The 54,089-nt window shown below is 67.5% G+C and carries 33 protein-coding genes and 1 pseudogene; 9 read left to right on the top strand and 25 right to left on the bottom strand.

All coding sequences use genetic code 11. The annotated features are described in order from the left end of the window. Nucleotides 1-195: 195 nt before the first annotated feature. Nucleotides 196-768 carry a hypothetical protein gene (locus AC1DYP_RS15795; RefSeq protein ID WP_477047131.1) on the top strand — a complete coding sequence of 191 codons (573 nt, stop codon included), beginning with the start codon at nucleotides 196-198 and terminating at the stop codon, nucleotides 766-768. 197 nt (nucleotides 769-965) lie between these two features. Beyond that, on the top strand, nucleotides 966-1,331 hold the full coding sequence (locus tag AC1DYP_RS15790; protein ID WP_477047130.1) for a hypothetical protein: 366 nt from the start codon (nucleotides 966-968) through the stop codon (nucleotides 1,329-1,331). 92 nt (nucleotides 1,332-1,423) lie between these two features. Here AC1DYP_RS15790 and coaD read toward each other — a convergent pair whose 3' ends face one another. After that, the gene (gene coaD / locus AC1DYP_RS15785) at nucleotides 1,424-1,912 is read right to left on the bottom strand and encodes a pantetheine-phosphate adenylyltransferase (protein ID WP_477033053.1); all 489 of its coding nucleotides are present in this window, start codon (nucleotides 1,910-1,912) and stop codon (nucleotides 1,424-1,426) included. Between the two features lie 49 nt (nucleotides 1,913-1,961). Then, on the bottom strand, nucleotides 1,962-4,745 hold the full coding sequence (gyrA, locus tag AC1DYP_RS15780; protein ID WP_477047129.1) for a DNA gyrase subunit A: 2,784 nt from the start codon (nucleotides 4,743-4,745) through the stop codon (nucleotides 1,962-1,964). 111 nt (nucleotides 4,746-4,856) lie between these two features. Here gyrA and sodC point away from each other — a divergent pair, with 111 nt between their 5' ends. After that, a complete protein-coding gene (sodC, locus tag AC1DYP_RS15775; protein ID WP_477047128.1) occupies nucleotides 4,857-5,375 on the top strand; it encodes a superoxide dismutase[Cu-Zn] in 519 nt (172 codons plus the stop codon). Beyond that, nucleotides 5,376-5,501 (top strand): annotated as a pseudogene (locus AC1DYP_RS15770) (hypothetical protein); the annotation flags it as partial. Here the strand turns inward: AC1DYP_RS15770 and AC1DYP_RS15765 are convergent. Next, the gene (locus AC1DYP_RS15765; RefSeq protein ID WP_477047127.1) at nucleotides 5,490-6,398 is read right to left on the bottom strand and encodes a DMT family transporter; all 909 of its coding nucleotides are present in this window, start codon (nucleotides 6,396-6,398) and stop codon (nucleotides 5,490-5,492) included. The pseudogene AC1DYP_RS15770 and the gene AC1DYP_RS15765 sit on opposite strands and share 12 nt — an antisense overlap. A 13-nt stretch (nucleotides 6,399-6,411) precedes the next feature. Next, the gene (locus tag AC1DYP_RS15760; protein ID WP_477047126.1) at nucleotides 6,412-7,719 is read right to left on the bottom strand and encodes an adenosylmethionine--8-amino-7-oxononanoate transaminase; all 1,308 of its coding nucleotides are present in this window, start codon (nucleotides 7,717-7,719) and stop codon (nucleotides 6,412-6,414) included. A 74-nt stretch (nucleotides 7,720-7,793) separates the two neighbouring features. On the opposite strand from AC1DYP_RS15760, the gene bioF reads away from it, so the two are divergent. From bioF to AC1DYP_RS15745, 3 genes are read left to right on the top strand one after another with little or no spacing between them, the layout of a single operon-like run. Then, entirely contained in the window at nucleotides 7,794-8,948 is a 1,155-nt protein-coding gene (gene bioF / locus AC1DYP_RS15755; protein WP_477047125.1) for an 8-amino-7-oxononanoate synthase, read from the top strand. Beyond that, nucleotides 8,948-9,619, top strand: a complete 672-nt coding sequence (gene bioD, locus AC1DYP_RS15750; protein WP_477047124.1) for a dethiobiotin synthase — start codon at nucleotides 8,948-8,950, stop codon at nucleotides 9,617-9,619. Before bioF ends, bioD begins: the two co-directional genes overlap by 1 nt. Then, nucleotides 9,616-10,509, top strand: a complete 894-nt coding sequence (locus AC1DYP_RS15745; protein WP_477047123.1) for a Gfo/Idh/MocA family protein — start codon at nucleotides 9,616-9,618, stop codon at nucleotides 10,507-10,509. The genes bioD and AC1DYP_RS15745 overlap by 4 nt, the downstream gene beginning before the upstream one ends. A gap of 7 nt (nucleotides 10,510-10,516) precedes the next feature. Here AC1DYP_RS15745 and AC1DYP_RS15740 read toward each other — a convergent pair whose 3' ends face one another. Together AC1DYP_RS15740 and AC1DYP_RS15735 are read right to left on the bottom strand one after the other, a co-directional pair. Beyond that, a complete protein-coding gene (locus AC1DYP_RS15740; protein WP_477047122.1) occupies nucleotides 10,517-10,927 on the bottom strand; it encodes a DUF2314 domain-containing protein in 411 nt (136 codons plus the stop codon). An 81-nt stretch (nucleotides 10,928-11,008) separates the two neighbouring features. Then, entirely contained in the window at nucleotides 11,009-11,821 is an 813-nt protein-coding gene (locus AC1DYP_RS15735; protein ID WP_477047121.1) for a helix-turn-helix transcriptional regulator, read from the bottom strand. Between the two features lie 131 nt (nucleotides 11,822-11,952). Between AC1DYP_RS15735 and AC1DYP_RS15730 the strand changes: the two genes are divergently transcribed. Continuing rightward, nucleotides 11,953-12,732 carry a DoxX family membrane protein gene (locus AC1DYP_RS15730; protein ID WP_477047120.1) on the top strand — a complete coding sequence of 260 codons (780 nt, stop codon included), beginning with the start codon at nucleotides 11,953-11,955 and terminating at the stop codon, nucleotides 12,730-12,732. On the opposite strand, the gene AC1DYP_RS15725 is transcribed toward AC1DYP_RS15730, so the two are convergent. The 19 genes from AC1DYP_RS15725 to AC1DYP_RS15635 form a co-directional block, all read right to left on the bottom strand. Next, nucleotides 12,691-13,764: a fatty acid desaturase family protein gene (locus AC1DYP_RS15725; protein WP_477047119.1), complete on the bottom strand. Its 1,074-nt coding sequence runs from the start codon at nucleotides 13,762-13,764 to the stop codon at nucleotides 12,691-12,693. The genes AC1DYP_RS15730 and AC1DYP_RS15725 overlap by 42 nt on opposite strands. A 213-nt stretch (nucleotides 13,765-13,977) precedes the next feature. Further along, on the bottom strand, nucleotides 13,978-14,511 hold the full coding sequence (locus tag AC1DYP_RS15720) for a toxin-activating lysine-acyltransferase (RefSeq protein WP_477047118.1): 534 nt from the start codon (nucleotides 14,509-14,511) through the stop codon (nucleotides 13,978-13,980). Next, a complete protein-coding gene (locus AC1DYP_RS15715; protein ID WP_477047117.1) occupies nucleotides 14,508-31,880 on the bottom strand; it encodes an Ig-like domain-containing protein in 17,373 nt (5,790 codons plus the stop codon). The genes AC1DYP_RS15720 and AC1DYP_RS15715 overlap by 4 nt, the downstream gene beginning before the upstream one ends. 21 nt (nucleotides 31,881-31,901) lie before the next feature. Then, complete coding sequence (locus AC1DYP_RS15710; RefSeq protein ID WP_477047116.1) at nucleotides 31,902-32,618, bottom strand: hypothetical protein; 717 nt, start codon at nucleotides 32,616-32,618, stop codon at nucleotides 31,902-31,904. 23 nt (nucleotides 32,619-32,641) lie between these two features. Beyond that, nucleotides 32,642-32,833, bottom strand: coding sequence for a hypothetical protein (locus AC1DYP_RS15705; protein ID WP_477047115.1), 192 nt, complete (start codon nucleotides 32,831-32,833; stop codon nucleotides 32,642-32,644). A gap of 15 nt (nucleotides 32,834-32,848) precedes the next feature. After that, a complete protein-coding gene (locus AC1DYP_RS15700; RefSeq protein ID WP_477047114.1) occupies nucleotides 32,849-33,586 on the bottom strand; it encodes a hypothetical protein in 738 nt (245 codons plus the stop codon). Then, nucleotides 33,583-34,980: an HlyD family type I secretion periplasmic adaptor subunit gene (locus AC1DYP_RS15695; protein WP_477033069.1), complete on the bottom strand. Its 1,398-nt coding sequence runs from the start codon at nucleotides 34,978-34,980 to the stop codon at nucleotides 33,583-33,585. Before AC1DYP_RS15695 ends, AC1DYP_RS15700 begins: the two co-directional genes overlap by 4 nt. A gap of 7 nt (nucleotides 34,981-34,987) precedes the next feature. Beyond that, entirely contained in the window at nucleotides 34,988-37,168 is a 2,181-nt protein-coding gene (locus AC1DYP_RS15690; protein WP_477033070.1) for a type I secretion system permease/ATPase, read from the bottom strand. Nucleotides 37,169-37,882: 714 nt separating this feature from the next. Continuing rightward, nucleotides 37,883-38,290 carry a LuxR C-terminal-related transcriptional regulator gene (locus AC1DYP_RS15685; protein ID WP_477047113.1) on the bottom strand — a complete coding sequence of 136 codons (408 nt, stop codon included), beginning with the start codon at nucleotides 38,288-38,290 and terminating at the stop codon, nucleotides 37,883-37,885. A gap of 344 nt (nucleotides 38,291-38,634) precedes the next feature. Next, complete coding sequence (gene pflA, locus AC1DYP_RS15680; protein ID WP_477047112.1) at nucleotides 38,635-39,495, bottom strand: pyruvate formate-lyase-activating protein; 861 nt, start codon at nucleotides 39,493-39,495, stop codon at nucleotides 38,635-38,637. 1 nt (nucleotide 39,496) lies between these two features. Then, entirely contained in the window at nucleotides 39,497-41,758 is a 2,262-nt protein-coding gene (gene pflB, locus AC1DYP_RS15675; protein WP_477047111.1) for a formate C-acetyltransferase, read from the bottom strand. 36 nt (nucleotides 41,759-41,794) lie between these two features. Next, a complete protein-coding gene (locus tag AC1DYP_RS15670) occupies nucleotides 41,795-43,069 on the bottom strand; it encodes an MFS transporter (RefSeq protein ID WP_477047110.1) in 1,275 nt (424 codons plus the stop codon). Nucleotides 43,070-43,081: 12 nt separating this feature from the next. Further along, the gene (locus tag AC1DYP_RS15665; protein ID WP_477047109.1) at nucleotides 43,082-44,680 is read right to left on the bottom strand and encodes an L-serine ammonia-lyase; all 1,599 of its coding nucleotides are present in this window, start codon (nucleotides 44,678-44,680) and stop codon (nucleotides 43,082-43,084) included. A gap of 153 nt (nucleotides 44,681-44,833) precedes the next feature. Next, the gene (locus tag AC1DYP_RS15660) at nucleotides 44,834-46,030 is read right to left on the bottom strand and encodes an acetate/propionate family kinase (protein ID WP_477047108.1); all 1,197 of its coding nucleotides are present in this window, start codon (nucleotides 46,028-46,030) and stop codon (nucleotides 44,834-44,836) included. Nucleotides 46,031-46,046: 16 nt separating this feature from the next. Continuing rightward, on the bottom strand, nucleotides 46,047-47,021 hold the full coding sequence (locus AC1DYP_RS15655; protein WP_477047107.1) for a phosphate acetyltransferase: 975 nt from the start codon (nucleotides 47,019-47,021) through the stop codon (nucleotides 46,047-46,049). Between the two features lies 1 nt (nucleotide 47,022). Further along, on the bottom strand, nucleotides 47,023-48,489 hold the full coding sequence (locus tag AC1DYP_RS15650; protein WP_477047106.1) for an efflux transporter outer membrane subunit: 1,467 nt from the start codon (nucleotides 48,487-48,489) through the stop codon (nucleotides 47,023-47,025). 16 nt (nucleotides 48,490-48,505) lie between these two features. After that, nucleotides 48,506-49,633, bottom strand: a complete 1,128-nt coding sequence (locus tag AC1DYP_RS15645) for an ABC transporter permease (RefSeq protein WP_477047105.1) — start codon at nucleotides 49,631-49,633, stop codon at nucleotides 48,506-48,508. A 4-nt stretch (nucleotides 49,634-49,637) separates the two neighbouring features. Then, entirely contained in the window at nucleotides 49,638-52,382 is a 2,745-nt protein-coding gene (rbbA, locus tag AC1DYP_RS15640) for a ribosome-associated ATPase/putative transporter RbbA (protein ID WP_477047104.1), read from the bottom strand. Beyond that, nucleotides 52,379-53,512 carry an HlyD family secretion protein gene (locus tag AC1DYP_RS15635; protein WP_477047103.1) on the bottom strand — a complete coding sequence of 378 codons (1,134 nt, stop codon included), beginning with the start codon at nucleotides 53,510-53,512 and terminating at the stop codon, nucleotides 52,379-52,381. Before AC1DYP_RS15635 ends, rbbA begins: the two co-directional genes overlap by 4 nt. 341 nt (nucleotides 53,513-53,853) lie before the next feature. Between AC1DYP_RS15635 and AC1DYP_RS15630 the strand changes: the two genes are divergently transcribed. Beyond that, on the top strand, nucleotides 53,854-54,089 hold a 236-nt coding region (locus tag AC1DYP_RS15630; RefSeq protein ID WP_477047102.1), incomplete at its 3' end, for a hypothetical protein.

Raw genomic sequence — 54,089 nt, 5'->3', positions numbered from 1 at the left:
GGCGAACTGTCTATCGCGCAAACGACCCCAAGAAATTCCGGAGCGTAGTGCGTTGGCGCACGGTCTGGCTCGCAATAATGCCAATAGGTTTGATCTGGCTTGCCTTGCTCACCGTCATTGCCATTGTCGGCGTCGCCGCATAGTCCCCGAGTAGGGTCGGGGCTTGGGAATAAGGCGCGCGTCTGAAAGCGGACCTTGGGCGCCGTGCCGGCAAGCGGACTGAACGAAGGTCAGCTAGGGGTGGTCGTCGGCTATTCCCAAGCTAAGCTCGGCTTCGGCACGGATCACTGCAGGCGCGGTGGCGTTGGCGGTAGGATGAGAATGACCGATAGTAACACGCGGGTTATCGCGGCATCGCGCGGCAAGACGGCCTTGATGTGCCTGGGCTCAATCGGTTTGGTTGTGATTGGGGTGTGGCTCGTCAAAGAGCATTCAAGTGAAAAGGCGATGATCGCCGGTTGGGCGGCACTAGGTCTATTCCCTCTGGTTGGCGGCATGTGGACGCTCCAGCTGGTCTGGCCCTCTAGATTGGTCCTGGACGGCGATGGCATCGCTTTCCACTATTTGTTCGCGACCTTTTACCGGCGGTGGGCCGATATCCGTCAAATCGATGTATTGCAGATTAGGTCTGCACGGATTGTGAAACTCGTCGCGAAGCCAGGCGGTAGTGATTTAGAACTTGGCGGCGCCTGGCCGGTGTCCACAGAGGAATTGGTTTCGCTTATTGAGGACTATCTGGCCCGGTTCGGCCGACCGAACGCTGCTTAGGCTGAACAGACATCGGCCTGATGAACGTCCGCTCAGGGTCGAAAGCGGAAACTGGCCTCGGCGCTCAAAGCGGACCTTAGGCCGGAGCGCCAATAACCAGACCTTCCGAACGACAGCTAAGGGTGGATGTCGGACATCTCGACCTGTAGGTTAGCAGTATGGTGGAGTTTCAGACAACACTTAGGCCCGTCGCTCCCGTGCGCTACACGATGCTAGTCATCGGTATGCCGTTTATCAGCTGCGGCCTCTATGCGGTTTTCCCCGCCAAAGAATACCTCGCCGGCGCCGCTCTGATGATGATGGGCGTGTTCTTCTGGCAGTTCGTCGCATCGCTGCGCATCAAACTGACTACAGACTGGTTGGAGTATCGTCAGTTCGGCCTTGTTCGGTGGCGGGTGCGACGCGGCGATGTCGAATTGAAGGAGGGGCGGTCGGGCGACCTCGGCGGCTTTCCTGCTCTTCTTGTCTACAGCAAAAGCACAAAGGCTCGGATGGGGGCTATATCGCGCATGCAGTTCCGCGCGTCCGACCTCGATTTGCTGCGTGCAAGTCTACAAGCCTGAGCGTTTTCGCCGAGTGGCAAGTGTCCGCGTTGGGTCGTAAGCAGACAATGCCTCGAACGCGTCTAGCGGCCGCCAGCCAGGATCGCGCCGCCCTACTTCGCCAGCTTGGCCAGCAGTTGTTCGGCCACGCCCGGCGGCACGAACTTGTGGACGTCGCCGCCCAGGGCCGCGATCTCCTTGACCAGCCGCGAGGCGATGGCCTGGTGGCGCGGGTCGGCCATCAGGAACACGGTCTCGATCTCGCGGTCGAGCTGCTGGTTCATGGCCGTCATCTGGAATTCGTATTCGAAGTCGGCCACGGCCCGCAGGCCGCGCACGATCATCTGGGCCCCGACCTCGCGGGCGAAATACATCAGCAGGCTGTCGAACGGCCGGACCTCGATCTCGGCGATCTTGGTCAGGTGGGCCGTTTCGCGGCGCACCATCTCGACCCGTTCGTCCAGCGAGAACAGCGGCCCCTTGCCGATGTTCACAGCCACCCCGATCACCAGCCTGTCGACCAGCTTGACCGCCCGACCGATGATGTCGAGGTGGCCGTTGGTGACCGGGTCAAACGTCCCCGGATAGAGACCGATCCGCATGCTTTTCCTCACCCGGGCGTACGCCCGATGGCCCCCTGCTTTGGGTCGCTTACGAGGTCTCGTCCGCCTCGTTTTCGTCGCCCGTCCCATTTTCGCTACCCGTGTCGTCGCCGCCGGTTTCGGCGAGACGCTCGACGCTGACGACGTGTTCGTCGGCGGCGGTGCGGAAGATGGTTACCCCTTGGGTATTCCGCGCTGCAACACGAATTTGCGAGACCGGCACCCGGATCAGTTGACCGGCGTCGGTGACCAGCAGGATCTGGTCGCTTTCATCGACCGGGAACGAGCCGACCAGCTTGCCGCCGCGCTTGGACAGATCCTGGGCGGTCAGACCCTGGCCGCCGCGACCGGTGCGGCGATAGTCGTAGGCGCTGGTGCGCTTGCCGAAGCCTTCCGACGACACCGTCAGCAGGATTTCCTCGGCCGCGCCCAGTTCGGCGATGCGTTCGGGGGTCAGGCTGGCCTCGCCGCCCTCATCCTCGCCCTCTTCAGCAGCGGCCGGAGCCTCCTCGCCTTCCTCGCCCAGAGCCCGGGCCAGGGCCCGCTGGTGCTTGAGGTAGGCGGCGCGTTCAGCCGGGGTGGCGTCGACGTTGCGCAGCACGCTCATCGAGATGACGCTGTCGCCCTGCGCCAGGCGCACGCCGCGCACGCCGGTGGAGTCGCGGCTGGCGAACACCCGCACTTCGTCGGTCGAGAAGCGGATGCAGCGGCCCGAGGCGGTGTTGAGCAGGATGTCCTTGCTGCTGTCGCAGACGGCCACGCCGACGATGCCGTCGCCTTCGTCCAGCTTCATGGCGATCTTGCCGTTGCGGCGAACGTCCACGAAGTCGCTCAGCTTATTGCGACGCACGCTGCCCGAGCGGGTGGCGAACATCACGTCCAGGCCGTCCCAGGTGGCCTCGTCCTCCGGAAGCGTCAGGATCGAGGTGATGGTCTCGCCCGGCTCGATCGGCAGCAGGTTGACGAACGCCTTGCCGCGGCTGTTGGCGACGCCCTGCGGCAGACGCCAGACCTTCATCTTGTAGACCTTGCCGCCCGAGGTGAAGAACAGCAGCGGCGAGTGGGTCGAGGCCGAGAACACGCGGGTGACCGCGTCCTCGGTCTTGGTGGCCATGCCCGACTTGCCCTTGCCGCCCCGGTGCTGGGTGCGATAGGCGGCCAGCGGCGTGCGCTTCACATAGCCGCCCAGGGTGACGGTGATGACCATGTCCTCGCGGACGATCAGGTCCTCGTCTTCCATGTCGGCGTCGCCGTCGACGATCGCGCAGCGGCGCGGGATGGCGAATTTCTCGCGCACCTCCACCAGCTCCTCGCGGACCACGGCCATGATGTTGGCGCGGTCCGACAGCAGGTCGAGATAACCCTTGATGGCGTCGGCCAGGGTGGCGGCCTCGTTGCCGATCTCGTCACGACCCAGGCCGGTCAGACGCGACAGGGTCAGCGCCAGGATGGCGCGGGCCTGTTCGTCGGTCAGGCGGATCAGGCCGCCCTCTTCCTGGACCGTGCGCGGGTCGGCGATCAGCTCGACCAGCGGCAGCATGTCGCCGGCCGGCCAGGCCTTGGCCACCAGGCGCTCGCGAGCCTCGGTCGGATCCTTGGACGAGCGGATGATGTGGATGAATTCGTCGATATTGGCGACAGCGATGGTCAGGCCGACCAGGACGTGGCCGCGGTCGCGCGCCTTGCCCAGCTCGAACTTGGTGCGTCGGACGACCACCTCTTCGCGGAACTTGACGAAGATGTCGATCAGTTCGCGCAGGCCCATCTGCGAGGGACGGCCGCGGTTCAGGGCCAGCATGTTGACGCCGAACGAGCTTTGCAGCGCCGTGAAGCGGTAGAGCTGGTTGAGGATCACCTCGCCCGAGGCGTCGCGCTTCAGCTCGACCACGATGCGCATGCCGTCGCGGTTGGACTCGTCGCGGATGTCGGAAATGCCCTCGATCCGCTTATCGCGGACCATTTCGGCGATGTACTCGACCAGGTTCGACTTGTTCACCTGATAGGGGATGGCGGTGATGACGATGGCTTCGCGGCCGGTGCGGATCTCTTCCACCGTGGCCAGGCCGCGCATGATCACCGAGCCGCGGCCGGTCAGCAGCGCCTGGCGCGGGCCGGCGCGGCCGATGATCTCGCCGCCGGTCGGGAAGTCGGGCCCCGGCACCAGGTCCAGCAGCTGGTCGGTGGTGACATCCGGCTGATCGATCATCAGCAGGCAGGCGTCGATGATCTCGCCCAGATTGTGCGGCGGGATGTTGGTGGCCATGCCGACGGCGATGCCGCCGGCGCCGTTGACCAGCAGGTTGGGAATCCGCGACGGCAGGACGACAGGCTCTTGCTCCTTGCCGTCGTAGTTGTCCTGGAAGTCGACCGTGTCCTTGTCCAGGTCGGCCAGCAGCGACATGGCCGGCGGGGCCATGCGGCATTCGGTGTAACGCATGGCGGCGGGCATATCGCCGTCGACCGAACCGAAGTTGCCCTGGCCGTCGATCAGCACCAGGCCCATCGAGAACGACTGCGTCATGCGGACCAGGGTGAAGTAGATCGAGGCGTCGCCGTGCGGGTGGTACTTACCCATCACGTCGCCGACCACGCGGGCCGACTTCACGTAGGGCCGCTCGGGCGTCTGGCCCTGCTCGTGCATCGAGAACAGCACCCGGCGGTGCACAGGCTTGAGACCATCGCGGGCGTCAGGAAGCGCCCGACTGACGATCACGCTCATCGCATAGTCGAGATATGAGCGGCGCAGCTCGTCCTCGATATTGATGGGGGTAACGTCCCCGCGGGACGCCGGCGAGGCCGGGGACCCGGGGATGGTGTTTTGATCGTCGCTCAAGGGAATTTTTCGCCGTCAGAATCGAACACGGAACCGTCAAAAACAGTTAGCATTCCCCTAGCCAAGACGCCACCTTCCCAGGCTCAACCCTTGGCATTCCGGGAGTTTCCGATGCGTTTGACCGCCCTCGTCCTGTCCGCCGGCCTGCTGGTCGCTTCCCAGGCCTCGGCCGCCGCCATCAGCGCGACGGCGGAACTGAAAGGCGCCGACGGCAAGACGATCGGGACGGCCACGCTGACCGAGGCGCCGCACGGCGTGCTGCTGCGAATCGAGGCCAAGGGCCTGACGCCGGGCTGGCACGGCCTGCACTTCCACGAGAAGGGCGACTGCGGGACGCCCGACTTCAAGTCGGCCGGCGCGCACGTCCACACCACCACCGCCGTGGTCCACGGCATGCTGAACCCGGACGGCAACGACAACGGCGACCTGCCCAACCTGTTCGCGGCCGCCGACGGCGCGGCGACGGCCGAGGTCTACTCGCCCATGGTGTCGCTGAACGGCGCCGGCGGCCGCCCCGCCCTGCTCGACGCCGACGGCTCCTCGATCGTGGTCCATGCCAGCCCGGACGACTACAAGACCCAGCCGATCGGCGGGGCTGGAGCGCGGGTGGCGTGCGGGGTCGTGAAGTAGCGCCCTGCGTCCTTCGAGGCTCGGCTTCGCCTCGCACCTCAGGATGAGGAATTCAGCAAAAACGCTCCTCATCCTGAGGCGCCCGCGAAGCGGGCCTCGAAGGACGCACCGCCTTTAAGTCGCCTCGCCCTCGGCCGGCACGACCTTCTTCGCCGTCAGCGCCACCAGCGCCACGCCCGCCATCGTCGCCGCCGCGCCGATCACCAACTGCGGCGACAGGGCGTCGCCCATGAACAGCACGCCGATCGTGCACGAGACCAGCGGCGTCAGCAGGAAATAGGGCGTCACCCGGCCCGCCTCGCGGCGCTGGACCAGCCAGAACAGCAGGGCGCTGGCCCCGATGGTCGAGACCACGCCGGCGAAGGCCACGCAGGCCCAGGCGATCGGCGCGGCGGTCCTGACCCGCTCCACCACGTTATCCTCGAAGCCGAACGACATCACCAGCAGGACCGGCGCGGCGACGACCGCCGTCAGGGCCTGGACCTGCAACGGCTTGGCGCCGGGCGTCTGGCGCACGAACACCGTGGCCAGGGCCCAGCAGGCGCTGGCGACCACGCCCAGCACGATGGCCGGCAGGTCGGCCGCGCCGTGCGGATCCAGCGTCATCCAGGCCACCCCGACGAAGGCCACCACCAGGCCGCCGACGGCCAGGGGCTTCATGGTTTCGCCCAGCATCTTCCAGGCGAACAGGGCCGTGAACGGGATCCACAGCTGGGTCGCCACCACCAGCGGGCTCAGCGACTTGGCCATGCCGAAGGCGACATAGATGATCCCGAAGTGGATCGGCCCCGACAGCAGGCAGATGGCCAGCAGCCGCCGCGACCATGGGAACGGCGGTTTCAGGAACGGCGCCAGGAAGGCCAGGGCCAGGGCGAAGCGCAGGGCCCCGACCATCATCGGCGGCAGCTCGGCGGTCGCCACCTTGGCTGCGGCGTTGTTCAGGCCCCAGGTCAGGATGATGGCCGCGATGGCCAGGCGCTCTAGCGCCGACAAAGGGCCGCTCTGGGGCGTGTTCAACGACATGGCCTCGCTTGGATCAGACCCCGCCTGATCCTTCAACCCCGCCGGCGCCCACAACCTTGCGGATCGCGGCCATCAGGATGTCGAGGTCGGCGTCGGGGGTGTTGAAGGCCGGCGTCAGGTACACGGTCTTGCCCATCGGCCGAATCCACGCCCCCTCGGCGGCGAAGGCGTCGCACAGGGCGCCGACGGCCACCGGCGCGTCGAACTCCACCACCCCGATCGCGCCCAGCACGCGGACATCGACCACGCCGGGCGCGCTCCGCACCGGCTCAAGACCACGGGCCAGCGCCGCCGACACCCGCGCCACGTCGGCCCGCCAGGCGCCGTCCTCGAACAGGTCCAGCGAGGCGTTGGCGGCGGCGCAGGCCAGGGCGTTGCCCATGTAGGTGGGGCCATGCATCAGCGCCGCCCCGGCGTCGTCGGACCAGAAGGCCTCGAACACCTTGGTCGAGGCCACGGCGACCGACAGCGGCAGGGTCCCGCCGGTCAGGGCCTTGGACAGGGTGACGATGTCGGGCTCGACGCCCGCCGCCTGCATGGCGAACAGCTCGCCCGTGCGGCCGAAGCCCGTGAAGATCTCGTCGAAGATCAGCAGCACGCCATGCTTGTCGGCCAGGCGGCGGAGGGTTCGCAGCACCTCCGGCGCATGGAACAGCATGCCGCCCGCGCCCTGGACCAGCGGCTCGGTCAGGATCGCGGCGATCTCCCCGCCCCTTTCAGCCAGCACGGCGTCGAGGGCGGCTTCCGAGGCGGCGTCCACCGGCAGGTCGGCGATCACCTGCGACGGCATCACGCCGGCGAACAGGCTGTGCATGCCCTCCTCCGGGTCGCAGACCGTCATCGTCGCCAGGGTGTCGCCGTGATAGCCGCCCCGGAACGACAGGAACTTGGTGCGCCCTGCCCCATCCTTGTTTTTTGGCCCCTGATTGATGTGGAACTGCAGCGCCATCTTCATGGCGATCTCGACAGAGACCGAACCGGACTCGGCGAAGAAGGCGTGGTTCAGATCGCCCGGCAACAGGTCGGCCAGGCGCTTGGCCAGGCGATAGGCCGGTTCATGCGCCAGCCCGCCGAACATCACGTGCGGCATGCGCTCCAGCTGCTCGCGGACGGCCGCGGCGATGTGCGGGTGATTGTAGCCGTGGCAGGCGGTCCACCACGAGGCCAGGCCGTCGACCAGCGCGCGCCCGTCGTCCAGAATCAGCCGCGAGCCGCGCGTGGCCACGACCGGCAGCGGCGGCCGCGCGGTCTTCATCTGGCAATAGGGCCGCCACACATGAGGCGCGCCGGCGACAAGCCAGTCGGGGCTTTCGACAGTCATGGCGCGATCCTTCGTTGCCTAGCGGGGGCGCACTGCCTATGCCCTCCCGCTGCGAGGGGCAAACAGGAACCGTGATGCACAGTCTGGACACCTACGCCGCAGACAAGATCGAACGCCTCGAGGCCGCCAGCCTCCTGCGCCGCCTGAAGCCCACCCAGCGCTCCGCCGGGGCCTTCGTCGAGCGCGACGGCCGCAAGCTGCTGTCCTTCTCCTGCAACGACTATCTGGGCCTGTCGCAGCACCCGGCGGTCAAGGCCGCCGCCCAGGCGGCTATCGAGACCTACGGAGCGGGCTCGGGCGCGTCACGGCTGGTGACCGGCGACCACCCTCTCCTCTCCGAGCTCGAGGCGCGGCTGGCGCGGCTGAAGGGCACGGAGGCCTGCGTGGTGTTCGGCTCCGGGTATCTGGCCAACACCGGCGTCATCCCCACCTTCGCCGGCAAGGGCGACATCGTGCTGGTCGACGAGCTGGCCCACGCCTGCATCTGGGCCGGGGCCCAGCTGTCGGGCGCGCGGATCATCCCGTTCGCCCACAACGACAGCGACCATCTGGCCGACCTGCTGGCCGAGCACCGTTCCAGCGCCCGCCACGCCATCGTCGCCACCGACGGGGTGTTCTCGATGGACGGCGACATCGCCCCGCTGGACTGGCTGTCGGCGGTCTGCGAGGCCAACGACGCCTGGCTGCTGTCGGACGACGCCCACGGCGTGGGCGTGCTGGCCGAGGGCCGGGGCTCGGCCGCCCTGTTCCCCGAGGCCCAGATCCCGTTTCAGATGGGCACCCTCTCCAAGGCCCTGGGCTCGTATGGCGGCTATGTCTGCGGCTCGCGGGCCGTGGTCGACCTGATCAAGACCCGGGCCCGCACCCTGGTCTACACCACCGGCCTGCCGCCGGCCGCCGCCGCCGCCGCCCTGGCGGCGCTGGACATCATCCAGGCCGAGCCGGCCCTGACCGCCCTGCCCCTGGCCAAGGCTCGCGCCTTCACCCAGGCCGTCGGCCTGCCGGCCGCGACCAGCCCCATCGTGCCGGTGATCATCGGCGAGGCCCAGGACGCCCTGGACGCCTCGCGCGCCTTGGAGGCCGAGGGCTTCCTTGTCGTGGCCATCCGCCCGCCCACCGTTCCGGCCGGCGAGGCCCGCCTGCGCATCGCCTTCAGCGCCGAGCATCCCGACGCCGAGATCGCCCGCCTGGCGGCCCTGGTGAAGCCCTATGTGAAGGCGCGCGCCTGATGCCCACCCTGTTCGTCACCGGCACGGGCACCGACATCGGCAAGACCTATGTCAGCTGCGCCCTGATCCGCGCCCTGAAGGCCCGGGGCGCGACCGTCGACGCCTTCAAGCCGGTGGTCAGCGGCTTCGACCCCAAGGACGCGGCCGGCAGCGACCCGGCTCGGCTGGCCGCCGCCCTGGGCGATCCCGGCGCGGTGTTCCGCATCGCCCCCCGCCGCTACCTCGCCCCGCTGTCGCCCAACATCGCCGCTCGGCTGGAGGGCGAGACCCTCGTGCTCGACGACATGGTCATCGACGCCGTGGCCCGCGCCGCCGAGATCCGCGACGGCCTATTGCTGGTCGAGGGGGCCGGCGGGGTGATGTCGCCCCTGACCGACGGCGAGACCAATCTGGACATGATCGCCGCCCTGGGCGCACCGGTGCTGTTGGTGGCGGGCTCGTACCTGGGCACGATCAGCCACGTCCTGACCGCCCTGGTCGCCCTGCGCGCCGCCAAGGCGCGGGTCGCGGCGGTCGTGATGAGCGAGAGCCTCGACGCCCCCAACCTGGCCCAGACCGCCCAAGCCCTGACGCCGTTCCTGGAAGGCGCGGCATTGTTCCTCGCGCCCCGGGCCGACGCCTGGGACGCCGCCGCCCTCGCCGACCACCTGCTCGCCTTGGGGATTTCATGACCCTCCGCATCGCCATGATCGGCCTGGGCGACATCGCCCGGAAAGCCTATCTGCCCGTGCTGGGTCCGCGCCCGGACGTCGATCTGGTGTTCGTCACCCGCAACGCCCAGGCCCTGGCCGACCTGGGCGCGGCCTGGCGGGTGGAGCGGCTGCACGGCGAGCTCGACACGGCCTTGGGCGAAGGCCTGGACGGCGCCCTGGTCCACGCGGCGACCTCCGCCCATCCGGACATCGTCCGCCGCCTGCTGGAGGCCGGCGTGCCGACGATGGTCGACAAGCCGCTGGCCGACAACACCGCCGACAGCGAGGCCCTGGTCGACTTGGCGCAGACGCGCGGCGTGTCGCTGATGGTCGGCTTCAACCGCCGTTTCGCCCCGGTCTACCAGGACGCCGCGGCTCTCGATCTGCCGCTGACGGTGATGCAGAAGAACCGCGCCGACCAAGCCGACCAGACCCGCCGCGTGGTGTTCGACGACTTTATCCACGTGGTCGACACCCTGCGCTTCATGGCCCCTGGCGCGAACGACGCGCGGGTGCATGGCCGGGTCGAGGGTGGACTGCTGCAGCACGTGGCGCTGTCGCTGTCGGGCGCCGACCGCGACGGCCTGGGGATCATGAACCGGGTCAGCGGTTCGAACGAGGAAACGCTGGAAGTCTCGGGGGCCGGCGCCAAGCGGCGGATCGTCGACATGGCCCAGGTCGTCGACCAGTCGGCCCAGGACCACCTCACCCGGCGCGGCGACTGGACCTCGGTCGGCCGCCAGCGCGGCTTCGAGGGGTTGTGCGAGCACTTCTTGAGCGCCGTGCGAGACGGCCGCCGGCTGTCGGCGCTGGACGCCCTGGAGACGCACCGGCTGTGCGAGACGGTGGTGAGCGCGCTGGGCGGCTAGGCGCCCGCTAATCGGAAAGCTGATGCGCCAGCCACAGGAACGGAGGCTGGCCGCCGTAGGCGGCCTTTTCCTCCGGTGAGAACGCCTTCCACATCAGCTTAAAGGTGAAGCCGCCGGTCCCCTTGCCGTCGATGACGTAGAGCCAGTCGGAGACCCGCGCGTCCTCGATCATGACCATGTCGCCCTCCGACACCTCATCGGTATAGACCGGGTCGGCGTTGACCACGCCCCACAACGCGCCGTCCTTGGCATGCACGTCGCCCAGGAAGACATGCTCGACTTCCGCGCCCCTGGTCTTGGCCGCGAAGCCGTACTTGACCAGCGCGACCTCGATCGCCCGCCCCGGATCGCCTTGTCCGGCGACCATCGACTTGAACTCGGGAAGACCCGCCTGGGCTTTGGCGATGGCGGCTTTCATGGCCGCGTCCTCGCCGCCGAACCAGGCGATCGCTGGCGCCGCTGGTTTTTTCCGAAATGGCCACATGCGGTCACCTCCTGCTTAAGCCATCTTCCGCCACGCCGTCGGCGACAGCCCGAACGCGCGCCGAAACGTGGCGTTGAAGTGCGAGATGTCGTTGAAGCCGATGTCGAAGGCGATGCGGGTGATCGGCTCGGCGGTGTCGGTCAGCCGGTCGGCGGCGGCCCGCAGCCGCGCGCCGATCAGATACTGGCGCGGGCTCTCGCCGGTCACCGCCCGGAACAGCCGAATGAAGTGGAAGCGGCTGACCTGGCCCATGGCGGCCAGGCTCTCCAGCCCGCAAGGCTCGGCGTAGGCGACATCCAGATGCCGGACCACCTCGCGGATCCGCCGGCGCTCGACCGCCGACGGCGCGGCCCGCCGCGTGCGGCGTCCCAGGGTCAGGGCGCGGGCCGTCAGGTCGATCACCTCCTCGTCGCCCAGCCGCAATCCGCCCGCCGCCCGGCGCACCGCGCCGTACAGCGGCGCGGTCTCGCGCGACGGGGCCAGGGCCGAGACCGCGAAGTCGACATCGTCCAGCCCGCAATCGTTGGCCACCTCAGCCAGCAGGTCCGGATGCAGGGCGATCACCGCCCGGCGGTTGCCGCCGGCGTCCAGGTGGCGGCAGTCGAAGGCCTCGCCGGCGTTGCCCAGCAGGATCGCGCCGGGCGTCGCCCGGGCGCGCCCGTGGCGACCGGCATAGTCGAAGGTCCCCGCCACGACGACGCCGATGGCCGGGCCGACGTAGTATTTCTCGATCGGAGCCGAAGCGTCCGTGGCGCAGCGCGCTTCACCCGCGCCATACAGCGTCGAGCGGGCGGGCAAGGCGGGGCCGTGGGTCTCGACGCGGAACATGCGGCGCCTCCGTCAGGGTGCGCGCCCATAGAACCCGCCTCCCCGGTGTTGGGCAACAGGCCGAGCGCAACAAACCCCAAGTCACGCAACGAACGGCGGGCCAACCTCGCCCTTTCTGGACGGGAGGGTTCATGAACCGCGACGGCGTTCCCTATGGCCTCGGCGCGATGGCGCTGGGGATCATCGGCCTGGTCTTCGGCGACTTCGCGCTGCAATGGCAGCCCGTGCCCAAGGACCTGCCCGGGCATCATGCGTTGGCCCTGCTCAGCGGGGCGGTGATGCTGGCGCTGGGCCTGGCCGTGCTGTGGTCGCGCGCCGCCCGCCCGGCCTCGGCGGGGCTGGCCCTGGTCTATCTGGCCTGGGTCGCCCTGCATGGCCCCGAAACCGCCGCCGCGCCCGGCAGCGTCGGCTCGTGGCTGGGCTTGGCCGAGACCCTGTCGCTGTCGGCCGGCGGCCTTGCCCTGTTCGCGATGTCGGCCGAGCCGGCCAACGACCGGCTACGGCTGGCCGCGCGGTTGATCTATGGCCTGTGCCCGCTGGTGTTCGGGCTGAGCCACTTCGCCTATGCCGACTTCACCGCCAAGATGGTGCCGGGCTGGATCCCCTACCCGCTGTTCTGGGCCTATGCGACCGGCGCCGGCCACCTGGCGGCCGGGCTGGCGATCCTGTTCGGCGTCATGCCCCGGCTGGCGGCCAGCCTGCTGACGGCGATGATGGCCAGCTTCGTCGTGCTGCTGCACATCCCGCGCGTGATCGGCGCGCCCGGCAGCCACCTGGAATGGACGATGACGGCGGTGGCCCTGTCGCTGACCGGCGCGGCCTGGGCCCTGCGCCAGTCCCTGCCGAAACCGCCCCCCTCTGGGGAACCCTCAGGCGCTCTGGCGTTCGACCGCGTCGACCTCGGTCGCTAGGGCCGGCGCCCCGCCGGCGCGCCGGAACAGCTTGCCCAGCGCCAGGAACAGGCTCTTCTCCTCGACCCGGTGATAGGGCGAGGTCTCCGCCAGTTGGGCCGACAGCCGCGCGTGGGCCTTGCCCAGGTTGTGGTACGGCAGGCGCGGCAGCAGGTGGTGCAGGGCGTGGTAACGCAGGCCCACGGGGGCCCACAGGAACGGCAGCAGGGCCGGCGGCGGCACGTTGACCGAGTCGAGGAACTGCTCCTCGAAGCTCATCCGCTCGCCGTCGTTCTCCCAATAGTGGGCGACCAGGGTCCGCAGCTGGTTGACGAAGGTGGCCAGCGAGAACAGCGCGAACCAGGTCACCACCGCGCGCACGGGCACGACGCCGGCGATCGTCAGGGCCGCCATGCTCCAGCACCACAGCCAGCCGCCCAGCTCCTGGGCCAGCCAGTCGGGCCGGGTCTTGTCGTTGTCCTCGCGCACGAAGTCGGGATTGATCACCAGGGCCGACAGCTTGGTCTTCACCAGGCGCCGCACGCCGGGGATCACGAACGACAGCGGGATCAGGACCCCGGAGCGCAGGATCACGCCCAGCGGGGCCAACAGCGAGATCAGGGCGAACAGCCCCAGCTTGAACGGCGAATAACGGCCCAGCGGCAGGTATTCCGGGTCGCGGGCGGTGCCGAAACGGTCCTTGGCGTGGTGCAGGTTGTGCACGCCCTCGTACATCATCGACGGCGTCATCAGCGGCACGCCGATCAGCAGGTTCCAGCCCAGCCGGAAGCCCGGCACGTCCTTGGGGCGCAGATGGCTGATCTCATGGATGAAGCTGAGGCCGCGATAGAGGGCCAGCAGGCCGACCAGGCCGGCCGCGACGACCACGTCCGGATGATGGGCCGTGGCGGCCAGCCACAGACCGCCCCAGGCGGCCGTCGCCGTCAGGACCAGATCCAGCCAATAGATCGTGCGATCCGGCGTCGTCAGGTCGGCGGTCAGCGCATGGGCCTGGCGCACCAGACCCGTCTCGTCCTTCTGGGGTCGTCCCACGGTCTTCTAGATCCCCGATTCCGACTTGAGCGTTCCGACCGCCCGCCTTCAGCGCTTTCGAATTGGCGCCGCGCGCCTCGAAATTCAATGCCCACACGGACAAAAGACGCGTCACGGACATAAAGAAAACGGCCGGCGTCGAAACGCCGGGCCGCGTGCGGAAAATCGCGCTCCGGGGGCGCGGCCCTCGAGGATCAGGCCGGCTCGTCGGAGCTAGGTCGCTTCGCCGGTCGTCACCTTCTTGCGCACGCCGGTGGCCGGATCCGTGCGGTGCAGGCTGAACGCCCGCCCCTTGAACGGGCCGTTTATCAGGTCGAGCAGCATCACTTCGGTGAGCTTGTTTTCCGGCGTGGCGAAGGGAGAAATCATCTCCACCAACCACAACCGGTCGCCCGAAGTCCAATCGCTCGCCGACAACCGCTCGCCGGCCTCCAGACGCGCCTCGGCCTCCTCCGAGAGCAAGGCCCAGAGCGCCAAGCCCAACGGCAGACGCTCCAGGTCCTCGCGGCTCATGCCAAGCTTCAGAAACTCCGAAGGGTCCGAGCCGGCGAAAGCCGGCGTCGGCCCGAACCGGAAAATCCGGAACTGACCGGTCAGGATCGCCGGCGCGATCGACGAGGTCAGATCCTTGATCTTCAGTTCACGGTGCAGCGGCGACTGATCGAACAACCAGACGATCTGTCCCAGCGCCTCCGCCACGGTGGAGGTCGGCGGCCGCTGCGGCGTCTCTGTGGAAGTCGTCGTCATGTAATCTGTCCGTAACTGGGAAGCGTGGTCAGCAGGGCCGCGGTCCTGGGTCTGTCGCGCGACGCGATGCCGATGTCCGCCCCGCCCGAAGGATTGAACGCCGCCATGGCGTTGATCATCTGGAAGCGCAACCGGCCGGCCAGGGCCACGTCCTTGTCCAGCGCCGAACGCCCGGCCTGGATCGAGGGCGCGACGTCGACATCGGCCTGCGAAAGCCGCGCCTCATAAGCTTGGCTCGGATCGGAGGCAAGCGGGCCGAAGCGATCGGCGTTGCGCCGGACGCCCAGCTCGCCGGTCTCGTTGGGCAAGGGAGCCAGGGACGCGTCCCAAGCCTGGCCGCGAAGCTTCTGGGCGTTCGCTTCCATGGCCTGCCGTATCGACTGAGCCAGGCTCGCCTTCCTCGGCTTGGAAGTCTCGTCGGCGTTGCGGTCCACGCCCCCCGGCTTGGCCGCCCCCMCGCCCGCGTCGCCGGAGGCGCCAGAGCCGGCGGGCGTGGTCGGCCCGTAGGCCAGCATGACGTCCCCGACCGTGCCCACCAGACCGCCGCCCCGCACCAGGGCCGAGGTGGCGTAGATCACGTTGTCGACCGCGCCTTCCGGCTTGGCGCCGGTCAGCGACAAGGTCAGGCCGATCGCGGTGACCCCGTAGTCGGCCAGGCCGCCCAGTTCGGCGGTCTGGCTGACGCCGTCCTGGTTGAGATCGCGCCAGACCTTGAACTCGCCGAAGCGCGCGTCGCCGCCGTCGAACCAGCCGTTCTTGTTGCTGTCGAACGCCGCCAGGCCTTCCAGGTCGGACACGGCGCCCGGCAGGTCGTTCTTGAACGAGATTTCCGAAGCGTCGCCGATCACCCCGTCGCCGTTGCGGTCGAGCACCAGCAGGCCGTCGTCGGAGGCGACCCAGCCGGTGTTGCGCCGGACCCCGTCGCCCAGCATGTCGAACGTCACGGATGAGGACGCCCGCGACACCAGCTCCACCCCGTCGCCGTCCAGATCAAGGACGACGGGCGGGGTCTGGCCGCTGATGCGCGAAGCCAGGGTGGCCCACTCGCCAGTGCTGTCGAAATAGACCGCCTCGATGCCGTCGACCGTGTCGATGCCCTCGTTTCCGCTCAGAGCCCGCACGCGCACGGTGCCGTCGGTGTTCTGGGTGAAGACGTAGTTGCTCATCCCCTGGTCGTAGACGAGCGTGTCGTAGCCCGCGCCGCCGTGGATGACGTCGTTGCCGCCGCCGCCATAGAGGCTGTCGTCGCCAGCCAGGCCGTTGAGGACGTCGGAGCCGCCGGCGCCGGCCACCCAGTCGTCGTTGCCCGTCGTGCCGTTGACCGTCAGGCCGACCAGATCGTCGATGGCCGCCCAGGTTTCGTCGGCCTCGAAGTAGACCGCTTCCACATTGACCAGCGTGTCGTTGCCTTCCGAGCCCGCCAGGGCGGTGGCTTGGATGGCGCCGTCGGCGTTGCGCGAGAAGGTGTAGTTGGTCGAAGCGCCGTAGTAGAGCGCGGTGTCGTAGCCGGCGCCGCCGTCGATGCGGTCGTCGCCGCCCCAGCCGCGAATGCTGTCATCCCCGCCCAAACCGTACATCCATTCCTGGAGGGCGGTTCCTTCCATCAGCGAGTCGGCGCCGGCCGTTCCCTTCAGGGCTACGAGGTCGAGCGCGGCGACCCTGGTGTTGTTGCCCTGGAACAGGACGGTTTCCACGTCGTAGAGCGTGTCCACGCCGTCCGTCCCGCTGGTGGCGGTCACTTTCACCGACCCGTCGCTGTTGCGCGAATAGGTGTAGTTGGTGCGTTGAAGGGCGAAAACGGCCGTGTCTGCGCCGGCCCCGCCGTCGATCCGGTCGTTTCCGGCCAGGCCTTGCAGCGTGTCGTCCCCGGCCAGGCCGTAGAGGCTCTCAGCGGCGCTGGTTCCGGTCACCGTGTCATTGCCGGTCGTGCCGTAGATGCCCGACGGCACAAGGTCGGTGATCGCCTTCCAGACCCCGTCGCCCTCGAAATAGACCGCCTCGATGTTGACGTAGGTGTCGGTGCCTTCGGCGCCAGCCACCGCCGTGGCCTTGATCGAGCCGTCGGCGTTGCGCGAGAAGGTGTAGTTGGTCGAGACGCCCAGATAGAGGGCGGTGTCGTAGCCGGCTCCGCCGTCGATGAAGTCGTCGCCGCCCAGGCCGCGAATGCCGTCATCGCCCGCCAGGCCATACATCGTCTCGGCATAGGACGTGCCCTGGAACAGGGCGTCGTTGCCCGCCGTGCCCTTCAGCGCCACCAGTTCCTGGACGGCGACCCGGGTGTTGTCGCCCTTGAACAGGACGGTTTCGACCCCGATCAGCGTGTCGACGCCTTCGGCGCCGCTGAGCGCGGTGATCTTCACCGAACCGTCGGCGTTGCGCACGAAGCTGTAGTTGGCGCGCAGGAGACTGAGAGCCGCCGTGTCGGAGCCGTCGCCGCCGTCGATCCGGTCGTCGCCCCCAAAGCCTTGCAAGGTGTCGTCTCCGGCCAGGCCGTAGATGTTGTCCTTGCCGCCGGCGCCGTTGATGGTGTCGGCCGCCGCGGTCCCGTAGCCGACAACCACGTCGCTTATCATCGCGCCCGACGGATCGCCCGCGAAGTACAGGTATTCCACATTGATCAGACGGTCGGTTCCTTCAACGCCGGTGCTGTCGACGACCGTCACCGACCCGTCGGCGTTGCGGCTGAACGTGAAGTTCACACGCTTGCCGGCGTAGCCGATCTCATCGTCGCCCGCCCCGCCGTCGATCACGTCGTCGCCGGCTTGCCCGTAGATCAGGTCCTCGCCCGCGCCGCCGTAGATCTTGTCCTTGCCCGCGCCGCCGAACAACTGGTCGGCGCCGCCCAGGCCATAGAGGTTGTCGTCGTTGGCCGAGCCGAGCAGGAAGTCGTCGTCGCCTTCTGTGCCGTAGTCGCCGACCATTTCCTGGATGCCGCGCCACTGGCTGTCGGCCTCGAACCAGAAGGCCTCCACGCCGTCGAGGGTGTCGACACCGTCGGTACCGGTCTTGGCGGTCACCTTCACTGTGCCGTCGGCGTTGCGCGAGAAGGTGTAGTTGGTCACCGGACCATCGTAGATGATGGTGTCGTAGCCCTCGCCGCCGGAGATCTTGTCGTCACCGGCGCCGCCGCCGATCTGGTCGTGGCCTTCGCCGCCGTAAATGACGTCGGCGCCGCCGAAGCCGAACAACACGTCGTCGCCGGCCAGGCCCGTGATGGTCTCCGCGCCCGCGCCGCCGAGGATGGTGTCGGCCCAGATCGTGCCCTGGTTGCCCTGGCCGGTCTGGCCGTCCATGACCTGCTTGAAGATCTGCTCGCGGCTGAGCGACGCTCCGCCGGTGAAGCGGATCTGCTCGACGCCGCGTCCGGCGTTGTCGCCGGCGGTCAGCGCCAGATCCGTGGCGAACTGGCCCAGCACCCGGATGGTTTGTCCGGTCGCGTTGATACGGACGGTCAGGTCCGAGCCCGAGACGCCCAGGGTGACCTGCGCCGCGCCAAGGTCGCCAAGGTCCAGGATGTCGAAGCCTGGAACCCCGGCGCTGTCGGCCAGTTCGTCGATGACGTCGGCCCCGTCGCCCGACTTGTAGGCGTAGACGTCCGAACCGCCGCCGCCGACGAGGGTGTCGTCGCCCAGGCCGCCGATCAGGTTGTCAGCGGAACTGGCGCCCTGCAGCGTCTCGCTCGCATTGGTCCCGCGAACCGCGATGCCGGCGGCGATCTCGCCGTCGACGCGGATCAGGTCCTTGAAGACCATGCGCTCGACGCCCGCGCCGCCGCCGGCGCGCTGGTTCTTCAGGGTGAGGGTCTCGCCGGTCGAGATCACCTTGACCGTCACATCCTGGCCCGTCTGGGTGAGCAGCACGTCGTTGCTCATCACGTCGGTCATGTAGAGGGTGTCGACGTCGCCGCCGCCCGTCCCGTCGTCGGTGATCACATCGGCGCCGTCGCCGAGGTTCCAGACATAGGTGTCGGAACCGCCGCCGCCCTTGACCTGGTCGGCGCCCTTGCCGCCGGCGATGATTTCGGCCTCGACTGACCCGTTCAGCGTCTCGGCCGCGGCCGTGCCGTTCAGGCGCGTGGTGACCTGGTAGTAGGGATCGGCGGCCTTGTAGGCCTCGACCGAGGCATACTCGCCCAGATACTCGATCTCCAGCGCCGGAAGCTGATAGGCCAGCACCACGTCGCCCACGAGACCCTTGGTGCCGTTGGTGCGGACGAACTCGCTGGTGCCGTAGAGCACGTTGTCGGTCGCGCCTTCGGGGTTTTCGTTGGTCCGGGTCAGCGTCAGGTTGACCGCGCTGATATTGTAATAGCTCAGGGCCTTCAGCTCGCTGGCCTGGCTGACCCCGTCCTGGTTGACGTCGTCCCAGACACGGAAGGCCGAGAACTGGGCGTCGGCGCTGTCGAAGAAGCCGTTCGCGTTGCTGTCGTAGGCCCGCAGCCCCTCCAGGTCCGACACGCCGTTCGACACGTCGGCGGTGAAGCTGATCTCCGAACCGTTGTTGATAACCCCGTCGCCGTTGCGGTCGAGCACGAGCATGCCGGTGCCGGCCTTGGCCCAGCCGGTGACGTCCTTCTGTCCGTCGCCGTCCTGGTCGAACATGATCTCGCTGTCGGCGAGGCTGGTGAACTTCAGCCCCTGCCCGGTCAGGTCGAACATGATCGGCGACGACGGGCCGATGTCGTAGTTCTTGACGTCCGTGCGGCGACGGTAGGCGATCACCGCAATGCTCGAGGCGCCATGGTAGTCGGTGATGACGACGCCGACCTTGCCCTCGTTATAGGCGCCGACCGGGAACTTGAACCTGATGCGATCATTGATCACGTCCTGGCCCTGAAGCGAGATCTCGCCGGTCGAGATGTGGTCCGCCCCCTCGATCGTGATCAGGCTCTGACTCAGCGGCGCCGCTTCGTCATCCCAATACAGCATCGTGTGGATGGCCTCGATCACCCCGTTCTTGGCGCTGTTGTAGAACGTCCGACCACCGATCGTTCCGCCGGGACGCTCATTCTCGTCGGTCGCCTGGACGGTGAACCAGCGGCTTCTGGTCAGCGCCGGATTGTCCCAGTCCTGGACCGTGACCTGGACGGCCACGCTGCCGACCGTTTCGAAGTCCATCTGGCGCTGCAGGATCAGCTCGCCCGTTTCCCCGTTGATGGAGACATAGTCGTTGGTGGAGATCGAGAAGCGCTGCTTGCGGAAATAGGACTGGGTATCCGGATCATCGACCGCCACCGTGCCGATGGAGGTCTGGCCCGCGCCGGGCGCGTTCTCGCTGACGAGGAACGTGCCGCCCTGATTGTAGTTGAAGTCCGCCGCTTCGTTGACGTCCCGGAACCACACCCAGGTCGAGGTCGGGTCCGACCAATATTGGCCGTCGTTGCCCTGCACGCCGACCCGCAGGGCCAGATCGACCCGTCCGTCGCCATCCACGTCGCCGAAGTAACGGTCGGCCGAGGCCCCCAGACGCCATTGCTCGTCGAAATCGATGCTGACGCCGCGGTTCAGATAGACCGCGTTGCCGCTGACGAAGAACGCCCCCGAGGCATTGGCCGTCATATAGACCGGCGCCGTCCCGCCATCGGGATCATCCGAACGCAAGATGCGCAGGGCCTGGTCGGTGTAGACGCCCTCGTTGATGATCCCCAGGCCGCCGATCTCGATCGGCGCGTTGGGCTTTTCGTTGATGTTGCGGATCGTCACCGAGACGGTGGAGACGCCCGGCGAGAGGTACTGGCCATCGTAGCTGCGGACCTGGGCTGAATAGAGGATCTGCTCCTGGCCGCCCACGACCTGGACGCTCATGCCGTTCTGCCCGGCCCTGGCCTGGCCGATCAACGCCTCGAAGTCCACCGCCCGGCCCTGCCAGGTAAGGGCTCCGGTATCCTTGTTGATGTTGAACAGCGACAGCGGATCGGAAACCAGCTGGAAGGTCGGGTTGGTTCCGTCGGGGTCGATGGCGGAGAAGACCGCGACCGTCGCCCCCGCGGAGGTCAAGCCCTCGTCCATCACCCAGGACGCCGTGCCAGGCGTGGGTGTGTTCGGCGCCTCGTTGACGTCCTCGATCCGAACCACGATCGCGTTGGTGACCGGCGAGCGCAGGCCGTCGACGCCGTAGGCGCCGCCGTGCACCGTGTAGGTGACCTCCTGGCGTCCGTTATTGTCATCGTCGGTCAGGGTCAGGCTCGAATTGCTGGCGATGAGAGCCTTCAGCGCTTCGAAGTTCGGGACCACGCTCGGCTTGAGCTGCACCTGGCCGCCGTTGACGATCTGGAACCAGCCCAGGTTGTCGTCCGCGATCTCGTAGGTCACGGTCGAGCCGTTGGCGAAGGTCGTGCCGTCGGGGTCGACCGAGCCCGACAGGGTGGCGACGATCTGCCCGCCGCCGGTGTTTTCCTGAAGCTTCAGCGAGCCGCCCGACAAGGTCGGACGGTTGGGCGCCTCCGGCTTGGGATTGATGCGAACCGTGAAGGTCGAATTGACCCACAGGCCGCTCGGATCCGTGGCGCGGACGACGATGTCGTAGGTCTGCTTGGCCTCGTAGTTCAGGCTCGCGCCGTCCTTGACCTGCAGCTGGGCGCCCACGAACTGGAAGATGTCGGCGAAGTTCTCCAGCGAGAAGGTCAGGCCGTCGCCGTCCGGATCGACGCCCGAGAACGTGCCGATCGGCGTCCCCTGCGCGACGATGCTGGCGGTCGACTCGTCGACGGTCAGGGTCGCCGGCCCGCTGACGCTGGTGGGCTTGCCGTTGATGACGATGTTCAACGCCTGGCTGGTCGAGGCCGTCTGCGTGACGCCGGTTTCCGTGGCCGTCGCCGTGATGGTCAGGGCGGTGGTCCCCGTCAGGTCCGCCCAGGCGCTCGGCGAGCCTCGCAGCTTCAGGCCGTTCAGTTGGGCCAGGGTCAGCTCCCAGACCCCGTTGCCCTTGTCGGTCCCTTGGTTCAGCGACAGGCCGTTGACCAGGTTGGAGATCGTCACCTTGACGGTCTCGTTCGCACCTTGCGGCGTGACCTGGATGTCCAGCCCGATTTCCGCCCCGCCGCTGAAGGTGTTGCCGTTGGTCTGCAGGCGGGAAATCAGCGGTGCGTCGGCCACGGCCGTCACGGTCAGGGTGAACAGCTGCTCGGAGATCAGCGTGCCGTCGGAGGCCAGGATCTTGATCGTGGCCGTGCCGTTGGCGTTGTGCCGCGGCAGCAGATCCACCGTGAAGAGGCCGTTGGCGACTTTTTTGACCGTCGGCTGATAGACGATGGTGTCATCGAGCTTGGAGGTGTCGCCCGCCTGCACGACCTGCGCCGTGACGTTCAGGTTGTCGAAGCTGACGATGTCGTCGCGGACATAGAACGACACGGTGATCGTCCCGTCCTCGTTGATCGACTGTCCGCCGATCGCCACCTCGGCGCTGGCGCTGGCGCTGATGACCGGCTTCTTGTTGACGCCCCAGTAGGTCTTCCAGGGCGTTTCGAAGGCGCTATCGGCGTGCAGCGTCTGGTAGCCCCCCACCGTGGCCGGCATGGTGTAGCCGGCCATCAGGTTGACCAACGCCTCGGCGTTGACCGTGGGCGTGTAGTGTTCGCCCAGCAGGAAGAAGTCGATCTTGTAGTTGGCGCGCTCGTTGGGGTCGGTTCTGAGATACCAGTCCTTGACCGCGGTCACCACGTTGGTGCCGACCACCGAGACGACCAGATTGTTCCCGTCGCGGCTGAACCACAGCACGTTCTGATCGATGTTGTCGTAGCCGACCACGTCGATGTCGTCGCCGTTCGGGTCGAAGTTCCAGATGATGTCCGAACCGGAATTGCGGTCGATGTAGAAGGTGTCGCTGCCCTCCCCGCCGACCAGGGTGTCCGAGCCGGCGCCGCCGTACAGTTTGTCCGGCCCGCCGAAGGCCTGCAGCGTGTCGTCGCCGTCACCGCCGTAGAGGATGTCGACGCCGGCCCCGCCGACGATCAGGTCGTTGCCCTTCCCGCCCTGGATCTCGACGCCGCCGTCGCCGCCGGTCAGGCTGTCGTCGTAGTCCGTGCCGACCAGCACCTCGATGACGTCCTCGAACACGTCGCCGGCCGCTTCGCCGCCCGTGCCGCCGGTCACCAGGTTGACGATGACCTCCGAGCCGGCTTCGGCGTAGCTGACGGTGTCGCGTCCGGCGCCCCCGTTGAAGCGGTCGGCCCCGGCCCCGCCGATCAGCAGGTCGTCGCCGTCGCCGCCCAGCAGACGGTCGTTGTCGACCTGACCGCGCAGTTCGTCGTTGCCGGCGTCGCCTTGCAGCAGATCCGCGCCCAGCCCGCCTTCGAGCCTGTCGTCGTTGGCGCCGCCGCTCAGGGTGTCGGCCCCGTCCTGGCCGAAGAGGCGGTCCTTGCCGTCGCCGCCCGTCAGGGTGTCGACGCCCGCGCCGCCTTCCAGCTGATCGTCGCCGACGTCGCCGTCGAGCGTGTCGTCGCCGTCGCCGCCATAGAGCTTGTCGTCGCCGCCGGCGCCCTTGAGAAGGTCGGTCCCGGCCTTGCCGTCGATGACGTCATTGCCGGACCCGCCGTCGATGATGTCCCGGCCGGCCGCGCCGTTCAGGACGTCGGCGTTGATGGAGCCGTAGATGTAGTCGTCGCGGTCCTGGACGTTGAAGGTGAAGGTGCGCGAGGCGGTCAGCCCGCCCTGGGCCCCGGCGCGGTCGGTGACGACGACCTTGACCGACACCGTCGGCGTGGTCTCGAAATCGAGCCTGGCGCCCGCCTTCAGGCGCAGGGTCGCGTTGTCCACGATCTCGAACAGGGGGTCGTTGGGGTTCTCGAGCGTGAACTGCAGCGCGCCGAAGTTCGCGCCGGACAGGCTGTCGGGATCGCTGGCGCTGAGGGTTCCCAGCACGATCGGATCGAGGGCCTCGGTCGCGACCGGATGGTCGCGCTCGATGATCGAGCTCACCCCAGCCAGGGCCAGGTTGGTCGGGGCCTCGTTGACGTCCTCGACATAGATCGTCTGCTGGATGGTCGGCGAACTCATCTGGCCGTCGCCGGTGCGCAGCGTGACGGTGTAGGCCACGTCCTTGACGCCGTCGTGGTCGATGTCGCCCAAGGTCCAGCCGGAGGCCGCCAGGGTCTCGATGTCGATCTGCTTGCCGGTCTTGAACCGCAGCTCGCCGCCGACGACCTCCAGCCAGTCGCTGGGTTGGGAGACGATCTCCAGACCCAGGGTGTTGTTGCGGTCCGGATCGTTGAGGCGGAAGGCCACCGCGGTCTGGCCGCCCAGGGCGCCCTCGCCGAGGATCGCCGGCTGGGGCGTGGAGGCTTCGGGCACGTACGGCGTCTCGTTGACGTCGCGCACGGTGATGTCGAAGTTCTTCTCGGTCGTGGCGGTCCCGTCGGACACCTTCACCCGCACCGTGTAGACGCCGTTGCTGGTCTCGAAGTCCAAAGTCTGGCTGTTGAGGACGCTGAGCACGCCGTCGGCCGAGATCTTGAACCGATCGCCGGCGTTGTCGGCCAGCGAATAGGTCAGGGCGTCGCCGTCGGCGTCGATCGCGTTGAACTTGCCCACGATCGTGTCGATCGCCGAGCCTTCGTCCAGCGCCATGACGCGGTCGACGGTCGGCTCGCCGGGACCGTCATTGACCGGCGTGATGGTCAGGTCGACCACCTGGATGCTCTTGTTTCCCGAGGCGTCGGTGACGCGCAGTTGGAAGCGGTCGGTCCCGTTGGCGTTGGGATTGGGGGTGTAGGTCCACGCGCCGGTGACGGCGTCGATCGCGACCGTGCCCTTGCCGCCTTGCGAAGCCACGCTGTAGCCGATGATGTCGTCATCGTCGTCACGCGCCACGACCTGGCCGTTGAGGATCGTGTCCTCGGCCAAGGTCAGGCTCAGATCCGACACGATCGGGGCGGCCGTGGTTCCCGCGTGCCAGTAGCTGGCCAGCAGGTCCTTGATCTCCGCGGGCATGACCGCCGGCGTCGGGGTCGAGGCCGAGGCCTGGGTCATCGCCAGGACGAGGGGCGAAGCGGCCCCGAGGAACAGGACGGAATCCGACAGGGCGATGTGGCGAACGGCCGTGCCGCCCGCCACGTAGAAGTCCTGCAGCGTCACGTTGGTGTCGCCGCCGATGACGCTGACGATCAGGTCGTTGCCTGCGCGGCGCAGCCACACCTGGTCCTTGGTCACGTTCGCCAGCTCGACGCGGTTGACGCCCTGGGCGTCGACGATCCGGTCGGAACCGGACTTGGCGTCGAAGAGGTAGGCGTCCGCACCGGCGCCGCCGGTCAGCAGGTCCGAGCCCGCCTCGCCGGCCAGTTGGTCGTTGCCGTCGCCGCCAAACAGCTGGTCGTCGCCCGCCCCGCCCGCCAGGACGTCGTCCCCGGCTTCGCCATAGAGCAGGTCAGCGCCCTCCTGGCCGCCCAGGGTGTCGTCGCCCGCCTCGCCGTGCAGTTCGTCGTCGCCGGCGTCGCCCGAAAGGCGATCGAGGCCGTCGCCGCCCAGCAGGACGTCTCGTCCCGCGCCGCCGCTGAGCAGATCGTCCCCGATCCCGCCTTCGAGGCGGTCGTCGCCTTCCTCGCCGGCCAGGGCGTCGGTCCCATCGCCGCCGTAAAGACGATCCGCGCCCGCGCCGCCGACCAGGACGTCGTCGCCGCCGCGACCGTCGATGACGTCATCGCCGCCCAACCCGGAAAGCCGGTTGGCGCGCGCATCGCCGCTCAGGCTGTCGGCGAAGCCGTCCGAACCGACGATGTTCTCGATCGTGCTGACGCCCGAGACCGCGACGATCACGTCGCCCTGGGCGTCGCCGCCCGCGGCCGTACGCGCCGCCAGATCGATGGTCACGCCGGCGCCCGAGCGCACGTAGCGGATCGTGTCGCCGCGCAGCTTGGTCTGGTCGTTCGCATCCAGCGTCGTGTTCAGCGAGACGCTGTCGACCCCGCCGTCGAGGGTGTCGGCGCCCGCGCCGCCCTCCAGGATGTCGTCCCCGTCACCGCCTCGCAGCACGTCGTTGCCGCCCGCGCCGGACAGCACGTCGTCGCCCGCCAGACCGTCGAGCGTATCGGCGCCCGCGCCGCCGACCATCAGGTCCGCGCCGCTGGTCGCCGCTTGGCCGGCCAGCCGCAGCGCGGTCAGGTCCACGGCCAGGCCATCGTCGAGAACCAGGCTTTCAACCCGGCGCTCGACGACCGATTGATCCTTCAGGGTCACGCTGGCGCCGCCCGAGACGGCGATCACCAGATCCGCGCCCTGAGCCGTGAAGCTCAGATCCGACAGGCTCACGCCCGTCATCTCCAGATTGTCGACGCCGCCGTCGCCGGCGAGGGCGGTTTGCCAGATCGTCTGCAGGCCGTTGCCCGAACGGAGGGCTCCCAGCTTCCACTGCCCCTCGTTCGCCGGCCATTCGCCGCCTGGCGGCAGGGCGTGGGCCGCGCCGTAGAGGAAGTCGATGTTGTCGCGGCTCTGATAGACGACCGCGCCGTCGCTCTTGCGGGTCACGGTCAGGCGATAGCGATGCCAGGTGGCGCCGACCACGACGCCTTGGCCCAGATCGGTCCAGGTCGCCGTGAACTCGGCGCCGTTGAGCGCGCCGTCGGACTTGAGGATTTCCTGGACGGCGTAGAAACCGTCGCCGACCACGTCGGTGCCGCCGTCGAAGACGTAGGTGTCGTCTCCGCCGCCGCCGAACAGCCTGTCCGAACCAAGGCCGCCTTGCAGCACGTTGTCGTCGTCGTCGCCGCCGAGCACGTCGTCGCCGGAGGAACCGGCCAGGCCTTCGACGCTGTCATAGATGTCGCCGACCGCATCGCCGGTGTTGGCGAAGGTCGCGTTCAGATAGGCTCTCACCGGCTCGGAGCCGGCGTAGCTGGCCAGATCCGTCCCCTCGCCGCCGAACAGCCTGTCGGCTCCCGCGCCGCCGGCCAGCACGTCGTCGCCGGCGCCGCCGTAGAGGACGTCCGCGCCCGCGTCGCCGCGCAGGGTGTCGCTTCCCGAGTCTCCCACCAGGATGTCGGAACCGGCCCCGCCGGCCACCACATCATCGCCGGCGCCGCCCGTTATCCAGTCGTCGCCCGATGTCCCCAGGAGCGTATCGGCGCCGTCGCCGCCGCCCGCCAGGTTCAGCCCCAGCGTCGCGTGTCGTCCGGTGGCCGCGAACACGAAGTTCTCGATCGACTTGCCGACCGTGAACCAGTCCTTGATCGTGATCTGGTCGCCGACCCCGTCGAAGGCGGCCAGATCGCCGTCCTCGATGATCGCGATCTGCAGGTCCCCGCCGTTGCGGCGGAAGACCAGATCCTGGATATCGATACCGACCCCGAACTCCAGCGTATCGACGCCGTTGTTGGCGGAGATCACGCCGTTCACCGCGCCCATGTGCCGGCGCAGGGTCTGGGTCTGATCGTTCCAATCGTAGCCGCCGCCCACCCAGTGCGAACCGTCGAAATAGACGACGCCGCCCTTGCGGACCTTGCCGTCCGCGCCGAGTTCGTAGCCGTTGACGTAGCCCGTGCCCGAGTAGATCTGGTCCCAGTTGTCGACGAGATCGTCCAACAGGATGTCGCGACCCTCGCCGCGGTTGTAGCGGAAGACATCGTCGCCCGCGCCGCCCACGACCTGGTCGTCGCCCTTGCCGCCGACCACGAGGTCCGAGCCCGAGCCGCCATAGGTGAAGTCGTCGCCGTCGTCGCCGAAGACGGTGTCGTTGCCCGAACCGCCCAGCACTTGGTCGTTCCCGGCCCCGCCGGTGACCCAGTCCTGGTCCTCGTCGCCGGCGACGAGGTCGTTGCCCAGTCCGCCAGAGCCGAAGTCGTCGCCGCCCAGACCGCGAAGTTCGTCGTCGCCGTCGCCGCCGTACAGGAAGTCCGCGCCGTAGGTGCCGAGGATGACGTCGTTGCCGCCCGTGCCGATCACGTAGGACGTCATGTCGCCGATGCGCAGTTCATCGCCGTTGACGAACCGCAGCCACTCCACGCGCCGCGAGCTTTCGAACCAGTCCTTGATGACCAGTTCGTCGCCGGTGGCCACCTGGCCGCCCGGCCCTTCGGTGGTGAGCTGGATGATCAGGTCGCCGCCGGCCGCGCCCTCGCTTCCGGAACGCCGCAGGATCACGTTCTCGATCGTGATGCCCGCCCCGAAGGCGATGGCGTCCTCGCCTCCGCGCACCGAACCGTCGACCTGGTAGTCGCCGCCGCCGGCCCAATCGCGCGCCAGCTGTCCGGCGGCGATCTGGGCGACGCGACGGGAAAGGCTGTCGCCGCCGACGGACCCGCCGCCGTCCTGCTCGTCAAGGATCACGTCCTTGCCGTCGCCGTAGTTGAACAGATACTGGTCCGATCCGCCGCCGCCGAAGATCGCCGCCGCTCCGGCCGCCTGATCGTCTCCCGCGCCGCCTTCCAGGATGTCGGCGCCGCTTCCGCCGTACAGACGGTCAACGCCCGCGCCCCCCGTCAGCCAGTCCGAGCCGCGCGAACCATAGAGGCGGTCGTCGCCCGCGCCCCCGTCCAGCAGGTTGCCGTTTCCGCCGTCGACATTGACGACGGCCGCGGGGTCGATCGCGCCCGAGGCGTTGACGCCGGCCAGCTGGCCGGCGGAAATCACACCGGCGGACACCACGTCGCCCGCGAACAGGACATCGTTTCCGTCCTCGCCGAAGAGCCAGTCGTCGAGCACGCCGCCGACGATCGTGTCGTTGCCGGCGCCGCCCAGGACGTCGTTGCCCAGATCGCCAGCCCGCACCACGTCGGCGCCGTCGCCCGCATCGATCGTGGCGGCGATGGAGATCTTGTAGGGCGAGGTCGCGCTCTCGGCCGCCTTCTGTCCCGTCTTGACGATGAGGCCGGAGGCCGGGGCCAACATGGCGCCGGTGACGGTGATGGTGTCAGCGGCCCCGGTGCCGGTCACCCGCGTCTTCGAGGCGCTGTCGATGGAGTCGCCCATGACGCTCGCCATCATGCCGTCCTCGTCGAGGAAGATGAACTCCCGCTCGGCGGTCTCGCGATCGACGTGCATGATCAGCGACGCCGGGCTCCAGAGCAGATCGCCGATCACGTTGTCGGCCACCTCGTCCAGGAACAGATTCCACCCGCCGATCCAGTCGGTGCTCGCCCGCCGGTCCAGACCCAGTTCGTGCGCGCGCGCCAGGGTGATCATCCAGGTCGCGGCGAACGCGCTTTGGGTGTCGGCGCCGATAAGCGTCTCGAGCGTGGCGCGGTTGGTCGCGTAGGTCGCGTAGTCGGCGGCCGTGGACAGGTCGCCCATCAGCCCTTCAACGGAGAAGTTCGTCCCGGAATAGGTGAGGTTGGCCAGCAACGCGCGCTTGGCGTAGATGTCCCCGCCCCCCATGCGCGACACCGCGTTGGTCAGGCCGGCCCGAACGCCGAAGGTCATGATCTCGTTGAAGTCGCGCGACCGATCCGAGACGCCGTAGCCGGCGGGCGCGTTCCAGTAGATGTAGTCCTTGTTGCGCATTCCGAACTGCTGGTCCGGAACGTCCGAACCCAGCACGCTCGCGCCGACGGTGTCGACGATGTTGTTGAGCACCTCCGCGACGCCCGAGGCCAACGAGAGGGCGGCTTGCTTGGACCCGCCGCGCTTGGAGCTGGCGGCCCCGACCGCGTAGACGCCGTCTTCGCTGTCCCACGAAATCGTCGCATACGACTTGGACGCGCCGAACATCGACCCGATCAGGCCGCCGAGGATCTTCGACAGGGCGATGACGATCGCCGCGCCGGCGATCGCATAGGGGTTCCCGGTCGCCAGCGAAGCGCTGAACAGCTTGGTCGCGACGATCGTGCCGACGGCCTCGCCCAGCGCCGCGCCCACCTGGCCGTAGACGGAGGCGAAATCGACGAGCTCATCGGCGAGCTTTCCACCGATGAAGGACGCCGCGGCGGTGGCGTAGAGGTTGACGGTTATGCCGCTGTTCCAATGCAGCACTTCGCCGCCCGGCTGGGCCATTTTGACGAGGTTGTAGGCGATCTTGCCGATCGTCGGTCCGGCGAACGCCGTGGCCGCTTCCAGTTCGTCGCCTTCGAGCCCCAGGCCGCCCAGGAGATCGCCGACCAGATAGGAGCTGACCGCTCCCAAGCCGCTCGACAGGATGTCGTCGCCAAAATCCTTGAAGGCGCCTTCCAGCTCCGCGCCCACGCCGGCCAGATGACCCAGTCCGCCGGCGGCGTCGATCGCCGCGCCGAGATCGGACATGATCGCGCCCAGCGCCGTGGAGGTCCCCATCCGGGCCCACGGATCGTCGATCGGCAGCGAGCGCATCAGTTGGGAGGCCAGGAGCCCGCCCACGTCCTTGGCGCTCAGGATGCCGGCGCCGTAGTTGTATTCGCCCAGCTTCTTGTAGGCGTCGTTGAAGACCGAGCTCGGCCCGTCCGCCACCATGCCGGGAACCGACTTCACATACTTCGCGACCGCGAAGCCGATCTGGCGCAACTCGCGCACGGCGCCGCGATAAGCGTGGACCACGCCCTCGACCACCACGGTCAACGTCGTCTCTTCGTCCTGGCGCTCCGGATCGTTGAAGATATCCGGCAGGAACGGCGCGTGGGTCAGCTCCACGTCGCCAAGCCCCGCCGTGGACAGGGCCTCGAGCGCCAGTTCCTGGCTCTGCTCGCGCAGGATCACGTCCGAACCGGCATAGACGGTGACGCTGGTGATGTTCTTGTTGTTGAGGGCCAGCCTGGCCGCATCCCGCGCCAGCGCCGAGGAGGTCGGGTCCAGCATCACCTTGTAGAGCTGTTCCAACTCGCCGGTCGGGTCCTCGACGATCTCTCCGGTGTTGGTCTCCAGATTTTCGATCAGGAGCTTGTCGCCCTTCTCGCCGACTTTGGTGATGATCGCGGCGATCGTCCGTCCGTCGGGCGAATTGGCGTCCGCGCCCGGCGAGATCCGGACGGTGAAATAGGCACGCTCGTGAGTCGTGCGATCGAAGGCGTCCCAGCCGAAATCGGCATCGCCGGGCTTGCCGTGGATCATGAAATAGATCCGGCCGCCCGAGGCGTATTTCTGATTGAGCCAGTTCTCGGCCTTCGTCTCGTCGTAGACGTCGTTGGTGTAGGCATATTCATGCGGCACCACCACCGTGCCCAAGGCGCCTTCACGCGCGGGGTCGAAGAGCGAGTCCACGACGTACTTGGCGCCGTCGCCAAAGCGATTGGCTCCGAACGGATGTTCGAAGTCCCAATAGGCGTCCTCCTTGTAGAGGGCCTGGGCGGAGCCGAAGATCGAAACGCCCTCGTAGAGCAGGCCGGCCGCGTTGGCCGTCTTGGCCACGCCCAGACCCAGCGTCGTCGACAGGCCCAGCACGGTGGCGATCCGGCTCTGGCTGGCCCCCAGCGTCTGCAGGGTCGCGGTCAGGACCGGCTTGTAGCCGAGCTCGATCGCTTTCTCGCCGGCGAACATGGCGGCGGCCTGGACGGGATCCCTGATGATGGCTTCGACCAGTTGGGCGCGGTTCAGGACGCCGCCGGCGCCGTTGATGAAACCGCCCTCCCGGGCCATGGCGCTCACGTAGCCGAGCTTGGCGTCCACTTCCAGCAACTGGCTCGCGACCGCCAGGTCGTTGCCGGCGCGACCGCTCTTGACGACCTGCTTGGCCCAGTCGAGCAATCCCCCCACGTTGGCCGGGTCGACACCGGTGAACTGAGGCGCGTCGCCCCAGATGTCCCGACGCATCTTGATGCCGTCGGCCTCTGCCGCGAAGCTGTAGTTTCGCAACGCGTTGTTGGCCGTGTCCATCACGGCCTGCGGGTCCATGCCGAGCGCCTTGGCGGCGACCGCGAGACGCGGATCCTTGACGCTCAGAAAGCCGATCCCCTGCAGGTCGGCGACGGTGCGAATGTTTTGCGCGCTCACCGGCGCCGTCAGGCTGTAGCGCGCCTGCCAGGWCGTCGTCTCGATCGCGTTGGAGAGCGAGCTGCTGACATTGGCCGGCAAGGCGCCGTTGAAGTAGGCGTCCGAAAAGCGCTGAGGATCATCCAGAAAGCTGCGTAGCGCCGGATCCGCCATGATCGCGCCGCGCAGCTTCGCCGCGAAGGCCGCGCTGTAGCTGTCGTGAGAACCCGAATGCTGAGCCCCGTCCAGAGGCGATTCCGCGGCGCCAGGCAACAGCTGCAGGTTGTCCATGCCGTTGATGCCGAACCGCCCCCAATTGGCGGGATCGACCGACGACAGCTTGTTCGCGAGCAGCGTGGCGCGCGCCTCCAGCGTATCGTCCAGATAGACAACGCCGTTGACCGCGGTGCCCAGGGTCGCGATCGGATTGACGTGGTGCGCGCCAATCTTCTTTCCGATGACCGCCCTGGAGCTTCCCTTCACGCTGGAGACGGTCTTGCGACCTTCACGAATGGTTTTGAGGTCGCGCTGAACCCGCGCGTCGTTGGCGAAAGTCGAAAAATCCGGCATGACGCAACCCCTAAAGTGGTATTATTTGTTGAGTTGAGTACGATAATTAAATCGTTGAGTGTCCGCAGTTATTGGATCGGACTCATCCAGAAGAACGGGGCTGAATTCCATATTCAGGCCCTCTTTGATCAGTAGTTTGTGCAGTTGTGGCGAAACAAACCGACGACCGCCCATCAGCCCCTTCAGTCCAAAGATCCCGGCGTCGGCCGGAAGAGGCTTCAGGGCCAACATCTTCCAGGCCGAAAATGTCTTGGTGACAGGATCGATGCCCTGACCGAACGCCGAGGCGTCCTGGTCGACGAGGTCCAGGCGGTTCCAGCTGTTCATCCAGAAGTAGTCGCCACTGATCTCACCGCTTCCGAAACCTTTTCCCGGGGGCGTGGTGTTCAGCGCGAGCGGCAGGAATTCGACATTGCGCAGGTGAGGCTCGACGATGCTTCGAAACCGCTTCGACACGACCATCACCGTCCCCGTCTGCAGGAAGTCGGCGGGAGCGGCGCGATTGAAATTGACCGCCCCCGTGGCCGGGTCGGGCACGACGTCCGCGATCGAGTCCACGATCTCGTTGGCGATGTCCCAGGTGGGCCCGCCCAGCGCCATGCGGACCTTGCCGATGCCTGGAGCGTCGTCTTCGACGACCTTCGCGGTCGGCAGCGGAAAGAGAAAGACCTTCGAGCCCACGGGCTGGTCCATCTGGATCAGAATGGGCGAGGTCTCGAGTTCGTGTGAAGGGGTCATGGTGAGGGAATCCAACCTGTTCATCATTCGCGTCCCGCTTCCTTAACCCGCCGCGCCAGGGGCGACAGCAGATAGAGGTGGTGCGCCCCGATCTTCTTTCCGGTGACCGCTCTGGAGCTGCCCTTCACCTTCGAGACGTTCTTGCGATCCGCCCTAATGACATCAAGGTCGCGCTGGACGCGGGGATCGTTGGCGAAAGTCGAAAAATCCGTCATGACGCAACCCCAAAACTACTGATTGAGAAGAGCATGGTATTTTCGTCGCTGAGCGTTAGCGACCGCCGCATCAGTATCGCCCAGCAAGACTGGATTGAACGCGACGTTCAATTTTTCACGCCTCAACAGAGAGTGCATTTCTTTAGAAACGAAACGCCGCCCGCCCATTCCAATTATTCCAAAGATTCCGGCATCCTCCGGAATTGATTTTAGAGACAGCACCTTCCAGGCTGAAAAATTCTTCCTTTCCGAATCGATACCTTGGCCGAACTCAGAGGCCTCAATATTGGCCAGGTCCAGCCGGTTCCAGCTGTTCATCCAGAAGTAATCGTTGGTCACCGGCCCGCTTCCGAATTTCCGCCCGGGCGGCGTCGTCTGCAGCGCGAGCGGCAGGAATTCGACATGGCGCAGGTGAGGCTCGGCGATGCGCCGGAACCTCTCCGACACCACCATGACAGAGCCTGTCTGCAGGAAGTCGGCGGGAGAGGTCGGGTCGAAACTGACCGCGCCCGGCGCGGGGTTGGGAACGACGTCGGCCACCGAATCCACGATTTCCCTGGCGATGTCCCAGGTCGGTCCGCCCAGGGCCATGCGGATCGTGCCCAGACCCGGCGCGTCGTCATCGACGACCTTGGCGGTCGGCAGTGGAAGGAGAAAGACTTTCGTGTTTGAGGGCGCGCTCATCTCGATCAGGAGCGGCGCGGCTGGGAGTTCGTCTGAAGGGGGCGTGGTGAGGGAACCCAGCCTGTTCATCGCTCACGTCCCGCTTCCTTGACCCGCCGCGCCAAGGGCGAAAGCAGGTATTCGATGATCCGCCGCTGGCCGGTCTTGATCTCGGCCGTCGCGGCCAGCCCGGGCTCCAGCGCCACCTTGCGTTCGCCGATCTTGATCCAGGCCCGGTCCAGCCGGACCCTCGCCGAATAGACCGGACCCAGCTTCTCGTTTTCGACGGCGTCGCGGCTGATCTGCTCCAGTCGCCCCTCCACCACGCCGTAGCGCGTGAACGGATAGGCTTCGAACTTGACCTCGACCGGCTGGCCCTGGCGCACGAAGCCGGCGTCACGGTTCAGCACCATGACCTCGACCACCAGGTCCTGCCCGCGCGGCACCACGACCATCAGCGGATCGGCCGGCTTGACCACGCCGCCGATCGTATTGACCTGCAATTGCTGCACGACGCCGTCGTCGGACGCGGTCAGCACGGTCTGAGACGACTTCTCCAGCGCCTTTTTCAGCTCTTCGCTGCGCAGCCGGCGCGTCGCCTCGGCCTCTGTCAGGGCGTCCAGCGCCTCGCGCGCGAATTCGCCTTCGAGCTTGGCGATCTGCTGGTCGACGCCGCTCCGCGCCGCGCCCGCCTTGGATTGCTCGCGGTGCCGAATGACCAGGTCCTGACGCATGCCGATCACTTCGCGACGCAGCTCGGAGACCTTCATGCGCGAGGCGTAGCCCTTGGCCGCCAAGGTCTCCATGCCGCGCAACTGTTCCTCGGCGAGCGGGATCTGCGCCTGCAGCTTGGCGATCTCCGCGGCCACCATGTCGTCGTCGCCGAGGCGCTGCACGCCCTCGTCGCGAAGCGCCGCCTTGGCCGCTTCATGCTCGCGGATGCGCGCCTGGACCAGCGCCCTCTGGAGACGCACCGTCGTTGCATCGGCCCCTTGCGGCGCGACGAACACCGCGCGGTGTTCAAGGGCGTGACCGACCAGGGCGCGAGCGCGGGCGACATCGATTTCGGCGCTGCGCAGCGCCTGACGGGCCTGTTCGACCTCGGCGTTGGTCACCGTGGGGCTGAGCTCCACCAGCGCCTGCCCCTTGCGCACCGTCTGGCCTTCGGTGACGTGCACGGCCCGCACGACGCCATAGTCGGCGGCCTGGACCAGCTTGATCCGGCCGCGGGGAATGAGCTTGCCCTGGGCCGAGGCGACCATGTCGACCTTGCCGATCACCGCCCATCCCAGGGCCAGCGTCAGAAAGCCCACCACCGCCCACAGGACCGCGCGCCCCAGTGGATTGGGCGGCGTCTCCAGGATCTCTAGGGCCGGCGGCAGGAACGCCGTGGCCTGACGGCGCTCGCGTTCGGCCGGAGCCTCGCGCTCGAGCTTCAGCGTGTCCTTGACGATATCGACGTGCCGCTTGAGGGTGTCGAGCATCATCGCCTCACAGCACCGGTTCGACGGAGACGCCGCCCGGGTTCATCTGCTTGCGATAGAGCTGCGCGTAGCGGCCGCCCCGAGCCAGCAGCTCCTCATGGCGGCCCATCTCGGTGATCGCCCCGCGCTCGACGGTGATGATGCGATGGGCCTGGCGCACGGCCGACAGGCGGTGGGCGATGATGATCACCGTGCGGCCCGCGCCCATCCGCTTGAGGTTTCTCTGGATGATGTCCTCGCTCTCGGCGTCGAGCGCCGAGGTGGCTTCGTCGAGGATCAGGATCTTGGGATCCAACGCCAGGGCCCGGGCGATGGCGATCCGCTGGCGCTGACCGCCGGAAAGATTGGATCCGCGCTCCTCGATCTGGGTGTCGTAGGCTTCCGGCAGTTCGAGGATGAACTCGTGCGCGCCCGCCATCTCGGCCGCCTCCACCACCGCCTCCATCGGCATGGCGGGATCGGCCAGGGCGATGTTCTCACGCACCGTGCGATTGAACAGGATGTTCTCCTGCAGGACGACGCCGACCTGGCGGCGCAGCCAGGTGGGATCGACCACCGCCAGGTCGACCCCGTCGACCAGCACGCGGCCGCGTTCGGGCTGGTGCAGGCGCTGGATGAGCTTGGTCAGGGTGGACTTTCCCGAACCGGAGGGCCCGACGATGCCGATGACCTCGCCCGGCGCGATGTCCAGGCTCAGGTCGCGGAGGATTTCCGGGCCATCGGGCCGGTAGCGGAACGTCACCCGGTCGATCTCGACGTGGCCGACGATGGCCGGCAGGCTGGCGCGCGACGGCGACGAGGCCGGTTCGGTGGGCGTGTTGAGGATGTCGCCCAGGCGCTGCACCGACAGTTGGGCCTGCTGGAAGTCCTGCGCCAGCTGGGCGATCCGCAACACCGGTCCCGCCACCTGCCCGGCCAGCATGTTGAAGGCCACCAACTCGCCCACGGTCAGTTTGCCGTCGATCACTAGGCGCGCGCCGAAAAACAGCAGCGCCACCGACCCCAGCTTGTTGATCAGTTGGATGGTCTGTGAGCCCCAGTTGGCGATCATCGCGGCGCTGAAGCTGGCCTGGATGTAGCCCGCCAGTTGCTGGTCCCAGCGCGCCTGCATCTGCGGCTCGACGGCCAGCGCCTTGAGCGTTTCCACGCCCGTGACCGCCTCGACCAGGAAGGCCTGGTTTTCCGCCCCGCGCGCGAACTTCTCGTCCAGACGCCGGCGCAGCACGGGCCCCACCAGCGCGACCACGGCCGCGTAGAGCGGCAGGGTCATAAGCACGACGATCAGCAGCAAGGGGCTGTAGAGCCACATGACGGCCAGGAAGATCACGCCGAACAGCAGGTCGAGCACCACCGTCAGCGCCGAGGAGGTCAGGAACTCGCGGATCGAATCCAGCTCGCGAACCCGAGCCACCGAGTCTCCGACCCTCCTGGACTGGAAGTAGGCCATCGGCAGGTGCGTGAGGTGGGAGAAGAGCTTCGATCCCAGTTCGGCGTCCACGCGGTTGGTCGTGTGACCGAACAGATAGGTTCGCAGGCCTCCCATCAGGACGTCGAAGATCGACACCACGAAAAGGCCGAACGCCAGCACCTCCAGCGTCGTCAGGCCCTTGTGGACCAGGACCTTGTCGACGACGACCTGGAAGAAGAGCGGCGTGACCAAGGCCAGGAGCTGAATGAACAGCGACGCCACCAGCACATCGCGCAGCAGATGACGATACTTGACCAGGGCCGGGATGAACCAGGTCACGTCGAAGGCCCGGGCCGCGCCCGCGACCCGTTCCCGGGTCGTCATCAACACCAGCTGACCGGCGAATTCGCGCTGGAACTCGGCCAGGGGGACGACGTGCGGCGTCCCCTCTTCCGGACGCATCAGCAGGACGGTGTCCCCTCCAGCCTGCAGCAGCAGCAGGAAGCGGCCATCGCGCATCTGGGCGATGGCCGGCAGGGGATATTTGCTCAGCTGACCACGAACGAGTTGGCGGCGCGCCTTGACGTCCAGGCGCTTGGCCAGCAGCAGCAGCTCGTCGATCCCCAGCGCCGCGCCCCCCTTGCCCAGGCCGTGGACCAGTTGGTCAGGGTCAGCGGGACGGCCAAGGAAGCCGAGCAAGGCCACGAAGCAGGCCAAGGCGGTGTCGACGACCGCAGGCGTTTCAGCCCCGCCGCCCTGCTCCGCCGATTGATCACGCATACGCCACGCCCCGAACACCCTTGGGTTGCTAAGGTGCACAGCTTGGCCGCGGTAGCAACGCCTCGCCGCTCACGCTCACAGGCGTGTCGAGTCCTCGACGTTTCCAATATTAGTGATAATTTTCAATTGCTTAGACCCCATTCGGCGAACGTAGAGGCGCGGTCGTTTCCGGCGCTTCGCGAAAACCCGCATAAGTTTCAACAAATTACAGACCCGAAAAAATTCCGGTTGAGCGGACACATTTCCGCCCTTTCCTGTGGAAAACGTGGGGCAGCCAATCAACCTGCCTGCTGTGCGTTCAACCGGGTCACGCCCAAGGCGATGGCATGACGACGGGCGCCGCGCGATCGCCGGAAGGCAGCGCAACGCCTTGCCGCGATCGACCAGGATCGGCGCCTGCTCTCCACACGGACGAACGTACGATCCGACGACGGCCCAAGCCATATGGCGCTCTAAACGCGGCAGGCCTCGCGAGGCCACGGCCGGCGATGAGCGTTGGGGTAGGCGCAATAAGAAACGGTCGGCTCCAAGGGAACCCGACCGTTGTCACACTGTATGAGATCGCGACGGCCCTCAAAGCTCAACCTGTTGATCTACTAGCGCCGATCTAGCGAACCCTTTGTCCATAAGAACCGACGAGCGCCACTAACGGACATTGGCGCTCACGCGGAAAGCAGACCACCTTGGGACGCGCCGAGAGGCCATCTCAACGATCTAGGCTTCGATTAGTTTGTGCTTTATCGCGAAGCGGACCAACTGGTCGGCTGTCCGTACGCCGGCCTTGCGCATGCCGGCCGACCGGTGGCTCTCCACTGTCTTGAGACTGATCTTCAGCTGGCGGGCGATCTCCTCGTTGCATCGTCCTTCCACGATCTGTTGAGCGACCTCAAATTCCCTGGGCGTGAAGCACTCCAAGCGCGACCTCCTGCGTTCGTAGGTCGGAGAGTTGAGCAACACCTCCGAAATCGACGAGGAGAAGTAGGATCTATTTAGGGACAGCGCCGAGATCGCCGCCTCCAGACTTATGTTGGCGTCTGATTTTGGGACGTAGCCCCGCGCCCCCGCCGCCAGGCCGCTGCTGACCGTCTCATCGTCATCGGCTCCTGCAGAAGGAATGCCCAACCATCCGCGTCCTTCTGTTCACCATCCACGATGCGCAGCATCACGCCCCTAGAGGACACGATCGCGTCGCGGAAGCGGCCGTGATCGACCGCGACAAGTCTGGGGTGCGGGGCACGCCTACGCGGCCATACGCCATCAAAGAGTCGCCGGAAACTCGCATGGCGCTGCCGCCAAAAGAACACCAGCCATCGATACAGCAAGCACACCCATAGGATTTACATATGCTATTTATATAGCAAAGATTGTGCTCGGCATAATGAAAGTATCCCGTGAATCTCGGCCGGGTACGCTATCGCGCATGGTCACGCGGCCTCTTCTTCACAGATGACAGAATGTCATCGCGGCTAGTAGGCGTTCAGGCCAGCGGCGCGGAAGACGTTGACTGCCGCCTCGACCTGCTCGACGGAAGGCCGCTGCGTGGCCTGCAGGCTATAATCGAGCCCGAGCCTGGCCCATTTGTAGGCGCCCATCTGGTGGAAGGGCAGCACCTCGACCCGTTCGACCACACCCAGGCCGGCGGCGTAGTCGGCCAACGCGGCCATCTCCTCGTGAACGTCGGTCAGGCCGGGAACCAGCACGAAGCGCAGCCACATCGGCCGCCGCAGCCTGGCCAGCCGCTCGCCGAAGGCGATCACCCGGGAATTGTCCGCCACCCCGGTGACCCGTTCGTGCTGCTCCGGCGTGAAGCCCTTCATGTCCAGTAGGACGAGGTCGATGTTCCCGAGCTCCTCGTCGGACAGGCGCTCGGAATAGAAGCCGTTGGTCTCGATCGCCGTGTGCACCTTCATCGCCTTGGCCGCGGCGAATAGCCGGGCGGCGAAGCGGGCCTGCATCAGGGGCTCGCCGCCCGACAGGGTGAGGCCGCCGCCCATCACCTTCAGGCCGTGGGCGTAGGACCGCAGTTCCTCCACCGCCCGCTCCAGGGGCAGGGGCAGGCCGTTGGTCATCGTCCAGGTGTCGGGGTTGTGGCAGAAGCGGCAGCGGAACATGCAGCCGGCCAGCCAGGCCACCAGCCGAATCCCCGGCCCGTCGACCGCCGAGCCGGTGGTGAACGAGTGCAGGAAGCCGATCTCGCCGGTGGCCAGGCCGGTGCGGAGGGTCATCTCCGGCACGTGCCGGCTGAGCCCGACCCGCAGCTCGAACTCGTTCTTGGCCTCCAACGCGGGAACTTCGTGCTGGTCGGCCGTGTCCCCTGCCCCGGCCATCTCAGGCCCCGTGGAAGGTGCGGTTGATCACGTCCATCTGCTGCTCGCGCGTCAGCCGCACGAAGTTCACCGCGTAGCCCGAGACCCGGATCGTCAGACTGGGGTATTTTTCCGGGTGGTCCATGGCGTCGATCAGCGTCTCCTTGTTCAGGACGTTGACGTTCATGTGGTAGCCGGTCGATCCGAAGAAGGCGTCCAGGATGCCGGTCAGATTGGTGATCTGGTCGTCGGGCGTCCGGCCCAGGCCGCTGGGGACCAGCGTGGTGGTCAGGGAGATGCCGTCCTCGGCGTCGCGATAGGGGATCTTGGCGACCGAGGCGGCCGAGGCGTGGATGCCGTGGCTGTCGCGGCCGTGCATGGGATTGGCCCCCGGCGCGAAGGGCTCGCCCTTGCGCCGACCGTCGGGCGTGTTGCCGGTCGCCCGGCCATAGACCACGTTCGAGGTGATGGTCAGCACCGATTGGGTGTGCTTGGCGTTGCGATAGGTCGGGTGCTTGCGCAGCTTCTCCATGAAGGTGCTGACCAGCCATGAGGCCAGGTGGTCCACCCGGTTATCGTTGTTGCCGAACACTGGGAACTCGCCCTCGGTCACGTAGTCGACGACCAGGCCGGTCTCGTCGCGAACCACCTTCACCCTGGCGTGCTTGATCGCCGAGAGGCTGTCGGCCACCACCGACATGCCCGCCACGCCGAACGCCATGGTCCGGAACGGCGCGTAGTCGTGCAGCGCCATCTCGATCCGCTCGTAGGCGTACTTGTCGTGCATGTAGTGGATGACGTTCATCGCGCTGACATAGGTCTCGGCCAGCCAGTCCATCATCCGCTCATAGCGGTCCAGGATGTCCTCGAACTCCAGATAGTCGCCCTGGACCGGCTCGAAGGGCGGGCCGATCTGCTTGCCGCTGACCTCGTCGCGACCGCCGTTGATCGCGTAGAGAAGGCACTTGGCCAGATTGGCGCGCGCGCCGAAGAACTGCATCTGGTGGCCCATCCGCATGGGCGAGACGCAGCAGGCGATGGCCCCGTCGTCGCCCCACTCGCGGCGCATGATCTCGTCGCTCTCGAACTGGATCGAGCTGGTGTCGATCGCCACCTTCGCCGTGAAGCGGCGGAAGCCTTCCGGCAGGCGCGGCGAGTACCAGATGGTCAGGTTGGGCTCGGGCGCGGGACCCAGGTTGTAGAGGGTCTGCAGGAAGCGGAAGCTGTTCTTGGTGACCAGCGGGCGCCCGTCGTCGCCCAGGCCGCCGATCGACTCGGTCACCCAGGTGGGATCGCCCGAGAACAGGTCGTCGTACTCCGGTGTCCGCAGGAAACGCACGATCCGCAGCTTGATCACGAAGTCGTCGATGATCTCCTGGGCCTGGCTTTCGGTCAGGGCGCCGGACGCCAGGTCGCGCTCGAAATAGATGTCCAGGAAGGTCGAGGTGCGGCCCAGCGACATGGCCGCGCCGTTCTGCTCCTTCACCCCGGCCAGGTAGCCGAAATACAGCCACTGTACGGCTTCGCGGGCCGTGGTCGCCGGGCCGGAGATGTCGAACCCGTACTTGGCCGCCATCACCTTCAGTTCGGCCAGGGCACGGATTTGCTCGGACAGCTCCTCACGGTCGCGGATGATCTCGTCGGTGGACCAGGCGTCGTCCAGCGCGGCCTTCTCCGCCTCCTTGGCGTCAATCAGTCGGTCGACGCCGTATAGCGCCACGCGCCGGTAGTCGCCGATGATCCGCCCGCGTCCGTAGGCGTCCGGCAGGCCGGTCAGAACATGCGAGGAGCGGCAGCGCCGGACGCTCTCGGTATAGGCGTCGAAAACCCCTTCGTTGTGGGTTTTGCGATACTTGGTGAAGGTCTCGATCACCGCCGGGTCGGGCTCGTAGCCATAGGTCTTCAGCGAGGTCAGGACCATGCGGAAGCCGCCGTTGGGCATGATCGCCCGCTTCAGCGGCGCCTCGGTCTGGAGGCCGACGATGACCTCGTTGTCCTTGTCGATATAGCCGGCCTCATGGGCGACGATCGTGCTGGGGATCTGGGAGATGTCGAGGACGCCGCCCTTTTCCCGCTCCTTGGCGAACAGCAGCTGCAGCTGGGCCATGRTCGCCTGGGTGCGTTCGGTCGGGCCCGCCAGGAAGGCCTCGTCGCCGTCATAGGGCGTGACGTGCTGCTGGATGAAGTCGCGCACGTCGATCTCGCGCGACCACAGGCCCGGCGCGAAGGGCGGCAAGGCCCGCTCGGCTTTCGCGGGAGGGGGCTTGGAAAGGGTGTCGCTCATGCGTTCCTCCGAGGAACTGGGTCAGACGGGAGGGAGTCAGGCGGAATTGGCGGTGACGGGCGGCGGCGTGACGGACCGAGCCCCTGCCCCGGTCTCCTTCAGGAGCAGGGTCAGCAGCACCGCCAGGGCCACGCCGTAGAGCAGCGGCGAGAAGGCCGCCTGGTAGTGTTCCAGCTCACGTGGGCCGCCGCTCGACGCCTTCAGCAGCAGGCCGCCGAACACCGGGCCCAGCAGGGCCGAAAACGAGAAGTTGATGAAGTTGACCACGCCCGTGGCGGTGCCGCTGTGCTCGGGGCGATTGGCTTCCTTGATCACCGTGTAGGGCAGCATGGCCGCGCCCGAGGCGATCCCGGTGACCAGGCCCAGCACGAAGGGCGGGAACAGGCCGGGAGGTCCGTAGAGGATCGTCGCCAGGCAAGCGGCCAGCAGCAGGCCCGAGGCGACGATCACCGGCTTGCGGCGTCCCATACGGTCCGAGAGCATGCCCACCAGCGGGCAGCCGATGATCCAGCCGAACGGCACCGAGGCCGAGCGCAGGACGGCCACGCCGTAAGGCATGTCGTGAGCCTCCTGCAGGAACCGCACGCCCCAGGTCATGTCGAAGATGGTGGTGGGGATGAAGAACAGGCCCGAGATCAGGCCGCACAGGATCGATTGAGGGTTGGACGCCACCGCCCAGATGGCGGAGGCCGCCGCGCCCGCCCAGTTGCGGTTGCCGACCTTGCGGCCGCGCGGCATGACCAGGAACAGCAGGACCGCGATGATCGCGCCCGCTACACCCATGGCCGCCCAGAACCAGTTCCAGCTGACCCCGCCGGCGATCGCCGGCCCCACCAGGAACTGGCCCGCCGAGCCGCCGGCCATGCCGAACATCTGGGTGACGCCGATCAGGGTCGCCGCCTTCGAGGCGGGGAAGTTGGTGGTGGCGATATAGGCCGCGCCGATCAGGGCGAAGACCCCGCCCATGCCCTGCAGCAGCCGTCCGACCGCCGCGATGTTGGGGTCCCCGGTGGCGAACAGCAGCGCGCCCGCCGCCACGATCGCGCAGCCCAGCGGCACGACGGCGCGCGCGCCCAGCTGGTCCATGGCCACGCCGGCCACCAGGCTGAACGGCGCGTAGGCGTAGTAGAACAGGCCCACCAGCGTGGCGAGCCCCGCAGTCGACAGGCCCAGGGCGTCGGACAGCTGCGGCATCATCACCGCCGGCGCCGAGCGCAGGACGTACTGGTAGAAGTAGAAGATGGAGGTCGCCAGCCAGGCGACGACGATCACGCCGCCCGCGGCTCCCGTACTGGCGATCCTCCGCTCCATCTTCGCCTCAGCTCAGCACAAGGTGACGGACACGGCGAGACCGCCTTCGGAGGTCTCCTTGTACTTGGAGTTCATCTCCTTGGCGGTCAGGGCCATGGCGTCCACCGTGCTGTCGAAGTCGACCCGGCGGTTGATCGGGACCTCGTTCGTGGCGATCAGGTAGCCGGTCCAGGCCTTCACCGCTCCGAACGCGCAGCGTTCGATGCAGGGCACCTGGACGAAGCCCGCCAGCGGGTCGCAGGTCATGCCCAGATGGTGCTCCAGCGCCCCCTCGGCGGCGTTGGCCGCCACCTGGGGCGGGTCGCCATAGGCCTGGGCGATCGCCGCCGCGCCCATGGCCGAGGCCACGCCGATCTCGGCCTGGCAGCCACCCTCCGCCGCGGACAGGGTCGCGTTGTGCTTGCAGAGATAGCCGATGACCAGGCCGGCCAGCAGGGCCTCGCGCAGCTTGTCCTTGGACATCTTCGCCCCCGCTGGACCCAGCGAGTAGATGACGGCCGGCAGCACCCCGGCCGAGCCGCCGGTGGGGGCGGTGATGACCAGGTGGCCGCGGGCGTTCTCCTCCGAGCCCGCCAGGGCGTAGGCCGAGACCAGGGCGATGGCCTTGCGCGCGGTGCCTTCCTGGGTCTGGGCGCTGATGTAGACGTCGTGGGCCTTGGTCTTCAGCTTGATCGGTCCGGGCAGGGTCGAGGTCGGGGCGGCCAGGCCTGTCTTCACCGTGGCGTCCATGGCCCCCAGGATCTTGTCGAGGAAGGCGTTGACGTCGGCCTCGCTGTGGCCGGTGATGGCCACCTCGTTGGCCATGGCCAGCTGGGCCAGCGAGATGTTGTCGCGCTTGCAGTGGGCCAGCGCCTCGCTGATCCGCGCATAGGGATATTTCGGCGGGTTCTTCTTGGGAGGCTCATAGCCCTTCCACTCGATGAAGCCGCCGCCGACCGAATAATATTCCTGCTCCAGCAACACCTTGTCGCCGGCCATCAGCTTGCAGGTCATGGTGTTGGGGTGGTGGAAGTCGCCCTTGGGGGCGTCGTAGATCACATCCTTCAGCGAGACGTTGATGGTCTTGGCGCCCAGCGTCACCGGGAAGGTCTGGTTGGGATTGGCCGCCAAGCCGTCGAGGAAGGCCGGATCGACCGTGGCCGGCTCCATGCCGATCAGGCCCGCCAGCGCGGCGCGCTCGGTGCCGTGGCCCTTGCCCGTGGCGCTCAGGCTGCCGAACAGGTTGACCTTCAGGGCCGTGGCCGTGGCCAACTGCTCCGGCGGCAGCTTGATGGCGCGCTTGTAGAAGTCGTAGGTGATCCGCATCGGCCCGATGGTGTGTGATGAGGACGGGCCGGGGCCGACCTTGTAGAACTCCTCGGCCGTGGTCATCACCGGCCCCTTGGACTTCTTGACCACGTTGAGGTTGGGATCGAGCGCGACCTTCGCGCCGGCCGCGCCGCCCGGCGACTTGGCCGGGATGTTGGAGATGTCCTTGGGCTGACAGCCGGTCAGCGCGCCGATCGACAGCGCCAGGGCGCTGCGCATCATGAAGGCGCGGCGGTCCGATCCAATCGGAGGGTCACGCGTGTCGAGTTCGGGGACGATCGCCCCGTCCGCCGTCCTGTCCATCGTCTTCCCTTTTCGCAGAGGGGCCGCCGAAGGCGCCTTCCTTCGTTAAGCGGACAGTGTCCGGCCGCGCTTGCGGTCAGGCCATCAGGGTAAGACCCGAGATCGTCCTCTCTGAACCCTCGGAGCGTCCCTCGGAGGAAATGCGAAGGATTCTCAAGCGACTTCGGGCGCCAGGCTCAGCAGCGCCGCGGTGTGGCGGGCGATCATCCGCTCTTCGTCGGTGGGCACGATCCAGGCGGCGGCGCGCGAGCCCTCGCGGCTGATGCGCCGCGCCGCGCCGCCGGGACCGTTGGCGACCTCGTCCAGCTCCAACCCCAGCCAGCCGCAGGCCCGGACGATCTCCTCGCGCGCCTGGGCGTCGTTCTCGCCGATGCCGCCGGTGAAGACCAGGCCGTCGATCCCGCCCAGGGCGGCGGCCATCGAGCCGATCTCGCGCACCACCCGATAGACGAACAGGCCCACGGCCTCCATCGCATGGGGCTCGGACGAAGCCCGCAAGGCGCGCATGTCGGACGAGATCCCGGAGACGCCCAGCAGGCCCGAGCGCTTGTAGACCAGGTCCTCCAGCGCCCGGGCGTCCATGCCGTAGGCGTCCATCAGGTGGATCAGCACCCCGGGATCCAGGCTGCCCGAGCGGGTACCCATCACCAGCCCGTCCACGGCCGTGAAGCCCATGGTGCTGGCCATGCTGCGTCCATCCCGGATCGCGCACAGGCTGGCGCCGTTGCCCAGGTGGGCGACGATGATCCGACCACGGACCAGGTCGGGCGCCAGCTCGCTCAGGCGCGAGGCGACGAACTCGTACGACAGGCCGTGAAAGCCATAGCGCTGCACGCCCGCCTCGTGGAAACGGCGCGGCAAAGCGAACATCTGGGCCATCGGCGACTGGCCGCGATGGAAGGCGGTGTCGAAGCACGCAACCTGGGCGATGTGCGGCGCCCCTTCGGCGATCGCCTCGATCGGCGCCAGGTTGTGCGGCTGATGCAGGGGGGCCAGGGGCTCCAGTTCGCGCAGGGCGGCGATCACCGAGGCGTCGATCCGCACCGGCTGGGCGTAGGCCCGGCCGCCGTGCACCACCCGATGGCCGACTCCCAGCACCGGCCGGCCGTCGATCCGCTGGATCGAGGTCGCCAGCACCTCATGCGTGGCGGCGGCGTGGTCGAAGCCCTCGGCCGGCCAACTGCGTTCCTCCAGCGGCTCGCCTCGCGGGTCCTTCACCACCAGTCGTGGCGAGACGCCGATGCCGTCCAGCTGGCCCTTGAACAGCAGGGCCTCGCCGGGCGCGGCGTCGTAGACGGCGAACTTCAGGCTCGACGAGCCGGCATTGAGGACCGCGAGACAGGCGCTCATTGGAGGCGTCTCCCCGTCAGACGATGGCGGCCGAGGCGCGGCGCGCGGCGCCCAGCAGGGACGCCACCGCGCAGGAGGCCAGCCGGGTCAGCTTGGCGTCGGCTCGGCTGGTCAGGATGATCGGCACGCGCGCGCCCAGCACGATCCCCGCCGCGTCGGCGTCGGAGAGGAAGGACATGCACTTGGCCAACATGTTGCCGGCTTCCAGGTCCGGCACGACCAGCACGTTGGCGCGCCCCGCCACCGGCGAGACAATGCCTTTGATGGCGGCCGCCTCGGCGCTGATGGCGTTGTCCAGCGCAAGGGGGCCGTCGAGCAAGGCGCCCTTGATCTGGCCTCGGTCGGCCATCTTGCACAGGGCGGCCGCCTCGATGGTCGAGGGGACCTTGGGATTGACCGTCTCCATGGCGCTGAGGATCGCCACCCTCACCTCTCCCTCGCCCTCCTTGAGGACCAGGGCCATGTCGATGGCGTTCTGGACGATGTGGATCTTGTCCTCGAGCGTCGGGATGATGTTGATCGCCGCGTCGGTCACCACCAGCGGCGTCGGATAGCCGGGGATATCCATGATGAAACAGTGGCTGATCCGCCGGGCGGTGCGGATGCCGGTCTCGCGGGCGACCACCGCGCCCATCAGTTCGTCGGTGTGCAGGCTGCCCTTCATCAGCGCCTCGGCGCGTCCGGCCCGGACAAGGGCAACGGCCTTGGCGGCGCTGTCGTGGCTGTGTTCGGCGTCGACCAGCTCGAATGGTGAGATGTCCAGCTTGCCTGCGGCGGCCACCTCGGCGATGCGCGCGGCGGGCCCGACCAGGATCGGTTCGATCAGCCTCAGCCGCGCCGCCTCGACGGCGCTGTCCAGCGACACGTGATCGCAAGGATGAGCCACCGCCGTGACGATGGGTCGCTCCTTCTGGGCGCGGGCCAGCAGGCGCTCGAACTTCTCGTGGGTGCGGCCGCCACCAGCCTTGGGGGCGCCGAGGGTATCGGACATCTCAACGCCCTCCCGCCGCCGCGACACTTTGCGGCTTGGTCCATTGGTCGTCGGTCAGCTGCCAGCCGCCGCCGAGGGCCTTGTAGAGATTGACGACCGCGATCAACTGGTCGCGCTGGGTCTGGGCCAGGGCGTCCTCGGCGGGGAATAATTGCTGCTGGGCTTCCAGCACCTCGAAATAGCCGGCGCGGCCGGTGTCGTAGCGGGTCTGGGCCAGGTCGACCGAGCGGCGCAGCGAGGCGATCTGGCGCTCTAGCGCCGCGCGGCGGGCGGTGAGGGTCCGTTGCGTGGCCAGGGCGTCGGCCGTCTCGCCCAGGGCGACGAGCGCGGTCTGGCGATACTGAGCGACGGTCTCGTCCCAATAGGCCTTACGGTTGTTGTAGATCTCCTCCAGCCGGCCGCCGGTGAAGATCGGTCCCGCCAGACCCAAGCCGACGGAGCCCACGCCGAAGGTCCCGCTGTCGCCGCTGACGTCGACGCCGATCAGGCCGGCCAGGGCCGAGAGCCCCAGCCTGGGGAACTTGTTGGCCACCGCCACGCCCATCTCGGCGTTGGCGCGCATCATCCCCTGCTCGGCGGCCCGGATGTCGGGACGGCGCTGCAGCAGGTCGGTCGTCGCGCCCACCGGGGCGGCGGGCAGGGTCTGGGCCTCCAGCGCCTTGCCGCGCGGGATCGGTCCGGGCGGGGCGCCCATCAGGACGCTGAGGGCGTTCTCCTGCACGGCGATCCGCCGCCGGATCTCCTCGATCCGCGCCTCGGACGCGTCGCGGTTGGCCCGCGTGCGCTCGACCGGCAGGCGGCTGTCGCGGCCGGCCTCGAAGCGCTGATTGAAGATGTCGAAAGTGGCGCCGTAGGTGCGGGTGCTCTCCTGGGCGATGGCGATCTCGCGGTCCAGTTCCAGCAAGCGAAAATAGCCCTCCGCCACGTCGCTGGTCAGGGTCAGCAGTATGCCGCGCTGGACTTCTTCCTGTTGCAGCAAGCTGGCCTGAGCGGCCTCATTGGAGCGCTTGATCCGGCCCCACAGGTCGAACTCCCAGGAGAAGTCGAGAGCCGCGCCCAGACTGCCAAAGCCGGTGGTGTCGGGACCGCCATTGTCGTCCGGCGAGAACGTGGACTCCGCGCCGACATTGCCGCGATAGCCCAGTTGCGGCCTGCTCTGCGAGGCCGAGACGCCCACCAGCGCCCGCGCCTGGGCGATGCGGGCGATAGACACTTGAAGATCCAGGTTGTTGGCAAGGGTCTGGCCGATCAGTCCCTGCAGCGCGGGATCGTCGAACACTGCCCACCACGGCAAGTCGGCCAGGGACGCCGAGGTCTGAGACGCCGAGATCGGGGCCCGCGCATCGCGATAGGCCGGCGGCAGGGCCACCTCGGGCCGGGCGTAGTCGGGGCCGACGACCTTGCATCCTGCGGTCGCCAGTATCCCGGCGACCAAGGCGACGGTTGCGCTTGTACGGAGCGGGCTCATCTTTGGAAGACCCTTCTCACTTGACCGCGGCCAGCATTTTTCTGAACCGCGACAGGGTGTAGACGCTGTAAGCGCCGCCGATCAGGAACATCTTCAGCAGCGCCGGCCAGACCATTTCTGGCGTCGCGTCGCGGAACAGGACCGCCTGCGAAAAGGCGACGAAATGGGTCGAGGGCACGAACTGCATGATCTTCTGCAGCAGCATCGGCATGCTCTCGAGCGGCGTCTGCCCGCCCGAAAGCAGGCTCATGACGATGTAGACGGGGAAGGCCAGCAACCCGAACTGCGGCATCGAATTGACGATCGTCGCCAGCATGATGCCCAGCGCCGTGACCGAGAACAGGTAGACGCCCAGGCCCAGGGCGAACAGCGGGATCGAGCCGGCGATCGGCACGCCGATCGCGCCCTTCACCACCAGGAACAGAGAAGCCATGGCGGCTAGGATCACGACCATGCCGTTGGCCCAGATCTTGGCGAACATCAGCTCGAACGACTGCAGCGGCATGACCAGCAGATGCTCGATATTGCCGTGCTCGCGCTCGCGCAGCACCGCCGCCCCGGTCAGGAAGATCGCCAGCACCGAGATGTTGTTGATCACCTGATTGACCGCGACGAACCAGCTCTGCTGCATGTTGGGATTGAAGCGCGCCCGGGTCTCCAGGCTGATCAGCGGCTGGTTGGCCGGATCGTTACGACCAGGCCACAGGTCGTGGACCGTACTCTCGATGATCTGCTGGATGTAGGAAGGCCCCCGGCCCGCTTGGCTCATCGCGGTGGCGTCGGTCACGATCTGAACCGTGGGCGGATTGTCGTCGATGATGTCCGCCTCGAAGTCCGGCGGGATGTCGACCACGAAGGTGTAGAGGCCACGATCCATGGCGTGATTGATGTCGCCAAAGCCGATCTCCTGAGCGGGCAGGAACAGCGGCGGCAACATGGCGTCGCGGACCAGGCGCGAGGCCTTGGAGTCGTCCTCATTGACGATGGCGATCGAGGCGTTGATCACGTCCATGACCGCGCTCTTGGCCGGGGTGTAGACCGAGAAGGTGAAGACGTAGCCGATCAGGAACAGCAGCACTGGATCGCGCGCCAGGCTGAGCAGCTCCTTCAGGCCGAGTTGGAAGATGTGGCCGATGGCGCGCATCGCATCAGGCCTCCTGCTTCTTCAACAGCACGACCGACAGCGCGAAATAGACGAAGGCGATCACGCCCAGCGCCAGCACGTTGGGCCAGAGGGCGGCCATGCCCAGGGCCTTGGTGAACGTGCCGACGCTGACGGCCTGGAAGTAGGTCGACGGGAAGATCTTGGCCGCGATCGCCGCGCCGCCGGTCAGCGACGAGACCGGCACGAACATTCCCGAGAACTGCACCGCCGGCAGGATCGAGATGATGGCGGCCGCGAAGATGGCGGCGGTCTGGGTGGCGGCGAACACCGAGATCAGCAGGCCGAAACCGGTGCTGGCTAGCACGTACAGCAGGCCGCCCAGCGCCAAGACGAACATGCTGCCCTTGATCGGCACACCGAACACAAAGACCGCCAACCCCACCAAGGTGAGAAACTGGACCAGCGAAACCGCCACATAGGGCAGTTGCTTGCCCAACAGAAACTCGGTGCGGCTGGCAGGCGCGGCGTAGAAATTGGCGATCGAGCCCAGTTCCTTCTCGCGCACGACAGCCAGCGCCGTCAGCATGCTGGGGATCAGCATGATCAGCAGCATGATGTCGCCTGGCACCATGGCGTAGACGCTGAGGAAGGCCTGGTTGTAGAGAGCCCGGGCATTGATCTTCACCGCCGACTGGGCGGCGGGCAGGCCCTTTTCCTTGCGCACTTGGGTGTCGTGGGCCTTGTGGGCGGCCTCGATATAGCCGCGCGTCGTCTCGGCCCGGAACGGCACCGCGGCGTCGATATGAGCCTGGACAGTGGGCTGGCGTCCCTGCTGCAGGTCGCGCTGGAAGCCCGAGGGGATTTCCAGGGCGAAACGGAGTTCGCCGTTGCGCAGGCGCCGGTCACGGTCGGCGTAGCTGTAGAGCGGTTTCTTCTCGTCGAAATAAATTGATCCTCGATAGCTGTCCGAATAGGCCCGGCTGGCCGGGGTGTTGTCGTAGTCGAGGATGGAGAAGGACAGCTTCTCGACATCCAGCGAAATGCCGTAGCCGAAGACGATCATCAGCAGGATCGGCCCGATGACGGCGAAGATCAGCCGCACCGCGTCGTGCTGCAATTCGATCGCCTCGCGCCGAGCGAACGCCCAGACCCGGCCAACGCTGAAGCCCTTGGGCGGGACCGAGTGGCCCAGGTTCTCGGGCGGTTCGGAGGCCGGCGCGGCCGAAGCGTCCGCCGCCCCGCCCAGCTCCTCGGCCGCCTCCTCCAGATAGCCGATGAACGCCGCTTCCAGGTTGGGCGCGCCACGCTCGGCGACCAGGTCCGCGGGCCGTCCCTGGGCCAGCACCTTGCCCCGGTGCATCATCGACATCCGGTCGCAGCGCTCGGCCTCGTTCATGAAGTGGGTCGACAGGAAGATAGTCACCCCCCGCTCGCGCGACAGGCGGATCAACAGTTCCCAGAAGCCGTCGCGGGCGACCGGATCGACGCCGGACGTCGGCTCATCGAGGATCAGCACCTCCGGCTCGTGCAGCACCGCCACCGCCAGCGACAGGCGCTGGCGGATGCCCAGGGGCAGGCTCTCGGCCAGCGTGTCGGCCACCTCGTCCAGCCCGAAGTCGTCGATCAGCTCGGCGACCCGCGCCTTCCCCTTGTCGGGTGGCAGGTCGAACAAGTGGGCGTGCAGCATCATGTTCTGGCGCACGGTCAGCTCGGTATAGAGCGAAAAGGCCTGCGACATGAAGCCGACGCGGCGGCGGGACTCGATGTCGCCTCCCTTGACCGCCTTGCCGAACAGCAGCGCCTCGCCCTCGCTGGGCGGCAGCAGGCCGGTCAGCATCTTCATGGTGGTGGTCTTGCCGCAGCCGTTGGAGCCGAGGAATCCGAAAATCTCGCCCTGCTCGATGCGGAAATTGACATGGTCGACGGCGGTGAAGGCGCCGAACTTCTGGGTCAGGCCGTGGGACTCGATCGCCGGCGGCCCCTCTGACGACACCCACGGTGTTATCACCGGCTCCTTGTGGCCGCGCGTCTGCTCTTCGGGCAGAAGACGCACGAAGGCCCGCTCCAGGGTGTCCTGGCCGGTGCGCTGGCGCAGCTCCTCGGCGGTGCCGGTGGCCATCACCTGGCCGGCGTTCATCGCCACCAGCCATTCGAAGCCCTCGGCCTCGTCCATGTAGGCGGTGGCCACCATGACGCTCATCTGCGGGCGACGGCCGCGGATGCGTTCGATCAGCTCCCAGAACTGGCGACGGGCCAGGGGATCGACCCCCGTCGTCGGCTCGTCCAGGATCAGCAGGTCGGGGTCGTGGATCAGCGAGCAGCACAGGCCCAGCTTCTGTTTCATCCCGCCCGACAGCTTGCCTGCCGGCCGGTCGCGGAACGAGGTGAGGTCGGTGCTCCACAGCAGGTCGTCGATGCGCCAGGCCCGCTCCTCGGCAGGCTGGCCGAACAGCCGGCCGAAGAAATCGATGTTCTCGTAGATCGACAAGGTCGGATAGAGGTTCTTGCCCAGCCCCTGCGGCAGGTAGGCGACCCGCGCCGAGATGGTGTTGCGGAACCGCGCGTCGCCGATGTCTCCGCCCAGCACCTGGACGTCGCCCGACTGCATCTTGCGCACGCCGGCCAGGATCGCCAGCAGGGTCGATTTGCCCACGCCGTCGGGACCGATCAGGCCGATGGTCTTCTGGGCCGGGATGTCGAGACTGACCCCGTCCAGCGACGTCACCTTACCGTACTTGTGGGTGAGGTTCCGGATGCTGGCGACGTGTTCCAGAACCGGGGCGTTCATTTCTGCCCCGCCGTCGTCGCGCCCGTGTTCTGCCAGAGATTGGCTGGCGGCGCGGCGGTTCCCTGGATCCGTTCAGGCCAGGGCGCCTTCTCGTCGAAGCGTACATAGCCCATGCCGGGCAGGCCCGACTTCACCAGCGGCTCGTACTGGCGCAGGCGCTCCTTGGGCACCTGCAACTTGACCCGGAAAGTCAGGTTGTGGCGCTCCTCCGCCGTCTCCACCGTCTTGGGAGTGAACTGCGCGGCGGGCGACACATAGGAGACGACGGCCCGCACCGGATACTGCTGGGCGGCGTCGAGGACGATCCGCGCCTCCGAGCCCAGACGAACCTTGCCGGTGATCTTCTCGGGCAGGAACACGTACATGTAGACGTCGGCCAGATCGAGCAGCGAGAACACCCGGCCGCCGGCGGGCAGCACTTCGCCGGGCTCGGCCAAGCGGGTCTCGATGCGCGATCGGATCGGCGCGACCAGCACCGCATCGGCGATTTCGGCCCGTAGCCGGTCTGCGGTGGCCCGCGCCGCATCGATCGCCGAGGACGCCTGCACCACTCCGGCCTGGGCGCCGGTCAGTTCCGCCTGACCCGACAGCATGCTGGCGGTGTCGGTCTCGGCTTCGCGGCTGCTGACCGCCCCGGTCTTGACCAGCGCCTTGGAGCGAAGATTCTGCAGGGCCGCGAAGTTGTACTCGGCGCGCCGGACCGCCACCTGGGCCGTCGCGACGCGGCGGGCGTCCTCGGCGGCGGAGATCTGGGCCTCGGCCTCGCGCAACTGAGCCTCAAGGGCGGAGGTGTCCATTCGTGCGACGACCTGCCCCGCCTCGACGGTGGCGCCCTCGTCAGCCAGCATTTCCTTGACCCGACCGGGGTACTTCGTCGCGACGTAGATCTCGTTGGCCTCCAGCCGACCGTTGCCTCCGGCGAAGCCCGGCGGCAGGTCCGGCCGCGTCATGTAGATGTAGGCCCCGACACCCGCGGCGATCACCACCACGGCCGCCACACCGATCAGCAGCGGACGCCGCGACTTGGACGCCGGCTTTGGCCCTGGGGATTTGGGCCCAGGCGGTTGGGAGCCAGGCGGCTGGGACTTGGTGTCTTGGCCCAAGCGGCTGACCACGGCTGGTTCGGGCATTGCATCAACCTCGCCGAATGTTTCGACGAGGCTATGCCTGCGGTTCAGCGGGGCGATATCCGGTGAACTACCAAGCTCCCCTTGCCATCGACCGGGCGCAGCGATGTTGAGGTGGCCGCCAGGGATGACCATCAAGATGGATCATCTCCAGGCAATCACGGCGCGCCCCGGAGGCACGCCGCTTTCCGTCTGGATTGAGCCAGGCGCTGACGGCGCCGTTCCATGCGGCGCGGTTCGGGGTTTTGTCTGATTGTTTGTCCGGTCACGGAGCGGAAACTTGGGGCGAGAGCCGGCTGACACGCCAGCCGCGCTCGGAGCCGAACCCCTTGGACTCGCTTTTGTTGAACCTTCTGGTCGCGCTGGGCGTGGGCCTGTTGATCGGAACGGGGCGCGAGCGCGCCATGGGGGACCCGAAGTCGCCGGCGGACGCGGGCGTGCGCACCTTCTCCATCGCCGCCCTCGGGGGAGCCGTGGCGGTCGCCTGCGGCGGCGTCATGCTGCTGGCGGTCCTGGCGGCGGCCATCGCCGGCCTGGTGGGCCTGAGCTACTGGCGCAACCGCGAGCAGGAGGGGCCGCC

It is taken from the genome of Caulobacter sp. P1_D6 (assembly GCF_056406095.1).
The sequence above is the reverse complement of the archived record's forward strand: the minus strand, read 5'-3'. Positions and strand labels throughout refer to the sequence as shown.

Bases quoted from the DNA above. Each gene is read 5' to 3' on its own strand.
- AC1DYP_RS15705 (WP_477047115.1), bottom strand. From the start codon at position 32,833: ATGACGGATTTTTCGACTTTCGCCAACGATCCCCGCGTCCAGCGCGAC.
- pflA (WP_477047112.1), bottom strand. From the start codon at position 39,495: ATGGCCGGGGCAGGGGACACGGCCGACCAGCACGAAGTTCCCGCGTTG.
- AC1DYP_RS15645 (WP_477047105.1), bottom strand. From the start codon at position 49,633: ATGCGCGCCATCGGCCACATCTTCCAACTCGGCCTGAAGGAGCTGCTC.
- AC1DYP_RS15635 (WP_477047103.1), bottom strand. From the start codon at position 53,512: ATGCCCGAACCAGCCGTGGTCAGCCGCTTGGGCCAAGACACCAAGTCC.
- AC1DYP_RS15650 (WP_477047106.1), bottom strand. From the start codon at position 48,489: ATGAGCCCGCTCCGTACAAGCGCAACCGTCGCCTTGGTCGCCGGGATA.
- bioF (WP_477047125.1), top strand. From the start codon at position 7,794: ATGCACAGTCTGGACACCTACGCCGCAGACAAGATCGAACGCCTCGAG.
- AC1DYP_RS15655 (WP_477047107.1), bottom strand. From the start codon at position 47,021: ATGTCCGATACCCTCGGCGCCCCCAAGGCTGGTGGCGGCCGCACCCAC.
- AC1DYP_RS15665 (WP_477047109.1), bottom strand. From the start codon at position 44,680: ATGGACAGGACGGCGGACGGGGCGATCGTCCCCGAACTCGACACGCGT.
- AC1DYP_RS15765 (WP_477047127.1), bottom strand. From the start codon at position 6,398: ATGTCGTTGAACACGCCCCAGAGCGGCCCTTTGTCGGCGCTAGAGCGC.
- AC1DYP_RS15735 (WP_477047121.1), bottom strand. From the start codon at position 11,821: ATGTTCCGCGTCGAGACCCACGGCCCCGCCTTGCCCGCCCGCTCGACG.
- coaD (WP_477033053.1), bottom strand. From the start codon at position 1,912: ATGCGGATCGGTCTCTATCCGGGGACGTTTGACCCGGTCACCAACGGC.
- AC1DYP_RS15660 (WP_477047108.1), bottom strand. From the start codon at position 46,030: ATGAGCGCCTGTCTCGCGGTCCTCAATGCCGGCTCGTCGAGCCTGAAG.
- AC1DYP_RS15745 (WP_477047123.1), top strand. From the start codon at position 9,616: ATGACCCTCCGCATCGCCATGATCGGCCTGGGCGACATCGCCCGGAAA.
- AC1DYP_RS15720 (WP_477047118.1), bottom strand. From the start codon at position 14,511: ATGACGACGACTTCCACAGAGACGCCGCAGCGGCCGCCGACCTCCACC.
- AC1DYP_RS15700 (WP_477047114.1), bottom strand. From the start codon at position 33,586: ATGAACAGGCTGGGTTCCCTCACCACGCCCCCTTCAGACGAACTCCCA.
- AC1DYP_RS15710 (WP_477047116.1), bottom strand. From the start codon at position 32,618: ATGACCCCTTCACACGAACTCGAGACCTCGCCCATTCTGATCCAGATG.
- sodC (WP_477047128.1), top strand. From the start codon at position 4,857: ATGCGTTTGACCGCCCTCGTCCTGTCCGCCGGCCTGCTGGTCGCTTCC.
- AC1DYP_RS15740 (WP_477047122.1), bottom strand. From the start codon at position 10,927: ATGAAAGCCGCCATCGCCAAAGCCCAGGCGGGTCTTCCCGAGTTCAAG.
- bioD (WP_477047124.1), top strand. From the start codon at position 8,948: ATGCCCACCCTGTTCGTCACCGGCACGGGCACCGACATCGGCAAGACC.
- AC1DYP_RS15760 (WP_477047126.1), bottom strand. From the start codon at position 7,719: ATGACTGTCGAAAGCCCCGACTGGCTTGTCGCCGGCGCGCCTCATGTG.
- rbbA (WP_477047104.1), bottom strand. From the start codon at position 52,382: ATGAACGCCCCGGTTCTGGAACACGTCGCCAGCATCCGGAACCTCACC.
- AC1DYP_RS15670 (WP_477047110.1), bottom strand. From the start codon at position 43,069: ATGGAGCGGAGGATCGCCAGTACGGGAGCCGCGGGCGGCGTGATCGTC.
- AC1DYP_RS15730 (WP_477047120.1), top strand. From the start codon at position 11,953: ATGAACCGCGACGGCGTTCCCTATGGCCTCGGCGCGATGGCGCTGGGG.
- AC1DYP_RS15690 (WP_477033070.1), bottom strand. From the start codon at position 37,168: ATGCGTGATCAATCGGCGGAGCAGGGCGGCGGGGCTGAAACGCCTGCG.
- AC1DYP_RS15695 (WP_477033069.1), bottom strand. From the start codon at position 34,980: ATGCTCGACACCCTCAAGCGGCACGTCGATATCGTCAAGGACACGCTG.